The organism is Psychrobacter sp. UBA3068 (assembly GCF_002366815.1).
Lineage (GTDB): Bacteria > Pseudomonadota > Gammaproteobacteria > Pseudomonadales > Moraxellaceae > Psychrobacter > Psychrobacter namhaensis.
In genome coordinates this window covers 1-43883 of record NZ_DFBY01000007.1, presented here as the reverse complement: position 1 = coordinate 43883, position 43883 = coordinate 1, and the positions used below count along the sequence as shown (strand labels likewise).

Genomic DNA, 43883 nt, shown 5'->3' with positions numbered 1-43883 from the left:
GCCCAAGCGATTAACTTGAGTGCCACTAAAGATATTACCTGTACTGATACTGCCGTTGCTGCCTAGATCAAGATCGTTATTAAGCTCAACTTCTATTTTGCCATTTCTTACTCTTGTGTCGATGTTGTCATTAGAACCAACTACCTCAACTTGCTCTCCTAGCTGTTTCATTACAGTTTGACCATCAGCAGCTTTTAAACCAAAGCCTTGGTTAACCTTAGTATTGGTTTCAAATAACTGACTGCCATTGACTGCATCGGTGCTAGCTTCGCTTATATCGCCCGCAGCGACGTTAGTCAGTGTGACTGGGGAGGTTGAACCCATGCCACCTAGTGTTACACTAGTTTTGGCTAAGTTATCATACTGCACTGAATTATCTGCTTTAAACAGACTGTCTTTAGTGTCTTGACTTAAATCAACCGCGTAATCAGTTAAGTTAGTGGTATCAGTAGCGGCGCTTACTGTTACTGCTGAAGAGCCTGCTGAGGTTTTAGAACCCTTGGCATTAACGGTATATACATCTTGACCATTATCACCTGTCGACTTCACAACATCAGCAACGTTAGTACCTGCAACCACTTCTGTTCTAGCAGCGGCAGTTGAGCTGTTCAGCTGACTGACATTGACAGCGTCTTTAGCCTGTATGCCATCATCAACGTTAATAACTCTTTTATTACCCGCATTGATACCATTAGACTTAGTAATACTTGGGCCATTGAACATGCTTAGACCATCACTGGTCAACGTTGCATTAGATAATGGATTTGTACCTGTTACTGTCACTCCAAGTCCACTAACTGTAGTCACACCGCCCATTGCTAGACCACCTGTGACCATGCCCAAGCGATTAACTTGAGTGCCGCCAAAGATATTACCTGTACTGATACTGCCGTTGCTTCCTAGATCAAGATCGTTATTAAGCTTAACTTCTATTTTGCCATTTCTTACTCTTGTGTCGATGTTGTCATTAGAACCAACTACCTCAACTTGCTCTCCTAGCTGTTTCATTACAGTTTGACCATCAGCAGCTTTTAAACCAAAGCCTTTATTGATAGTAGTCGTGTTACTTTCGACGGCTTCATTCGTCGCATGCAACTGGCTGCCATTAACAGCATCGGTACTGGTTGCGTTGACAGCGCCTGCTGCTACATTAATGATCTGACGTTCACCACCAACTGAACCGACGCTCATTACCCCTACTGGCGCTGAGCCTGCATAAGTATAAGGTGTTCCACTAATAGTACCTCCCGTTTCAGTTGTGGCAGCACGATCAGTAGATAAATTGCCTAGCACAATACTGTTGTCTTGAGTGGTTTCAACCTCGTTACCTAGAACAAAAGTATTGTCGTTACCAACCGTATTGTCATTACCCATCACGTAACTGCCTGAGCCAGTGATGGTGTTAGGATCACCAAACGCACCTGAATTGTTGCCTGTTACGTCATTCTCAGTCCCTATGGCGATTGAGTTAGCACCGCTCACTGTATTGCCTTTACCTATCGCTATCGACTCTTTACCGTCCACTACACTTCGATCGCCTAGAGCAACAGAACTAACGCCATTTGCTTCTGAACTAAAGCCCATAGCCGTTGCCCATTGTTTAGTTGCCTTAGAGCCAACACCAACTGCGGTGCTTTGTACTGCACTAGCAAGCGTACGCGAACCAATAGCAGTGCCTGTCAGAGTAGTAGCTTGCGCACCTTCCCCTAAAGCCACTGAACGCTCGCCTAAGGCTTTAGCATTGACACCAATCGCTGTCGCATTTTTATTAGTAGCTTCAGCTTTAAAGCCAACCGCTGATGCGTTTGCACCTACAGCTTTAGAGAAGCCGCCTAAAGCTAAAGCACCATCACCATCCGCTCGAGAGCGACGACCTAGTGCTGCACTATCTTCGCCTCGCGCATTAGCAGTAGGACCAACAGCTGTCGCACCTAAACCATCTGCACTACTCTTGACACCTAGCGCAACTGATTCGCCACCTTTAGCCTTAGCCTCAAAACCTGACGCCAAACTGCTACGGGCTGTTGCTTCTGCACCAGCACCAAAGGCACTAGCCTGAATACCGTTTGCAAACGCATTCTCTCCAACAGCAGTAGAGCTATCACCGTTTGCATTGGCATTAGCACCAACCGCAAGAGCGTCATTGCCTGTGACTGACGTGGTGTATGGCTGTGCACTGCTAGAGCGAATAGGGAAATCAATGCCAGCAACGATCGTATCTAATGCTTTTAGCTGGGCCACGTTCACCGCATCACTATCTTGACTACCTGCTGCAACATTTACAATCTGACGATTGCCACCCTTCGCTCCTGTACCAACTGATACTGCACCGTAATCTGCGCCGCTTTGTGTCGCTGTGATGGCGGTGGTCGCTCCCATACTTGCGCCTATTGGAACATAGCCAAACGCGCCGCCTGCCACATTAGCCTTTGATCCTGAACCTAGCGCCACTGACCCTTTTGCACTCGCTGACGATCCCATGCCAAAGGCAGAAGACGCGACACCAGATGAAGAAGACTGTACGCCAATGGCGGTAGACAATGCCCCTTGAGACAGTGCTTTTGCCCCAATAGCTATGGAGGCGGCGCCACCCGATTCGGTATTCACCATATAAGGAGGTGTCTCAACCAGATCACGACCGGTATAAGCTTTAAAGGTGGTGTTGACTTCACCACCATTAATGGTAGTACTGGCAGCACCTGTGAGGTTGGCTTTGGAGGCCGCGTCTAAATCATCACCGCCAATGGCGATAGAGGATGCGCCTTTTGATACAGTGTTTGCCCCAATGGCAATAGACTGCTCACCACTTGCGGTGGTGTGTTGACCACTTGCACCACTACCAATGGCAATGCCTTGACTGCCAGTTGCACTTGCGTTTCGACCCATGGCCATGGCGTTTTGACCAGTTGCACCTAGATTGTCATCGTTGCTGCCACCTGTCGAGTTCACACTATAGTACTTGGTCTTGTTGGCAGCGACCGTACTGTTTAGATCACCGATGTTTGCTGCGTTCGTTGCGGTGGTACCGCCACTGGCCACGTTAGTGATCTGATTACTGCCATTGTTAAGACCGCTATTACTCAGCACAACGTTATTAATCGAACTACTTGCTGTAATGGTAATACCTGAACTATCAACCAAAGTATCGCCAGTTTTGAGGCTGCCATCAGTACCAAGATCGACATTTTGAGCCAGTTTGATGGTTAAAGTATCACCTATACCAAAGACACCAATGTTGCCATTCGTTAGCGGTCCTGTTGCACCGCCTAAGATATTGAGCGTCTCACCATCACTGCGTGTAATATTTGTAGCATTATCCCCTTCAAATTTTAGCGCTATTGAACCTCCTGAGCCACCAGAGTTAGAATTATTGTTGTGACTGTTGTTACCAGGGCTATGACTGTGGACACCATGACTGCCGTGGCTATGACTATAGTTACCCTCATGATGATTGTCAGTACCTGTCGCATTGGTTTGCATACCAAAACCAGCAGCCAGCAGTCCTAGTCCAATAGCACTTAGGCGTAATTTATTGACAGAAGCCAGGTTAGACGTTGTATTGATGGTAGCGTTAGAGTTAACACTAGATTTGGAGGATTTGCCGCGTCCCTTTGCATATTCACCGACTGCGGTAAAACAACTTAAGGCTTCATTCCAGATGACTTTATAGATGCGGTTCATGATATGTACTCCCTTACAGATTTGTCAGATTTGAAAAAATCAGAGATAAAATCTATCTTTCAGAGAGTCGATATCACAAAATAAAACGGGGTATAAGCTTATAATCCTATCGCCTTTTTTAGGCGGTCATTTGCATTAAAGTTAACAAGACGTTTTTTCTTGTAAGTGTTTATCACCCTCTCTATATATTAGTATTACCGAATATATAGAGAATAACAATGCAGTTTATCCGATGTTTAATACCATTTATCGGTTATATTCTTATAAATGAATATAATGTTTTTAGCCTTTATTGTCTGTACGAACTTACCTTCAGTGTCTCATAGGCAGTACTATCTGCACCGTCAATCCTTGTACGCCATCTTGGCGATTGTAAACATTGATATATCCCTTATGTGCCATCACCACGGCATGGACAATTGCTAACCCCAGCCCATAGCCCCCAGTTTCTCGGTGACGGGCAGAATCAAGGCGGACAAACGGTTGAAAAATACGCGCTAGATCTTTATCTGCAACGCCGCCGCCTGCGTCTGTTATATTGATTTGAATAGCAGGTATCTTATTAGCCCCCTCTATTTTTTTAACGTCAGCCATCACCACTGAATCAGAGGCCGTGTGCATAAAAGCATTGCGGATGACATTTTCAAGGGCACTGTGCAACTGTTCTTGATTGCCAAGCACCGTCCAAGAAGTTATTGGAGAATTTTTTGATGAAAATTTGGGTGATTGCCATTGCCAGCTCACGTTTTTATGTTGAAACTCAAAACAAACATCTTGTCCAATCTCACTGATAATCTCAGAGATATCGACCGCTTCACTCTCTAGACTATCGACAGTGTATTGCTGCATTTGTAAAGATTGGATATGAATGATCTGTCCAATCAACTCATTCATACGTGTAGATTCTTTATCAATGCGATCAAGGTAACGGCTGGCATTAGGAGCAAAGTCGCGAGTCAGCTCAGTGGCAACTTCCAGACGCGCCAATGGCGAGCGTAGCTCATGTGAGATATCACTTAACATCTGCTTGCGTGCCAGCTCACTCTCAGCCAAGCGCGTGGACAGTTTGGCCACATCTTTGGCCAATAACCCCAACTCATCATCCCCCATTTTGGATAGATTTGGTTGCGCCTGATAGTCGCCGTCAATCATACGGTGCACCGTGTGTTGGACACGGCGAATGCGCCGAGTCAGCGTACGACTGAGCCAGACACAGACTAAGACACTAAAAACAATAATCAATAACAAACGTATCGGAAAGTTGCCACGTTGCAGCTCTATCACATCTGAGAAACGCAAATGTGGGCGCAGCTGTATAATGACTGTCTGCTTGTCTGGCAACACAACTGTCACGTCAGCCAATTCAGGGCGATTATCAGGGTCAGCTAACGTAGCGCTACGCGGTACCATTGGGGATAGAATATGGTTTAAAACAGACGGCTTATCACGCGACACACCATCGTCGTCTTTCGACTTTTTAATAGTATCCAATTTGGACATGGCTGGTACTGACTGTGCGGTTTGTATGGATGACGAATCTATCGTTTGATTATCCTCTTGCATACGCTCTTGCCTGCGCTGCTCACCCCTATCCAGATAGCGCGGAAACATGATGGCCCCTTGCTCATCATAGACTCTAACCTGACTCATCAGCCAACGGTCTTGACGATACATCTGCCTGACTGTCGTCAAATCTCCAGCTTGTAACGCGTCAACCATCTCCTGACGCTTAATCAGTAAACGGTCAATTTGCACATCCATGCGAGCCGTCAGCTCTTTCTCAACCAGCCAACGCTCCACTATAATAGACAAAACAGAGGTCATTAAAATCGTCAATAACAGACTTAAAAATAGACGCCAAAAAATGGTGACTCGTACCTTAAATATAGGCGCTTTCATCATTGAATCCATCATTAAAGTACCAACTGATACCCTTTCCCACGAACCGCTTTGATCGGTTCATCGTGAAAAGGTTGTAGTTTTTTACGCAGACGCGAAACATGAACATCAAGACTTCGATCAAACGGCTGCAATTCACGCTGCAAAACATGCTCTGACAGCCACGTCTTACTGACGACCTCACCCTTTTGTTTAAGCAGCGCGACCAACAGATCAAACTCGGTACCAGTCACTTGTAACTCTGTGCCATCTATCTGGCAAACTCGCTGATTTTGATCAAGTTGTAAGCGACTTTCAGGTAAAGGCATGTGCTCCGATGCAGCCACATTAGTACGTTTAATCACTGCATTGATGCGCGCCAGTAGCTCTCTAGGATTGCAGGGCTTGGTAATATAATCATCAGCGCCAAGCTCTAAACCAATGATACGATCAATCTCCTCCCCTTTTGCCGTCAGCATGATCACGGGGATATCACTGATACTTGGTAATTGACGTAGCACACTCAGTCCATCGATTTTTGGCATCATAATATCAAGTACCAGCAAGTCATAAGTCACAACCTTACTATTCGCCGTCTTAAGTTTCTGAATCACTGCTTCTCCATCGTGGACGCAATCGCATGTCACACCATGATTGTGCAAATACTCTTGTAATAACTGAGTCAACTCTTCATCATCGTCGCCTAACAGTATATTTGGCACGTCTGTCTCCTTCAGCGTTACCTAGCTTTATCGCTCATATTATCAGGCATGTGCTGATCAATACGCCATAAACGTTACCTTTCTTAATATTTCATAAATGTTCGTAACCTTTAACTGTCGTAAGATAGCCACTATCAACAGTAAATATGGCACTTATCTATTGTCCTAAAAAATGCTGAAAAGCTGATACTGGCCAAGTAAGACCTTACTGTTCATTTAACCACTCCATATAAAATTAAGTTAAATAAGGGATATCATCATGAAAAAACTACTATTGGGCTCAGTAATCGCCATATCTAGTGTATTTACCGTTACTGCGTGTACTAGCGTCAATGCAACCACTGACACAGCGCCCAAGACCAGCAAAATGCAGCATAAAGATGGGATGAAAAAAGGCGGTATGAGAGGCCCCATGTCCCAGTTGGATCTGACTGCGACGCAGCAAGCACAAATCAAAGCCATCATAGAAGCAAAACACGGTGACTATAAAGCCGACCGCGCCCAACACAAAGCAGAGCGTGCGCAAATGCACCAGCAGGTGCAAGCGCTGACCAATGCAAGCACGCTAAACAACGCTGCCGTCAATCGTTTGGCCAATCAGCAAGCCGCTAAAGCAAAACAGCGTTTTATCGAACGCATACAAATGCAACACGCCATCTCTCAAGTCTTGACGCCTGAGCAGCGTGAAAAAATGGCCAAATTAAAAGCTGAAAAAATGGCTAAAGGTTATAAAGGCTCAGAACACCGTAAAATGCATGGTAAACAGCACCAAGGTATGTAAATCACCGTTAAAGACAGAATGACATTCATGCGTCATGTCTTATAGTCTAAGTGTCTTATAGTACTAAGTGTCATCAAATCAAAAAGTGCATCGTATAAACGGTGCACTTTTTTTCGCCTACTTTTCGCCTACCACCATACACCCACCTGCTCATTGTGTACTCAATCAATGACACCAAAATGATACCAAATGGCTTCTAGCAGCTGTAACCATACTCGCAGTCTGAACAAGATAAAAAGTAAATTGTCATAAACACCTTTCTCCCACTCCCTATTTTCGCTACTATTCAGGTACCTTTATCTCTTTGTCACTTGATGAGCTCAACTTCTTATAAGCTTATATTCCCACTCACGTAAAAAGGACTTTGCGATGTCACAATCACTTTCTTATCGTCAAACGGCTCAGCAAAATAAACCAAAAATTAACACACTCCTAACATCCAGTATCTTATTTATCAGTAGTACGCTATTTTTGTCTGTCTCCGCGCATGCGGCAGATCCAACCACTTCAGTCAATAACGCTACGGTCAACACCACCACCATCAATACCAGTGCGATCAACTTAGCCATCATGGCTGATCATCCAACCGTCCTGTCTGAAACCAAACGCATCACCCGAGCAAAAACCAGCACCCTTAAATCTACGGCTAAAACTGCCAACAATGCTAATAGTGACCAAGCTATTTACTCTGAAGATGCCATTCATCATCCGGTATGGGCAAAGAATGGCATGGTCGCCACCCAAGAAGCGCTGGCCTCTGATATCGGGCTTCAGATTTTAAAAGACGGCGGTAATGCTGTGGATGCTGGAGTTGCTGTTGGCTTTGCGCTTGCCGTTACCTTACCACGCGCAGGCAACATTGGCGGTGGTGGTTTTATGATGATTTATGATGCCAAGCAGGACAAAACCGTGGCACTCGATTATCGTGAAAAAGCCCCGAGTAGCGCCTCTCGCGATATGTATCTAGATAGCGATGGCAATGCCGTTAGTGATTTATCTCGTTATCATGGCCTCGCCGTTGGCGTACCGGGTACCGTCGCAGGACTTCTCAAAGCGCTAGAAGATCACGGCACAATGAGCCGCGAGCAAGTCATGGCACCAGCGATAGCATTGGCAGAGAATGGTATCGAAGTCACTGCTGGCTTGTCTGAATCACTCACGGCATTAAGTGCGCGCTTACAAAAGTGGCCAAGTACCAAGAAGGTGTTTTTTAAAGCTGACGGCAGCGCCTATCAGCCGGGCGAGCGCTTGACGCAACCGGAGCTTGCTCGTTCACTCAAGCTGATCGCTGCGCAAGGCGCAGATGGGTTCTATAAAGGTGAAACGGCCAGTAAATTGGTAAAAGCAGTCAATGACGCGGGCGGGCGGATGAGCTTACAGGATTTGTCCAATTATGAAGCCATCGCTCGCGAGCCTATAAAAGGCGACTACCGTGGCTATGAGATTGTCTCTATGCCGCCGCCCTCCTCTGGCGGTATTCATATCGTCCAAATCTTAAATATTTTAGAAGGCTATCCGCTAAAAGACTACGGACAAAACAGCGCCCAAACCATTCACTTAATGGCGGAGGCCATGCAGTTGGCATATGCGGATCGTGCTGAATACTTAGGAGATTCTGATTTTATCGATGTCCCTGCCAGCGGTTTAACGTCACAAGCTTACGCCGATAAGTTACGAGGTTTGATCAATCCAAACAAAGCCACGCCAGCGTCGACAATTAAAGCCAACAACCCACTCCCGTATGAAAGTGATCAGACCACACACTTTTCTATTGTCGATAAGGATGGCAATGCGATAGCGAATACTTATACGCTAAACTTCTCTTACGGCATGGGTCTGGTCGCTGAGGGGACAGGTATTTTATTGAATAATGAAATGGACGATTTCTCTGCCAAGCCGGGCGTGCCGAACGGTTACGGCCTACTAGGCGGGGAGGCAAATGCCGTTGAAGCCAATAAGCGTCCGCTATCCTCTATGAGCCCAACGCTGGTCTTCAAAGACAGCAAGCCCTATATCGTCACTGGTAGCCCAGGTGGTAGCCGCATCATTACTACGGTCACCCAAATCCTCTCAAATGTCATCGACCATGATATGAATATCGCCGAGGCGACTCACGCACCGCGCATTCATGACCAATGGTTGCCCGATGAGATTCGTATCGAAAAAGCGCTCAATGTAGATACCATCAAAAAACTAGAATCAATGGGGCATACGGTTAGCCCAAAAGCCGCGATGGGCTCCACGCAGTCGATTATGATTACCCCAAATGGCGTTTATGGATCTTCTGATCCACGTATTGTCGACGCGGCGGTGGTTGGATATTGATTTAACCCTGTCTTTAACTATCAGTTGTGAAGCCCTCTCTACTTTATAGTATAGAGGGTTTTTAATCTTCCTTTGTGTATTGTCCAAAGAGCGTAAACACTATCCTCACTTAGATTAAACCCCTTGAATGAGTGGCCGTCTACGGCAAATAATGGTATTATTACCGACCTAATTTAAAACGAATACATACAACTTTCACTGTATTATTTGTCTCATTTTTTCTTAATAAAACATTGATAATAATAGCTTTATTTTATTATTAGCCTCTTTTTTGCTCGTATCCGTAAGAGTCCTCTATGGCATTTGTACACCTTGGTATTCACAGCGAATATTCCATCACTGATTCTATCGTACGTATTAAGCCGCTGGTCAAAGCCGCCGCGGCTGACAATCAGCGCGCGCTTGCGTTGACTGATTTATCCAACCTTTATGCGACGGTGAAGTTTTATCGTGCCTGCCTAGGCGCTGGTATCAAACCGATTATCGGCAGTGAAGTCATCATGGATAATGAAGACACAAGGTTGACCCTGCTTGCAATGAACAACGAGGGATATCAAAATATTACCCGTATCGTCTCGCTTGGGTTTACCGAAGGACGCGCTGACCCTGTTAATCATGGCACGCCGGTCATTAAACGCAGCCATATTTTAGAGCATGCAGCAGGTGTGATCGTACTACTCGCTGAAAAATCAGACGTGGGTCAGGCCTTAGTCGGCTCTATGCCAGAAAAAGCCGATGAGTTGCTCGCTGAATGGCAAGCGCAGTTTGACGATCGCTTATATTTTGCCATCAAGCGGACCAATCGCTCAGGGGAAGACGCGTTTATTAAAGCCGCTATTCACTCAGGGGCCAAACACGCCATTCCTATCATTGCCCACAATGATGTGCGGTTTTTAGAACAAGATGATTTTGATGCGCATGAAGCCCGTGTCTGTATTGCAGGCTCCTACGTTCTTGCTGATCCAAATCGTCCGCAAACCTACTCAGATGAGCAGTACCTTAAAACACAAGATCAAATGGCACAGTTATTTGAGGATATTCCTCAGGTTATTGACAATACCTTACGGTTAGCCACACGCTGTAATGTGACCTTGACGCTTGGCATTAATGTATTGCCTGACTTTCCAGTACCTGAGGGTGAAACGATTGAGTCGTTTTTTCGCGCAGAATCCCAGCGCGGTCTTGAACAGCGCTTAGACAAGCTCTTCCCTATTGCCGAGCGTCGTGACAACTGGGGTGACTTTCGTCAAAGATATGACGAACGCCTAGAGTATGAATTGAACATCATCCTATCGATGGGCTTCCCTGGCTACTTTCTCATCGTTATGGACTTTATCCGCTGGGCAAAAGCCAATGGTGTACCCGTAGGTCCTGGTCGTGGCTCTGGTGCAGGCTCACTCGTTGCCTACGCTTTGAACATTACTGATCTTGACCCTATCCATTATGATCTGTTGTTTGAACGTTTCTTAAATCCTGAGCGTGTCTCCATGCCTGATTTTGATATCGACTTTTGTATTGAAGGTCGTGATCGAGTCATTGATTATGTGGCGCAAACTTATGGTCGTGACGCGGTTTCACAGATCATCACCTTTGGTACAATGGCAGCAAAAGCGGTGGTGCGCGATGTGGCGCGCGTACAAAGCAAGTCATACTTCCTCGCCAATAAAATATCTAAGCTGATCCCTAAGACACCCGGTATCACGCTGAGCCAAGCACTTGAGCAAGAACCACAGCTTAAAGACTTAATCTCCAATCCTGACAACATGGACTATGAAGACGCCCTTGAGATTTGGGAGATGGCGATTAAACTTGAAGGGGTGTGTCGTAATGTCGGTAAACACGCTGGTGGCGTCCTGATCGCACCGCATAAAATCACTGATTTTAGCGCCATTTACTGTGATGACGACGGTCATCGCGTCAGTCAGTTTGATAAAGACGATGTCGAGGCCGTTGGACTGGTGAAGTTTGACTTTTTAGGGTTGCGTAATCTAACCGTCATTAACGCGGCGGTTGAAAACATCAATCTACGCCGCGCTAAAGAAGGCGTTGATGCCTTGGTATTAGAAGATTTGCCATTAGATGACACCAAAGCTTATAAGCTGTTGCAAGACGCTAAAACCACGGCCGTCTTTCAGTTAGAAAGCATGGGTATGAAAAAATACTTAGCCAAATTACAACCGACCAATATCGAAGATGTGATCGCTATGTGTGCGCTCTATCGTCCAGGTCCGCTCGATGCGGGCATGGTAGAGATGTATATCGACCGTAAACACGGCCGCGAAGAAGTCATTTATGATCATCCCAATCTTGAGCCAATTTTAGAAAACACCAACGGCGTTATTGTGTATCAAGAACAGGTCATGCAGATCTCGCAAGTGATGGCGGGCTATAGCTTAGGCGGGGCAGATATGTTGCGCCGCGCCATGGGTAAGAAAAAACCCGAAGAGATGGCCAAACAGCGTGATATTTTTGTGACAGGTGCCACTTCCCAAGGCATTGATGAAGTCACCTCAGGCGGCGTTTTTGACTTGATGGAGAAGTTCGCCGGTTACGGTTTTAACCGCTCACACTCGGCAGCTTACGGCGTTTTGGCTTATCAGACTGCCTATCTAAAACAGTACTACCCTGCTGAGTTTATGGCAGCAGTCCTAACGTCTGATATGAACAACACCGACAATGTCGTCTTCTTTATCAACGACTGCCGTGAAAACTTTGGGTTGTCCGTGGTGAATCCATCGGTTAACCGTAGTGAGTGGCATTTCGTTGCTGACACCCCGACCAACATTATTTATGGACTTGGGGCTATTAAAGGCGTTGGTGAAGGGGCGGTAGAGTCCATTGTGGAAGCCCGTCGCACGAATGGCCCTTTTAAAGACTTATATGACTTTTGTCGCCGAGTAGACATCAAAAAAGTCAACAAACGCACGCTTGAAGCGTTAGTAAGCGCAGGCTGTTTTGATGACTTTGCAGCGACACTACGACCTGACTTGCCAGCAGACGCGGCTTACGAGATCCGCGGTGCATTGATGAGTCAGTTGCCAAGTGCTGTGCAAGCCGCTGAACAAGACCGCCAAAACCGCGAGATCGGTATGATGGATTTGTTTGGTGAGATGGATGGCGTGGTCGCCGCGCCACCATTGGTGATGACGTCAGAGCTGATTTGGGGTGATAAGCATCGTCTAAAGGCTGAAAAGAACACCTTGGGACTATACCTGACCGGACACCCCATCAATGAGTATTTGGATGAGCTAAAACGTTATACGTCAGGCACACGGCTAGATAAACTCACTGATACTGGTTATAACGGCAGCTGCTATTTTGCAGGCCTTATTATCGATATTGCCAATTTTGGTAATCGCAATGTGATTACCTTGGATGATGGTACTTCTCGTCTTGAAGTTAGCTGCTATGCGGAGCGCTTTAACCGCGTTAAAGAGCAGCTAAAAGTCGATGAAGTGGTTATTATTAAAGGCAGCATTCGTGAGCGTGATGGACGTTTATTTGCGCGTCTTGATAGTGCCATGAGTATGGTTGACGCGCGCTTGCGTTGGCTCAAAAAAATCAGTATAAAAGTTCATGGTAGCGACGTTAACTTGCTCACGCGCTTGCAACCTTTACTCAAGTCAGCACAAGCAGACATCATACCTGCACCGCGCTTAGCGTATAACAGTGAGCAGGACGAGCAAGGTGGCCATAGTAACAATAGCGTTTATGATCCTGCTATGGGTGGTAGCTTGTACGATGAAGACGGTAATGATTTATTGGCTTTAGAAAATGATATGAGTCAAGATGCGCTGCAAAATGGCAGCAGCTATGCCAATAACGCGTTGAGTAATACCGATACGTCCATTAATGATAACTGTCTGCCACTTGGGCTCAGCATTTATGAGGCGTTCGGTATCGCAAATGTTGGTCTATCTGAGCATTGGCGCATCTACCCTAACGACGACAACTTACAGCAGTTAAAGGGCATGGTGAGTGAAGATAACTTACACTTCCATTACAACTAAGGCTTTTTTACCGCAAAAAATCTGTCATGGCGACTTTATTACTTTAACTTTCAAAAACTGGATATAAAACTATGGTTGACATCCCACGTAACACGGTGACTAATCAGACTGAGGAAATTGTTAATCATGAGCAATTTGAAGATATGCGTGACTTGCTAGAAGAAGATTTTGCTGATTTGATACAAGTGTATATGACTGACAGTCAACAGCGAGTCGCGTCCCTACGAATCGCGCAGCAAGAAAACGACAATACCAACGGTTTTGAAATTGCCCATGCCCTAAAAGGCGCGAGCGCCAACTTGGGTACCACGCAACTGGTGAACCTTAGCAGTCAATTACAAAAACTATGTTGTGAACACCGCATCAGTGAGCAAGCTGCACTTATTGAAGACATCGCAGTAGCACTACAACGTGCTGAACAAGAAATAAATCAACGTTTGGGACAATAAATGAGTAACGATTATTCATCATCTACCGCCTCAGCACCCCAAGCTTATAGTGTGAGTGACTATCTTGCTTGTGTGCAAGTGGTCATGGTTAACACAACATTGCCCGCCAACATTGGTTCGGCCGCGCGTGCCATGCATACCATGGGTTTATCACGTTTGACGGTCGTTGACCCTAAGCGACCGATTGATGACACCAGTGTTTCTCATGCTGCCGGTGGTAGTGATTTGTTGTCATCCGCAATGATAGTACCTACCTTAGAGTCTGCGTTAGCGGACTGTCAGCTTGTGTTTGCGGCCAGTAGTCGTAGTCGTCATTTACCACGTCCTGTGGTGACACCAACGCAAGCGGCCAAGATTATGTTTGATTTTATCGATAAGCAGTCCACTCTCGATACAGCCAATGACAATGCAAGCGCTCCGTCCTCAAGCAAACCAAATATTGCCATCTTATTTGGTCGTGAAGATCGTGGCTTGACCAATGAAGAATTGGCTTACGCAGACTATCACATTCAAATCGATGCCAACCCAGCCTATCCAGTTCTCAATGTCGCCTCAGCCGTACAAGTCATTGCCAGCTTTATCTTTGCTTACGCGCAGACACATGCTCAAACGTCCAACAACAACCTAGATAACAACTTGAGCACAACAGCTCAACCAACAGTAGACGTCCATATACGTCAGCAATGGGATGAGCCAGCCATTACCCAGCAGCAGCTGCAACAGCTGACTCAGCGTATGACCGAGCTGATGGTTCAGCGCGGTTTAGCAGACAGCGAGCACTTAAAATCATTGCCGTCGAGACTCTCCAGACTGGGCTCGCGATTACAGCTTGACCAAAAAGAGTACCAGCTGTTAAGTGCTGTGATTGCTAAAATCTCAAAAGACTAGGCAGCCGATTTAATCTTAAAGCCAACCATAGTTAAAATACTTTAAAAGCAATATAGTGCAGCTAGCATGAGGTTTTGACAGCCTATTAGTAGTATTCTGACCACTAAAATTGATGCTAGGGCGTGTCCTCAATCAATCGATAGTCATCTAACTGGACTAAAAATGGCTAAATTTTGCCGCTGTTTGACTGCAATTTATCACCATTTTTAAAATGAGGACACGCCCTAATAAACTGATATTCGTTTATCGGCAATTTTTTTTGATGGCTCATCACTATATTTTGTAGTGCAAAGCTGCTATAACTGGAACAGCACAAGCAGAAATAAAATTTCACTAACATTAAAAGATAATAGTGATAAATTAAGAGAAAGCTGTAAGATTTTTTAGAAACGACACTTTACCGACGAATAGATAGGACGCTTTATGTCACTGCCATCCAAATTGTTCAAATCGCTTACCCGTATCAAAAAAGAGCTCAAAGAAGACATTGATGCGGTGTTCAACCGTGACCCTGCGGCACGTAATAGCCTGGAGGTCATACTGACCTACCCTGGCATTCATGCGCTTATCTTACATCGCGGGGCGCATTGTCTTTGGAATAACGAACAAAAGCTGGCAGCACGTGTTGTCTCATACGGCTCACGCATCATGACTGGTATCGAGATTCACCCTGCCGCAAAAATTGGCAAGCGCTTTTTTATTGACCACGGTGTCGGCGTCGTCATTGGTGAAACCGCTGAGATTGGTAATGACGTCACGTTGTATCATGGTGTGACGTTGGGCGGGGTCTCTTGGAATAATGGCAAACGCCATCCAACGCTAGAAGATGGTGTCACAGTTGGTGCGGGTGCAAAAGTTTTGGGTCCATTTACCGTCGGTAAAAACGCAAAAATAGGCTCAAATGCGGTGGTGGTCAAACCTGTCCCAGCAGGCGCCACCATGGTCGGTAGTGCAGCCCGTATGATCTCAGACCATCATGATGAAAAAGGCAATCCCCTCACCACCAAAGTACAAGATGCCAAGCAGCAAGAAAAAGTAGCACAGGCCGGTACCGCAAATACAAACCAGACTAAAAACTCAAATGCCAGCACAGCACGCACCACCGCTTTTCAGGCTTATGGTATTGATCCCTCTTCACAAGACCCTGTCGCAGAAGCGTTTGCTAAAATGCTCGAGCACATTCAACAATCAGAAAATCGTCTAGATCAGCTACAAGCCGCGATGTGCCAACTCGATCCTGATTTTTGCAAAAAAGAATACGATAAGCTCTGCTTAGAAGACTTAGATGTCATTGGTCGTGCTGAGGCAGATGAAGCCGACGCGACATTAAAGTAAAACTTCTACCAGTCTTCAGCTTCCTTCCCCCATTTTGGAGAGAAGGAAGTCAGTTAGGTTACATGTTCTGCTCAGACTTCAGTAAGAAAAATACGCAATATTGTTGATAACCGCTTTCTCGTTTGAATGGTCTTTTAACTGCCTAAAAAACCAGTCGTTATTAACTCCTTGATGCCAGTTTTTTCATGCGCTTTGAATGGGTAACGATCTGACATCACTACCCACTTAGATGTCTCATTTTTGCTTAGGCTATTTTTGGAAAGACCCACATTCACGAGCAGTATATCAATATCCATGGTGACTTTTTTTATAGGCAGCGACCGTTCTGTTGAGCGTTGCCTATGACAATCACATTCAAATTGTTTTAGCACTTGCTGCAGCTTTTGCAACGTTGTGGACGATTTTAGAGACAGATAGACACACTGATTGGTATAGTCAGGTTTTGGCAGCGCAAGAGTCGCTGTAAAGTCCGGATTTTGAAAAGCGCTAGATAGCTGCATTTCACCTAACGCTGCTAGATGCTCGCGCACGATCGGTAAATACGTCTCAGCGTGATAATTACTCCCCAAAGCCAATACGACAGCCGTCAACGTTTGCGCCTGCAACGCTTCGGGCGCACGCTTTTCTAACTTCTCAAAATTCAAGTCAGCCAACTTTTTATACATCGTTAGATTGATGGTTATCAGCGTGGTTCACCGCAGGCTCATCAGAGGAAGCGGCGGCATGACGAGTGATTTGCACACCAACCGCATCCGCTTGCTGAATGGCAGTCGGCTTGGCAATACTTAACGTGACTTTGTGACTGGCATATTTAGTCAGCAATTTGTCTGCGATTTGTCCAGCCAAATGCTCAAGTAGCTTCGCTTTAATGGCTTGGCACCACTCGCTCACATCATCACAGACCGCCTTATAGTTCAGCGCATCAGTGACATCATCCGATTTAGCGGCACGGCTGATATCGGTCTCAAGCGCGATGTCGATCAATAATGGCTGAGTGATCGCGCGTTCCCACTCATACACGCCAATCACCGCCTCTACTTTTAAACCTTTTATAAATACTACGTCAGATTGGGTATGAAACATGCTGTCATCCTTGTTTGCTAATTTTTAATTCACATTTTTAGTGGAAGGTTTTTATTTAACTTGCTGCAACGCCTCTTCACGTAGACGCTCAGCTTTTAATACTTTACTGGGACGATGGCGCCACAAATCAATGCTGAACAAGAGCAGACCCAACCAAATCAACCCAAACACCGCCAAACGATGTAAATCGAAATGCTCGTTATAATAAAACACCGCTAAGAAGAAAATAAAGGTCGGGGTCAGATAGTTCATAAAACTTAAAATACTATAGGCCACCAGTTTGGTCGATTTATTGAACAGTAACAACGGTATCAAGGTAATAGGACCTGCAATCATCAGTAGCCAAATGTTTGGACTGAACCAAAAGCGCAGCTGACTACTGACCACATCTGCCTGCCAAAACCACCACAGACAAATTGGCACCAACATCGTTGTTTCAACAAACATGGCGTCGACAGCCGTCAGAGGCGTTTGCCGTTGAATCGTACCATAAGTGCTAAAGCTAAAAGCCAAGATGAGCGATATCCAAGGCAGACTACCAATCATCACCACTTGGATAACCACAGAGAGTAGCGCAAAACCAATGGCGATCCATTGCAAAGGTCGCAAGCGCTCTTTGAATAAAATCATTGATAAGGCCACGCCCACCAACGGCCCAATAAAATACCCCAAGCTGGCTTCAAGTATACGGTCATGATTGACCGCCCATACATACGTGAGCCAATTCGTTGCGATAATCAAACCCGATATAAAAGAAAACGCGATCCATCTTGGGTTTTTCTTTAGGGTATCGACCCACCCCCAGCGTTTGGTGACCACCAACACGATAAGTAAGCACATGAATGTCCAGACAATACGGTGGCCGATGATCTCGGTTGCATCATAGGCAGCCAACTGTTTAAAATATAACGGAAAACCGCCCCAGATAAAAAAAGCAATCAGCGCGGTTACGATGCCACGTCTGGTCGTTTTAATAGGGACAGCCGGTTTTTTGACGACGTTTTGAGTAGTCATAAGTCAGTACAACTTCATTTAGAGCAAAGCGTATTCTCGCGCATGGTCGCCTAGTTATGATTATATTTTTAGGTGAACCGCAAAAACACAGGGTTACTACAAGTAGGACACAAGTTAAAAAGCAATGTGCGAATGTCCGTATCGACATCAACACATTGCTAACGATAACCACTATTTTGAAACACATTTATCTAAAAGTCAGTAAATAAGTACTGTTACCCTATGTATGAGTCTAAGGGTTCATGACTTACTTTCTTAAAAGCGAAACCATCAAGCATTAAGCGCTCGCATCATCAACTTGAATGGACATACCAATTTGATTGGCAAGCTCAGCAAATCCTGGGAAGCTGGTATTGACGGTTTCGACCCCTTCAATGACGATTTGCTTTGAAGCCCGTAAACTGGCAACCGCAAAACTCATGGCAATTCGATGATCATGATGTGAGGTAATTCGACCACCACCAAAGATAGGGTGAGTGTTATTGACGTTACCGCTTTGACTTACAGCACCGTTACCTGTAGTGCCTTTGCCTTCAATGATTAACCCATCATCCGTGACCGTACAATCAATGCCAAGCGTCTGCAAACCGTCGGCCATAACCGCAATGCGATCGGATTCTTTAACACGCAGCTCTTTTGCCCCCGTTAACACGGTACGGCCTTGCGCACAGCTAGCCGCAATAAATAATACGGGGAATTCGTCAATCGCTAGCGGCACTAAGTACTCCGGTATCTCAATACCTTGTAGGTTTGAGCTGCGAATCGTAATATCTGCGACTGGTTCACCGCCTACATGTGTCTCGTTACTCAAGCTGATATCGGCTTGCATTAATTTTAAGATATCAAGAATGCCAGTACGTGTCGGGTTGATACCCACTTGCGTGAGGGTCAACTCACTACCTTGACTGATGGCAGCAGCCACCATAAAAAAGGCCGCTGAAGAGATGTCAGCAGGTACGGCGATATCACCACCTGTCAGTGTGCCGCCGCCTGTTACACTGATGCGGTTGCCTTCTACTGTCACAGGGTAGCCAAAGGCTGATAGCATACGCTCGGTATGGTCACGACTGACTTCTGGCTGAGTCACCGTTGTGGTGCCCTCGCTCCATAGACCCGCTAATAGCAAGCAAGACTTAATCTGTGCAGAAGCGACTGGCATATCATACGCTATGCCTTGTAATGGTTTGCCGACCGTGTCTCGTCCAGTGATGCTGAGTGGCGCGGTCCCACTATGCCCCGTACTTTGTATGACAGCACCCATCATACGTAGCGGTGCAGCCACACGCTCCATCGGTCGTTTGTTTAGACTGGTATCCCCAGTCAGCACACTATCAAATGGCTGTGCCGCTAAGATACCAGACAGCAGGCGCATACTGGTCCCAGAGTTACCCATATAAAGCGGGGTTTTGCTCGGTTTTAAGCCATGCATACCAACCCCATGGATGGTTAACTTGCCGTTATCAGGCCCTTCAATACTCACGCCCATGTCACGGAACGCTTGCAACGTCGCAAGTGCGTCCTCTCCTTCCAAAAATCCAGTAACCTGTGTCACGCCTGTTGCAAGGCTACCCAGCATAATACTGCGATGAGAGATAGACTTGTCACCAGGAATGGTAATCGTGCCAGAAACGGTGTTGCTTGGCGTAATAATATAAGAAGCTGACATGGCAGTAGTATCCGTATAAGGGGTGCTGGCTAACATATGGCCAAAATGTCGCCGCGCGGCTTGCGCACGGCCCAAAAGTCCCATCAGGGCGGTTGAATCTTTATTAATGATAAGCTGGCGCATGGTTTGTAGGTAGACGCCATACTCGTCAAGGGCACTGACAATCGCGCTTTGATTGGCAAAAAATATATCGTGCCACATCTTAGGGTCACTGGCAGCAATGCGGGTAAAATCGCGAAAGCCACCAGCGGCGTAGCGAAACATATCCAAATTGTCATCATGGCTTGCCAGCTGCTCAACCAAATTAAACGCCAGTAAGTGCGGCAAATGACTGGTATGGGCCAATATCGCATCATGATGATCAGCGGCCATTGACATAGCCGTTGCCCCTACCGACTCCCACAGCAAGCGTAGCTTGGCAATAGAAGTCTCATTGGTCGTGGGTAGTTCACAGATAATAACGCTATGATTGACAAACAAGTTAGCGCGCCTGGCATGATACCCTGAATTCTCAGCGCCAGCAATCGGATGCGCCGGCACCAGACCCACTGGCAAAGAAGTAAACACCGCTTTGGCCGCCTCAATGATATTGAGCTTGGTGCTACAGACATCGCTAATCATGCAATCGGTAGCAAGCTGCCCGTCATCCATCGCCTGTTTAATATCACTGAACACCGCTTGTACCGCTTGTACGGGTACCGCAATGACTATCAAATCACTACCATCGACCACCTCACTCAGTCTTGAGCTGCCCGCATCCAGCAATCCTTGTTTGATGGCTTCTTCTATACTTGGGCCATGCCGATCGACGGCGACTAAGTGCTCACTCAAACCATTGTCTTTAATGGCTTGTGCAAGACTGGCACCGATTAACCCAAGTCCAATCACACAAACTTGCTTAAATAATGGCGGCTGAGTGGTTAAAAGGGGGTGATTATTATTCTGATGATTTTTTTGCTGACGACTCACGGCTTTTCTCGTTGTACAAACGAACGTTCATTTCGACAAAACAGTCTAACGTTCGTATCATAAAATTTAGTGGCTAATGGAGGGACTTATCTCTTGGAAAAATTTAGTTGCTTTATCAGTCTTCGGTCAAGATAGAGCGCAAGGTATCAATCAAACGCAGATTATCCTCTGCTAAGCCGACAGTAATACGCAGCCAATTAGGTAGACCATAAGCGCTCAGTGGCCGCACGATAACACCTTGTTCCAATAACGCTTGGTGAATCATAGCAGCCGTGGTGTCCTCCATCTCAAATTTTACCTCGACCATAATAAAGTTGGCATGTGACTTAACAAACCCCAATCCTAACGCGTCAAACTGTTTTTCCAACCAACGCATTTGCTCATCATTTGTCACTCGAGTTTTTTCGATAAAGTCCTGATCGGTAAGTGCCGCCGCGGCCGCAGCAAGTGCCACACGACTGACATTAAATGGCTGACGAATGCGATTGAGTAAATCTGCTACCGGTACTGAGCTAAGTGCATAACCGACACGCAGACCTGCTAATCCATACGCTTTAGAAAACGTACGGACAATCACCACATTGTTAAAATCCTCTAACAGCGCGCGATTGTTACTTTCAGGACTGTATTCAATATAAGCTTCATCTAACACTACCAGTACCGAACTTGGCACACTAGCCACAAACTCGCGTAGCGCTTTATGCTCAAGCTGAGTGCCCGTTGGGTTATTAGGATTGGCAATAAACACCATCTTAGTACCGGGACTGTCTTGCACCGCCTGACTCATCGCTTTTAAATCATGACCAAAGCGATGAGCGGGCACCTCTATAGCCGTTGCCCCCTGCATTTTAGCCAGCATCGGATAAATAATAAACGCATACTGACTATAAACGATGGTGTCATCAGCACCCGCAAAACTACGCGCCAAAATATCAAGCAAATCGTCAGAGCCATTACCTAAGGTAATCTGATCCGCATTGACATCGTTAAAATCAGCCAAAGCTTGTTTTAGATAGTATCCATTCCCATCAGGATAACGCGACAACTGACCCAATTGCTCAGTCACTGCCAACGTCACATGCGGTGAGCAGCCCCTCGGGTTTTCATTACTGGCCAGCTTTACCACATCTGAGATGCCATACTCACGCGTCAACTCTTCAACAGGCTTTCCTGTTTGATAAGGCGCCAACTCTAAAATACTGTCATAGGCCGGCACTAGCGGTGATAAATTTGACTGTGTCGATTGAGGTGACTGCATGATTTATCCTTAGATGTGGTAAGACATCTATCATTGATGAAGCTTGTTGGTTTGAGGGGGCTATGACCGCTATTGATGATAAAGGCGTGGCCTCTATCCTATTTATAGTACCGCTTTTGGATAGGAGCCTAGTATACGCACATCTTTTACCAACGGACGGATATCATTAATAGCAGCACTCACATTTGCCTCATCGATATGACCGTTCATGTCAATAAAGAAGACATAGGCCCACTTATTAGGACGCTCAGGGCGTGTCTCAATACTGGTCATAGAGACGCCATGATACGACAGAGGTTTTAAGATTTCGATCAGTGCCCCCGCTTTATCATGGGCGGAGACCACGATAGAGGTTTTGTCTTGACCTGACGGTGCAATCGCTTCGTGACCGATGATAAGAAAGCGCGTGGTGTTACTTGGGTTGTCTTCAATATTCGTATAAAGTTTATGTAAGTCATATTCCGCCGCAGCCACATCGCCTGCAATCGCTGCTGAATGCCATTCATTTTTTAAACGACGGGCCGCTTCACCATTGCTCGAGACCGCCACACGCTCAACATTTGGAAAGTTCACATCGAGCCAATGACGGCACTGAGCCAATGATTGCTGATGCGAATAAATACGGCTTAAACCATCAATTTTGGTGTGTTCAGCGACTAAGAAATTTTGATGAATCGGTAACTCAACTTCACCGATGATTTTAAGACTAGAAGATAAAAAGCCGTCTAGCGTGTGATTGACCACGCCTTCTGATGAGTTTTCTACGGGTACCACACCATACATGGCTGTACCTGCTTCTACTTCACGGAATACATCAGTGATGGTCGTCATTGGCACCGTATCGGCCGCTTTACCAAAATGTTTGAGGGCTGCAGCATGAGTAAAGGTGCCGACTGGACCCAAAAAAGCAATGCGTTGCGGGGCTTCTAGATCCAAACAGACCGACATGATCTCACGGAACAAACGCGCCATTTTTTCATCAGCGATCGGGCCAGTATTGCGCTCCATCACCGCTTTTAGCACTTGTGCTTCGCGCTCAGGACGATAAAATATAGGATTGCTGCTGTCAGTGGCCACGTTATTGGCAATGTGATTTTTTTTGACTGTTGCCACTTGCTGAGCCAGCTTAGCGCGGTTATTTATTAACGTCTGAATCTCGCAGTCCACTGCATCAATGTTTTGACGAATACTGTCCAAAAACTCTTTTTCATTTGTGGTATCGCTGATGCTTTGATTTAGATTATCCACATTTTGCTCTGATGACTGCTCACTCATTACCGCCCATCCTTTTTCTAATGTTATTACTGATTTTTATCACTGTTAGCTATTACGCTGTTTATTTTAGTACTCAACAGACAAGTCTAGCAAAAATATTGCACCCTGCTTGTCCTATCTTATAGGGTTACTACATACTGACAAACCATCAAACGGCAAATACCGCCGCCTGACAGCTGACCTGCTCTACTATAACAAAAACTATCGTCAGTGCCCACGTGTAAATGGGTGCAAACAGATGTAAATGCGCCTAAACCAGCTAATATGGGCAAAGTGACACCCTGTGACAGCGGTGCAAGAGCAAACTATCAAAGAACACTGGCTAAAAACTGTGTTACAGTTTAAAGCGACTACCAAATAGTAGTATATAAATAAGACCCTACCCCATAAATAAGAAAACACTCTCGTAATTGTTAAAAAAGGATATCTGATGAGCGCATTACAACAGCTTCGCACCATGACTACTATTGTTGCTGATACTGGTGATCTAACCGCCATTGCGCGCCTAAAACCTATCGATGCGACTACCAACCCAAGCCTCATTACCAAAGCACTTGTCCATCCTGATAACCAAGGCATGCTTTCAGAAACCATGAGCCGTCATAACGGCAATGTAGATGCTGTCATTGATGCGCTTACCGTACAGATTGGCTGTGATATTTTAGCGCTCATCGACGGTCGGGTCTCTACCGAAGTTGACGCCCGTTTGTCTTATGACACTCAAGCGACCATCGATAAAGCCTTAGAGTTTATGGAGGCTTACCAAAAAGCAGGTATCAACTCAGAGCGTGTGTTGATTAAAATGGCGGCTACTTGGCAGGGTATTGAGGCAGCACGCTATCTTGAAACCCAAGATATCCACTGTAACCTGACCCTGCTATTCGGGCAGCACCAAGCGATTGCTTGTGCGGATGCTGGCGTGACCCTGATCTCGCCTTTCGTTGGTCGTATTTTAGATTGGCAAAAACGTCAACAAAACCGTCAAAATGTACCTGCTTCTGATGATATGGGCGTACAATCGGTGAAGCGCATTTACCAATACTACAAACAACATGGCTATCATACTCAAGTGATGGGAGCAAGTTTTCGCTCAACTGAGCAGATATTGGCACTGGCAGGGTGTGACCTATTGACGATAGCCCCTAACCTGATCGATGAGCTAGCAGCAATGGATACTGAGGTTACATGTCAGCTATCGCCAAGTATGTCAATGGATATGGCTGATATGACTCGAGTGAGCTTAACGCGTGAAGAATTTAGTGCAGCCTATCAACAAGACACGATCACACAAGACTTACTACCAAAGGGAATTGATGGCTTTATTGGCGCGCGTGATGAGCTTGCGCAAACGTTGACGGCGATGCGTAACTAATACATACAGGCAGTCTTTGATAACAACGTTATTTTACGAGCGTGAATGGTAGGCCACAAAAGAGAATTGCCTACTCATAATAAGTTGGCTACTATGGCCTACTTTTAACAATAAGCAGCAAGGCTTGATTATGAAACGGTTATCAGTGTTATTAGCAGGGGGTGCTCTAGCCATCAGCGCACATGCAGTGAGCTGGTCAAAAGTGTCAGAAAACCCTACCGGTTCAATTTTTAGCTTAGATTTGGACTCTATCGAAAGCTCAGATATCAATATCATAGATGATAAAAATGTCAAAAATATCACAGTGTCTATTCGTAAAACGTACCCTACGCCAAAAAACGACCTAAAAGAAGCGAAAGAAAACAGCATTCATCATAGTGATCAGCAACTGTTAATCTCTTGCAAAGATGCCAGTTACTATAAAAGAGCTTACGTTAACTACAATGCTGATGATAAAGTCACAAAGTCTTGGCATTCAGAAAAACCCATACTGACGACAAAGGACTTTACACTCACTAACCCAAAAACGATTGGTCGCGCCCTAGTTGATGAGGCTTGTAAACGCTATGAGCAGATGACTTAAACAGTTTAAGAGTGGCTAAAATACAAAAGCGCGCTGACATCACTCAGCGCGCTTTTGTATTTGATGATAATAACTCAAAAACCGAGAATTAAGCCTTTAACACCGTATAAATTGGCACTGGAAACTCGCCATGCAAATCAACCAAATCCAGCAAGACCAACGCCCCTACCACGGTATGGTTGGCTGATTGGCAAAGCTCATAAGCCGTCGTCAACGTGCCGCCAGTGGCTAAAATATCATCGATCAACAGTACCCGTTCAGGTGGTAGGTTGTTTTGCATCTCAAGTGTGTCTTTACCATACTCCAACGCATAGGCTTTATTGGCAACAGGCGGTGGCAGCTTACCTGGCTTACGCAGCAAAATCATACCTTTACCCAAGCGGCCTGCCAGCAGACTTGCAAAGACAAACCCACGCGCTTCTACCGCCCCTAGGCAGTCTACCTCATCCATCAATCCGTCTGGCAATGCTGCAAGCAGCGCATCAATGACCTCATTAATATGACTGCGCAGTAACGGCGTAATATCATAAAAATCAATGCCAACTTTTGGGAAGTTTGGTACTGTACGAATAATTTGCCAAAATCGATGGTCAGTATTGAGCATGTTAGACGGATCGGCTACGTTGTTAACGGACATGGCGGCATTGCTGCTCATAATAACCCTTAGTTCATATGGCTTAGATAACAGTATTTAAATAACACTACAATATAGATCACAGTAGTGACGCGTGAACATCACTATGAATTTTGCGGCGAGTATTATAGCACAGGTGGGATAAATTTTTCGGCTTACGGCATACAAGTGGTATCACTCATCTCAAAACAGAGCAAATAATGGCCTTGATAAAAGCCAAATAATCTCAATATACAAGTGTAAACTTAACGACGAAAATCACGGTTATATGCTAAACTACGTGCGCTTTTGCAGTCTAATATAATGACTGTTACTCTAAATGAGCGTTAACAACTGACTGTAATACTGGTAATGATCGATAGGACTATTTATGAAACGTTATGAATGTATCGTCTGCGGCTGGATATATGATGAAGAGCTTGGCTGCCCTGAAGAAGGCATTGCGCCTGGTACCAAATGGGAAGACATTCCTGATGACTGGACATGCCCAGAGTGCGGTGTCGGCAAGCTTGATTTTGAGATGCTAGAAGTTTAGTAGACGACACTCTAATTAGGATGCTTCATGACCCAATCAAATGATATCAATGGCACAGAGCTGTCTGAAACCGTAGCTGAAAACTCTAGTCACTATCCAACTTCTGAGTGGCAGAAATTCGGGGCGCATCAGTGGCGTGACTCTGATCTTAGCGAACATCTTCACCAAGCAATGATCGATATCGGTGATGGTATTGAGCTTTGTGTTGAGGCAGGTGGTAATCCCGACAACCCGCCCTTATTGATGGTGATGGGTCTTGGCTCACAAATGGTATTTTGGCCAAATAATTTCATCAAACGTCTTATTGATGCCGGTTTTTTTGTGATTCGTTTTGACAATCGCGATATTGGTTTGTCGTCTAAAGTCCAAATTGAGGGTCTACCCCGTATCAGTCAACTCAAAATGATGATGCGTTTGCAAACTGGCTTGTCTAATAAAGGCGCGCCAGTTGCTTATAACCTAACCGACATGGCAGAGGATACAGCGCGTTTAATTAAAGCGCTTAACCTTGGTACCACCCATCTGCTAGGGGCCTCTATGGGCGGTATGATCGCACAAATTGTGGCAGCCCGTTATCCAAGCTTGGTACAGCGGATGGCGCTGATGTTTACCACAACCAACCGCGCATTTTTAAGACCCCCAAAACCCAAGCAGTTATACACCCTGATTAATCGTCCTGAGAGCCATTCTGAACGTGATATTGTGCGTCACAGCGTCTGGTTTATGAAGACGGTTGGTACGCCTGGGCATGTGAATGTGCGTATGGTCCGTGAAATTGCCAAAATACGGTATCAACGTAACTTTCATCCGCTCGGTACGGTACAACAGCTCAATGCTATTTTGGCTTCAGGGTCTATCAGCCGATTCAGTAAACAAGTCAAAGCACCAACGATCGTACTACACGGTAGCGCAGATGGGTTGCTGCCGGCTTCCCAAGGACGCGTGGTTGCCAAGACCATTCCTAATGCCAAGTTTCATTTAATCGAAGGAATGGCGCACGACATTCCCGAGTACTATCAGCCTTATATGGTCGATTTGATTAGTAATCATTTATTGGCTAAGTAGCTTTTGATAGTTTGTTTTTGAGCGAACTTAATATAAAAAGAGGGTAAAACCTGTCGTTGACACGTAGGTTTTACCCTCTTTTTTTATGTTAGATCTAGTCTAGTCAATCTAAAATAAAATTGGCACGCTGTGCCACGTGCTACTGGTATGGATGTCGCGCAGCCTCTGTCGGCGTAGGCACAGCACGCAAGGGAAACTCATACCAGTAGCACTGTACCTATTTTAAAGTGTGTTCATTATATGTTGGACTTGGGTTTTAAGCAGTAAATCTAGTCACAACTGACACCAGCCCCTTCTTTATCGATGCACATCTTATCGCCATTTTTTAAGTTGCCGATCCAAGCCTTGCCTGCTGTAAATACAAACGCCGGCTTACCTTTGTAGTGACCCGCAGCCGACACACCCGCATTCGCAAAGCGAAAAGGAATCACCAGCTCGCCGCCAAGATTAACAAACCCCCACTCCCTGCCAATACGTACACCAGCCAACCCTTCAGAGAATGACTGTACCTCATCAAAAGAATAGGTAATCATGGTCACGTTATTGTCGTCCACAAACCCCCATTTACCATCTTGCTGACGCGGTTGTAGCGTCGTAAAACGATTAGACTCTGTTTGTTTTGCTGTGGCCTGCTCATTATTCTTACTATTTGGATCACTCTTCACATTACCGTTTTTATCCAACCAGCTGGTCGTACTGTTTTTGCTTACTCGTGCGACACCATTTTGATAATTATCAATTTCACTAATGGCTGCCGAAAACGGAACGATGGTTTGATTGGCGGTGTTAATGACGCCATAGTTGCCATTTCTTTTCACCACGATACGGTCATCAGAGACGGGGCGCGCCCACCCTTGGCTTTCTGACAGCATATCATACATCGCCGGTACGACTTCACGACCCTGCATATTCAGATAGCCGACATGACTGTTGCGCAGTACAGGCAATAGACCGCCCGATAGCTTGTTGACATCGACTTTTTGATAGCGTGTCAAGTCGACCACCCTTTTGCCGTTACGGTCAATCAAAGCAACTGGCGCACCGAAATCTTTCGTTGCTAAAAAATAGCGACTGCTCGCTGTGCAAGAGACATTTTTATAGTAGCTTTTGGGAATGTTACAACTGGCTGCTTGTGCAGTCGGCATTGCCAATAGCACGATAGATGACATGCTAATAGCAAAACCATATTGCGACATTGAAGGCGGTGAACTACAGACAAAAGATCGTGGTCGTTTTGATCGTAAGCGTCGAAACATAAGCAAACCTAAGTGGATAGTACTGGGGTTTTTGGTAGAAGTTTATAACATATTCCCATTATAAATCACAAGATTAGCAAACGCTGTGATCTGTGCCAATGTCATTCCTGTAAGGATGTTACTCGACTATACAAACACGCCATACTAAGTCGCAGTCAATATCGTGGCAACCAATTTAATAATAAGAATAAATTATGGTTTAACCATTTCATTTTAGGTTCAAAACCTCGACAATATGGCTTGGGTTAACGCCCATGTTAATAGTCTAAAATAAATAACAATAATACGGATATAAGGACAACCTATGGCTATCGCTTCTACACGGTCTGCCCCTATTGGCTTAGTCATTGGCTGTATCATATTTGGTTTGGGTAGTTTGATCGTCGCTCACGTTGACATCGGTGGGTGGGCGATGTCGTTTTGGCGCCTAGCTATTTCAGGTATCGTATTCTCTGTCTTAGCCAAAATTACGGGGCAGCGCCTACCGCGTTCCAGACGTGCTATCTTTTACAGTCTATTGTCAGGCGTGTTTTTAGGGTTGGATTTGGCCCTATGGCACGAGAGTATTTATGCCGTTGGTCCTGGTATTTCAACTCTACTCAATAGCTTACAAATCTTTTTCTTGGCGGCGATCGGATTTTTGTATTTTAATGAACGCCAATCTATTGTTCAGCTTATCAGTTTGTTTTTAGCGATGCTTGGCGTGGCGATGATAGGCAGTCCTGAGTTTGCACGCAACACTGCCGCCACTTGGGGATTTGTCACCGGCATCATCTCAGGGGCGATGCTAGCAGCCTCTATGACCTTTATCCGTAAAACACATGACACTGAGCCGACACCGATATTTATGCTGATGCAGCTGATTAGTATCGGCGGCGTGTTAGCAATGATCGTGCCGATGGTGATATTTGATACGGGTAGTATCTTACCCAATACGTGGTCTGAGTTCGGCTGGGTTCTGGTATATGGCACCGTCATGCAGTGCTTGGCATGGGGCCTGATCGCCTACTCTATACCTAAGTTATCTCTGGCATTGACGGGATTGTTACTGTTAACGGAACCCATCGCAGCACTGGTTATTGATTATAGCTGGCTGGGCAAACCGATTAACACTTTACAATGGAGCGGCGCCCTACTGACTATGTTTGCCATTTATTTAGGCTCATTAAAGCCTAAACCACGCGCGCTACGCCGTTATCGGTTTTTTGCTCGATTTTATAAACGTAAATACAAGTAATCTGAAGACTGTTTTCCAATCAAAAACGCCCAACCTACGTGTAGGCTGGGCGCTTTTTTAGTTTTGCTCTATTACATATAACGTCTTAAGAAGGTTATATACAAAAGCCCATTGGTTATTTGGCCAATGACTGACGGGCAGCCTTCGCCTCAGATCCTTGATTAAACAAAGCATTCAAAAGGATAGCAGCCAAAGTAGCCGTGCCGATACCGCCCAAATCGAAGCCGCCTAAGTGCAAGCTAAAATTACCGGTCCCCATGATGACAGTAACAGCAGCGATAATCAGATTGCTGTTTTTGCTAAAGTCGATGTGATTGTCTATCCAAATTTTTACGCCCGCAACAGCGATCAAGCCAAACACCACAATAGAAGCCCCGCCCAATAATGCCGCTGGTATCGTTTGAATGATGGCACCAAACTTTGGCGATAAACCTAGCAAGATTGCCACTAACCCTGCCACAACGAATATCGTGGTGCTATAGACTTTGGTCACGGCCATCACCCCGATGTTTTCCGCGTAAGTGGTGACGCCTGTCCCACCAAATCCTGCTGAAAAAGTGGTCGCTAGGCCATCAGCAAAAAAAGCTCGCCCCATGTACGGCGTCACACGCGCCTTGGTCATACCTTCGACAGCCTTAAAATGCCCCAAATTTTCAGCAACCAAAATAAAGGCCACAGGCGCAATTAAAATAATGGCACTCATCTCAAAGCGTGGGGTATGAATGCTCGGCAAGCCAAACCACGAAGCAGCTGCCACACTACTAAAATCAATAGCCGTCCCAAAACCCATGATGTTAGTCATCACAAAATAAGCAATGTAAGACAATACCAAGCCCACCAATAATAGTAGACGACGTAGCATACCGCGTGTAAACACGGCCACCCCACTAATAAGTAACACAGTCAATGTGGCCATCCAAGCATCAAACTGATTCGCAGACACCCCTTGGATAGTCACTGGGGCTAAGTTGAGACCAATAATCATGACGATGGCACCCGTCACGACTGGCGGCATCAAGCGCTCAATCCAGCCTGTGCCAGTTTTCATTACCAGTAGACCAATTAACGCATAAATGATACCGCAAGCCATGATGCCACCTAACGCGACATTCAAGTTATCGTTAAACCCTGCACCTGCGTAAGCGGTAACTGCAATGACAGGACCAATAAACGCAAAGCTTGAGCCCAAGTAACTTGGCATGCGCCCGCCTGTGATCATAAAGAACATCACGGTACAAATACCCGACATCAAAATGGCTAAATTAGGATCAAAGCCCATCAATAAAGGTGCTAATACAGTCGCCCCAAACATCGCAAAAGTATGCTGGACACCCAATAATATACTTTTTGACGGTGGCAAATAGTCGTTGATACCGACTGGATCACGATCTAAATCGCCCTTATACGGACGCCATGTCGGAAACCAACGCCCATTTTCAAAGTCTGGATTGGGTGAATAATGGAGGGCTGCTGACTCGACACCTGCAGCTTCTAACGCGTTTTGAGCTGACTGACTGTGAGCGCTGTTTTCTGAAGGTGATGAGTGGTCTTTTTGAGATGGCATGCGCGCTTGTCCTATGTGAGCTGAGCTAAAATAATAGGCGACAATTAATGAAAAAATGACATTGAGAGGTTAATAGATAAGATACGTGGTTAGAAGTTACTGTAACTCTGACCCTCTTACATTTATAATATGCCGCCCTAATCTATTCATTTATATTGTAATATGGCAAACCAAAAGTAATATTTGGTATGATGACTATGTTTTGCTAGATGTCTGGGGCCGGATATGTTCTACTAAAAATGGTTTTAAACCGTTATGGCTCAACGTACTTTATAACGGCTCCCCCACTTACAGGATGTTACATAGCCGTTGACTCCGTGCATGATAGCGGAGTTTCAAAACAAATAAAAGTTATTATTCAGTCACCATTTGTACTCCTTTACTTTGATCTTTCACAGGCAATGCCTCATACACACCTCTTGTCGGTGCCTAAGAGTGATGGCGGCCTATCTTATTCTCAATAAAAGCGCCTAAAGCATCTACACAGCATGCTAAAGCCCTTAAAACTTTCGGTAATTTACTATGATTAGTGTTTTTGACTTATTTAAAATCGGCGTTGGTCCATCAAGCTCTCATACGGTAGGACCAATGGTAGCCGCAAATCTTTTTTTAGCCTCATTGACAAAGCAGATAGAACTGACTGCCATTCAAAAGATTGAAATTGAGCTTTATGGCTCTTTAGCCGCGACAGGAAAAGGACATGCAACCGATACCGCCATCCTACTCGGCTTGCTTGGACATACACCCAGCACCATTGATACACGCATGACTAGCAATTATCTGTCTCCTATTTTTTCTGAGAAAAAATTGAATCTCTCAGGTGCCCATACAGTGGCATTTGATACGGAGCAAGATATTTATTGGTACGACGATACCGTGCTTCCTTATCATCCCAATGCGTTGTCACTTCGAGCAATACTGACAGACGGCACGCGTTATCAGCAAACTTACTACTCCGTCGGCGGTGGCTTTGTGATCAATGAAGAAGATGCCAACAACCCAGACGAAGACCATGCCAGCCCAACTATCGATCGTGTGCCCTACCCTTTTAATAGCGCCGCAGAGCTGCTAGATCAGTGTGATCAACATCGGCTCAGTATCAGTGATTTAGTGCTGGCAAACGAGTGCCACTTCCATGATAAAGAAGAAGTCTATGCCTACTTAGATAGTATCTGGGAGGTGATGCAAGATTGTGTCAAACAAGGGTGTGAAAATGCTGGCATTTTACCTGGTGGTCTCGATGTCAAACGCCGCGCACAGGATTTACACTTGCAGCTGAGTGCTGAAAAAGACCAGCCCATATCAAAAAATGATAAATTGGCAGCGATGGACTGGGTTGATTTATACGCACTGGCTGTCAACGAAGAAAATGCCAATGGCGGTAAAGTCGTCACCGCCCCTACCAATGGTGCTGCTGGTATCATTCCAGCAGTATTACACTATTATCGTGACTTCTTATCCAACTACAGCCAAGAGGGCGTGCGCAAGTTTTTATTAAACGCCACCGCTATCGGAAGCTTGATTAAACAGAATGCCTCAATCTCTGGTGCTGAAGTAGGCTGTCAAGGGGAAGTCGGTTCCGCCTGTGCCATGGCAGGCTCTGCCCTAGCAGAAATTATGGGCGGCACACCAGCCAAGTGCTTAAATGCAGCAGAAATTGGCATTGAGCACAATTTAGGACTTACTTGTGACCCTATTGGCGGCTTGGTGCAAGTGCCCTGTATCGAACGTAATGCCATGGGCGCCGTGAAGGCAATTAATGCGGCACGTCTCGCCTGCCGAGGCAATGGGCAACATTTCGTCTCTTTGGACAAAGCCATTGAAACCATGAAACAGACGGGCGCTGATATGTCGGATAAATATAAAGAGACCGCTCGCGGGGGACTTGCCGTCTATGCTGATAATCGCATACCAACGGCCACCCGTGGCGTCAGTGTAAACTACAGCCAGTGTTAATTTAAAACACCATTATCATTTGTACAGTTATTATTTGAACAGCTAAATTGCTAAATCCGTCAAAATAGCGACAAAAAGGGCCTCTAAAGAATTAGAGGCCTTTATCATACGAGAGTAGCCGCTTATAAATCCAAGCGAGCACCCATGAGATTACTCAGCAGTTTTTGACACTACTTCATTTAGAATCCAAACTGGCTGCACCACGTTAGAGCCTTCAGCAGTTACAGCTTCTTGACGTACATCAAGCACGTAGCGGTAATTTGGCTCATAAGTAAAGCCTTGGATATTACCATTTAGTGTCGTGTAATTCTTGTGATACGTCTGACGATACTGCAAGCACTGTGCTTCAACTTTACTGCCATCAGTAGCAGTAAGGTCACAGACTGCTTTACGTGGCGCTATTTCTACTTCAAAGCTTGGAATGTTAACCACTTTAACGCTCATGGGCTGTCCTTCCACAACCATCGTACGCTCATTGTCCATACCCATGGTAGAACAACCTGAAAGGGCGAAAGTCGTCATCAATGCTGCAAGTGCTAATTTTTTCATTATTTAATCCTCAGTTAATTGGGTTAAGTCTCTATTACCTGTTTGAATTTATTGTTGTGAACGTCTTGTCGTGATTAATACATACTCAAAACATATCAGGCAATTGGGTCATTGTTATCACGCTACTGTCGATGCTAAACAAAAACATTTAACGAGACTTTTTTAACGAAAGTCTGTTTAATAAGCCTCTGACGGCATCAACAATACTGTCTTTCCTTTACTAAAACTAGTATAGGTCGCCAATCCTCTTGCCCTCTATGACTGCTTTGTAAAGTAACGTCAGCTTTTGCAACTGATGTTAAGAAAACGTATGCAATAATGGAGTGAATTGCTAATCAGGCAAAGTGAGAACTAAACAATAAAAAGCCAGAGTGAGGCGCACTCTGGCTTAACGATAAGAACAGCGAAAAATTACTAGGTATAAAAACCTTTAGCTACGATAATCGGCATTAATCTTGACGTAATCGTAGGATAAATCGCAAGTATAAACCGTATCACTGGCTTCGCCACGAGCAAGATCGATATGAATGGTAATCTCAGGGCGGCTCATGACCGTCTTGCCCGCCTCTTCTGTATAATGAGGGGCAACGCCACCATTTTGGCAAATCATCACTTCATCTAAATACACATCGACTTGCTCTGTGTCGAGATCTTCGATTCCAGCATAACCCACTGCCGCCAAGATACGACCCCAATTGGCATCACTAGCAAAGAATGCTGTTTTCACTAGAGGTGAATGCGCGACCGCATAGGCCACATCGCAGCACTCTTGTGTCGTCTGCCCACCAGTGACTTTTACTGTCATAAACTTGGTCGCACCTTCACCATCTCGTACAATTAACTGCGCTAGGCGTACAAAAACCTCAGTTAAAGCCGCAAACACTGGCTGATAGTGCGGATGCTCTGGGCTGTCAATGATCTCTGAGCTGGCCGTGCCTGTCGCTACTAGGACACAGCAGTCATTGGTTGAGGTATCGCCATCGACTGTGATGCGATTAAAAGACTGTTCATTGATTGCGCTTAGCATCTCTTGTAATAAGTCAGCCGCGATATTGGCATCGGTTGCCACGTAGCCTAGCATGGTCGCCATATTTGGGCGTATCATTCCTGACCCTTTTGACATACCAGTAATGTGATAACTGAGATTACCCACATCAACTTTTTGGCTGGCAAGCTTGGGAATAGTATCAGTGGTACGAATACCATTAGCCGCAGCTAGCCAATTGTTAGGAGCCAAATTAGCAATGGCCTCATCTAAGCCCGCAATAACAGCATCGCTATTTAACGGCTCACCAATCACACCTGTAGAGAATGGCAATACGGCGCTCACATCCACACCTGCTTTGCTCGCCAATGCCGCACAGATATCGATGGCTCGACGCTTACCATCAGCGCCAGTACCCGCATTGGCATTGCCAGTATTGGTCACTAAATAGCGTGGACTGGTCTTAGAAAAATGCTCACGCAGTACGCGTACAGGGGCGGCACAAAAGGTATTTTTTGTCGTGACAACTGCAGTGGTGGCGGTATCGATTATTTCCATCACGACCAAATCGTCACGATCTTTATAGCGTACCCCTGCCGCAGTGGCACTGAGCTTGATACCTTCGATAGGATAAATAGTATTGGGTACTGCAACATTTCCGACGGCCATCGTTACATCCTTATTTTTAACTTTCAGTATTGTTTATATAGTAAAGTGTTTTTTGGCAAACACCCTATCATTACTACGATTTACTCAGATCAAATGCCGACCAAATTGGCGCATGGTCAGAGGGTTTTTCCATGGCTCGTAGTTCATAACTGATACCTGCATCGACACAAGTATCAACGAGATCAGCGGTGCATAAGATATGGTCGATACGTAAGCCACGCTTAGGATCGTCATTGAAACCACGACTGCGGTAATCAAACCAACTGTATAACTCTGTGCTCTCTGGATAGTGCAAACGGTAAGTATCGGTCAGCTCTCGCGACATCAATGCGCTATACCACGCGCGTTCTTCTGGTAAAAAAGAGGTTTTTCTGTTTTTAAGCCAGCGCTTTGCATTGACCTCACCAATACCGATATCGATATCTTCTGGAGCAATATTCATGTCACCCATGATGACAAGCGAACGTCCTTCCGCTTTTAACGTATCAATGTAAGCCATTAAATCAGCATAATAAGCCCGCTTCATTGGGAATTTAGTGGGATGGTCTTGACTCTCTCCTTGCGGAAAATAACCATTAAGCACATCAATTTCGCGTCCCTCAAACTCATAGCGAGCGTGGATAAAACGCTTTTGTGCCTCACCATCTTCGTCAGGAAAGCCTTTTTGGACAAATATAGGGGCCACCTTGGACAATAAAGCCACGCCATAGTGGGCTTTTTGTCCAAAATATTCTACGTGATAGCCAAGACTTTCTATGTTATCGAGTGGAAACTGCTCATCGTGAACTTTGGTTTCTTGTAGACCTATCACATCAGGATCGATTACCTCGCGTACCGCCTCAAGCTGATGTTGACGGGCGCGAATACCATTGATGTTAAAACTGACAAAACGGGGCATAAACCATCCTATACTAATTGATTAAAATGTGGCGCTAAAACAACCATGATAACAGTCGTAGGCCAGCCTTTCTGTTGCGTGCCTTTATATCTTAAGCTAGAGTAGCTATTATTATCACACACATCGATTTTTATTAAATCACCTTTATTAAATGACCGCTATCAACACTTGATTGAGTATTACTATGACAACCCCTAAAAGCAACCCTACAAACACCGTATCAATTTCTAACAAGGCACAATCTGACCAGACAACCACACCGCTGTTTGCGACTGACTATAACGTTTACATCAACCATACTGATGCCGGTGGCATAGTCTATCATGCCAACCATCTGGTCTTTTTTGAAAACTGCCGACGTGACTGGTTTACTAAGCTTGGTTTAAACGGTTACTTTCTACAGTCTGATAGCGGCGACATACAGCATTTTGTTGTGAGCCAAGCAGATTTGCAATATAAAAGAGCCATCCTTTTAGATGAAATCATCAACGTGCGTATCGATAAAGTCGAACTAAAACCTGCCAGCATGGTATTTTATCAAAGCATTCACCGGCATACACCAAAAGGCAACTCGACCGACAACACCAAAAACAGTCGCCATTTATTAAGTAGCGCTAGAATTGTTATTGCTTGCGTCCAAAACCAAGTAACACCAGAGTCGATGTCTAACGATGAGACTCAAGCTACTCGTACTGCGCCTATGCGGCCTATTCGTGTGCCCCAAAGCTTACGGGACGCCATTCAAAAAGCGATCACACAAAATGCTGATGAGTAATGACTTATTCTATTAACACACTCATAAGAAGCGCCTTATGCTAGAATTTAAAAGTATCTGGGTACATAATAAGCGCTCTATGAGCGTGGAGCCAAGTCAACAAAACCGTTCTACTACCGCATCCACCCTATCCGGCACATACTACAAGTGGCTCACCAAAATAAAGAACAATACCAATAAAGAGGCCGTCTCAGCCCCTCATCAGCATCCATTAATAAGCGATGCCAGTGGCAAACTGTTAGCAGGACAGGTGACGGTTTTGACTGGTGCTTCTGGTAGCGGCAAGTCAGTATTATTACGCGTGCTTGCAGGATTATTACCCATGGATAGCGGTGAGGTCTGCTTGCAAAGCGTAGACCAACTACATAATCCAATTTATCACAGTATCCATGATACTGAGCCGACGCAGTGGCGCACACAAGTCTCCCTACTCGCTCAGCACCCCCAGCTGTTAGAAGGTAGTGTGTTAGATAACCTGCAAATGCCTTATAATTTACAAGCCCATCAGCATCGAAATTTTGATATGGATTGGCACATCACGCAGCTTTCCTCCCTCGGGCGTAGCGCTGATTTTTTGCAGCAAGAAGCCAATTATTTATCCGGCGGTGAGCGACAGCTGGTCAATACTTTACGTCTTTTACAACTGAGCCCGCAAGTACTATTATTGGATGAGCCTACCGCTGCTTTAGACAGCGAAGTATCAACTCAATTGGTACATTTACTCGTTAACTGGGCTCGGGCCAAGACGCAGCGTACGTTGTTATGGGTGACTCATGACACACAAGATGTCATGCCATTCGCTGATCAGCATTGGTCTATGCAAGCAGGCGTATTAAGTAAAGTGTTCTAGGCCCGTCTTTATTTTAAAAATGGTCATCAACATGAGATAAATTGAATTGAGAACGCGCCCTAACCCTAAGATCAACACACAAATTTTGCACACAGTCTCGTTGGACCTCACCCTGCTTTCATCTCCTTGATAATGAGTCACTATGATCGGTATGGACGACACGCAAATATTTTTAACTTATGGTGATATTGCTCTTACCAGCAGCCTTATTATCATCGTCCTTATCATCTCTTGGCAACTACGCTTGCAGCTCACTAAAACCCTCTTAACCGCTGCTATTCGTACTGTTGTTCAGCTAAGTTTTATTGGTCTGATATTGGCGTGGATTTTTGCCCGTGAACAGTGGTATGAAGTCCTACTGATTTTAACCATTATGACCCTCATTGCCGGGAGCGCGGCCAAAAACCGTGTCAAACGCCACTATAAAGGCCTGTTGGTCGATACCCTTCTCGCAGTCAGTGCTTCGGCTGTATTGGTCACTGCCATAGCCATCATTGTTATTTTAAACGTCCAGCCTTGGTATACGCCGCAGTTTATTATCCCTATCTTAGGTTTGATATTAGGCAACTCTTTGACCGCCATTTCATTGACCAGCAATCAGCTGATTGAAAGCTTTCACGAGCAGCAAGGCCGCATTGAGATGATGTTAAGCCTAGCAGCTCGTCCATTTGAAGCGGTACACGAACCAATACGGGCCGCAATTATTAATGGTATGACGCCCACGCTTAACTCTATGTTGGTTGTCGGCATTGTCAGCTTGCCCGGTATGATGACGGGTCAAATACTGGCTGGGGCTGATCCCACTCAAGCCGTTCGTTATCAGATAGTCACCATGTTCCTGATATGTGTAAGTAGCACGCTTGGCTGTACGATCAGCACTTTACTCATTTATCGGCGGTTTTTTAATAAAAACAAACAACTTATTCTGCCTTAACCCCTCTCAAGAAATGAACGGTATTGGGCTGAGCGTACTCTTACTCTGCTAACTTATACTAAATTTCGGCAAACATTCGTTTAATAGGTCGGTAAGAGCTGAGGTATTTTACGCGTATAATCACAATACTGGTCACTTTATCTCAATCTGAGAACTGGCGAGAGACCTGCTAATCCTACATTAGACACAATTTGAAATTTTCATCTTTATTTTTGTACTGCACAGTCTTGCATATTAGTGTGGTATTAGCGTGTATTCATGCTAATGTATTTCTTAAATGTATCATTTATTTATTATTTTAGTGATAAATAAAAGGTAGCGCTTCTACAAAAGCCACAGTGTACTATTGAGTTGTTGGTTTTACTTAGCTAGGTTTCTGAAGAATCGTTAAGTAAAGTCGTACAACAGCAATTAAAACCTAGCAGCCAGTCAATAGATAAGGATAGGATTACTCTCAGCGATACACGTTTTATGTCAGCGCTGATGGGTTTTATTGACACGGATAAGACTGCTTTACTACACAATCTCAACCTATTTTAGACTTCAAGGACGCTGACTATGACGCCGAATAAACCTTGGCTAGCCCATTATCCTAATGGTGTACCTAAGACGATCAATCCAGATAAATATAGCAGTATAATGGAGCTGTATGAAGAGTGCTTTGATCGCTTTCGTATGCATCCAATGACTATCTGTATGGGCGTCACCCACACTTATGGCGACGTTGATAAGGCGTCACTTGCTGTGGCAGCGTGGTTACAAGCTCAAGGAATCCCTAAAGGCAGTGTCGTTGCTCTCATGATGCCAAACGTGCCTCAGTACTTGCCAACGATGATTGGTATTTTACGGGCAGGGTATGTTTGCACCCCTGTTAATCCCCTGTATACAGGCCGTGAGCTACGCCATCAGTTAAATGACTCAGGGGCTCAGGTTATCTTTGTGGTCGATAACTTCGCGCAAGCGCTCGAGCAGGTAGTCGATGAGACTGCAATCAAACGTATTATCTTATCTAAACTGGGTGATATGATGGGACTAAAGGGAATGTTGGTCAACACCATTGTCCGTCAAGTCAAGCGTCTCATCCCTAAGTATAAGCTCGACGACCCCAAGCATGAAGTTACCAAGTTCCCTGATGTGCTAAAAAAAGGGAAAAACTTACCGTTCCATGCGCCAAAAATGAGCTTAGACCAATTGGCCATCCTACAGTATACGGGTGGCACGACAGGTCTGTCTAAAGGCACTATACTGACACAGCGCAATATAGTGTCTGCGGCATTGATGGCAGAAGCTTGGTATCGTCCCGTGACCTCAGAGATCAATGAGGTATATATCAATATGGTCATGGCGTTACCGCTCTATCATATCTTCGCTTTTTCACTTAGCTTATTGGGTATGCGCTCAGGCTACACCTTTATCTTGGTGCCAAACCCACGCGACATGCCAGGCTTTATCAAAACCCTCTCTAAACAGCCATTCCATGTTTTTCCAGCGGTCAACACGCTGTTTAAGGGCTTGCTTGATCAGCCAAACTTTAATAACTTAGACTTTAGCTCACTACGCATCACCCAAGCTGGTGGTATGGCCGCAACTGAGCAAACAGCCACTCGTTGGTTAGAAGTCACTGGCTGCCCGATGGTAGAAGGTTGGGGTATGACTGAAGGTGTCGCCGGCGGTACTGCAAACGTCATTACTGATCGTAAATTCAACGGAACTATCGGCATCCCCGTTCCTAGCGTCGACATTATTCTTATTGATGAAAATGGGGAACGAGTTGGTGTAAACCAAGCGGGTGAGATGTGTATCAAAGGGCCAAACGTGACCTCAGGTTATCTGAACAGAGACAGTAGTGATGACTTTACCAGCGATGGCTACTTCCGTACTGGCGATATTGCCAGCATGGATGATAAAGGATACTTTACCTTGCTTGACCGCAAAAAAGATATGATTTTGGTCTCAGGCTTTAACGTCTTCCCTAATGAGATTGAATCTGTCATGCTAGACTGTGATGGAATTATTGACTGTGCGGTGATTGGTATCCCTGACGAGCGTCAAGGTGAAGCGGTCAAAATTTACATCGTCCCCGCTGATAATAACGTGACTGAAGAAGTCATTAAGGACTTTGCCCTAGATAACTTGACGGGTTATAAGTGCCCACGCCACATAGAGTTCGTCAGCGAACTGCCAAAGAGTAACGTAGGCAAAGTACTACGCCAAAAACTTCGTGAAAAGCACCGTGCCGACCATCCTGCGTAATACGTAGTCAATCCCTGACCAAAAAGCATTCTACACTCAGTGTAGAGTGCTTTTTTCATATAAGGCCATAATTTTTATGCAAAACATTACCAGTTTGTAAATGTGATGTTAAGAAAAATTTATCAACTATCCTTCATCCATAAAGGGGAAATGTGACGTTTCTTGGATTTTCCTAAAGAAATTACCGTTTACCTTCTTTTACCTACCATTCATCATTTTAAAGTTACACCATATATTCTTCGATTTATCAAACTTAATTATAAACTATTAAGTTCTTTTATAAGTGTAACGAAATCAATGGTGGTTATGTTAATGTATTGCCAAAATACGTTACGCTACTCTTTATTAATGTAAGTAAATACTACGTTCATTAAAGTCAGTTTGTTCGCTTTATTTATAAGTGATACGTTCTAGTAGCATCAGTATTACCCGTTTACTCGACTGATAAGCTTGCTCTTAGTAGTTGAATAAACGACATAAAGGCCCGTATTTGAGCAGTCTGTGAATAAATAGGATAGCACGCGACAATCCATTGCGTTTAACGCGATGACTGGCATTGTTGACATGGATGTGACTACTTCTTTATAGAACCTTAACTTATCTCAACATTTAAGGACGCTAAGTATGACAGCAGATAAGCCTTGGCTTGCTCAATATCCAGAAAACGTACCCAAGACTATTAACCCTGATCAGTATGAGAGCCTCATAGAGCTATATGAAGAGTGCTTTAACCGCTTTCGTATGCATCCAATGACTATCTGTATGGGCGTCACCCACACTTATGGCGACGTTGATAAGGCGTCACTTGCTGTGGCAGCCTGGTTGCAGGCACAAGGGATTCCTAAAGGCAGTGTCGTTGCTCTCATGATGCCAAACGTGCCTCAGTACTTGCCAACGATGATCGGTATTTTACGGGCAGGGTATGTTTGCACGCCTGTGAACCCTCTATACACAGGCCGTGAGCTACGTCATCAGTTAAATGATTCAGGGGCTCAGGTTATCTTTGTGGTCGATAACTTTGCGCAAGCGCTCGAGCAAGTGATTGAAGAAACGAATATCAAACGTATCGTCCTATCAAAGATGGGTGATATGATGGGATTAAAAGGAATACTGGTCAATACAGTCATTCGTCAGGTCAAGCGCTTAGTACCTAAATACAATCTTAATGATCCTAAATACGATGTCACCAAGTTCCCTGATGTGCTAAAAAAAGGGAAAAACCTACCTATCCAAGCACCAAAAACCACCATGCAACAAAAAGCCATCCTGCAATACACGGGTGGCACGACAGGTCTGTCTAAGGGTGCTGTTTTGACTCAGCGTAACGTCGTAGCAGCCGCGATGCAGTCAGAAGCTTGGTACCGTCCTGTAACCTCAGAGATCAATGAGGTGTATATCAATATGGTCATGGCGTTACCGCTTTACCATATCTTCGCCTTTATGCTCAGTTTACTGGGTATGCGCTCAGGCTATACCTTTATCTTGGTGCCAAACCCACGCGATATGCCAGGCTTTATCAAAACCCTCTCCAAACAGCCGTTCCACATTTTCCCAGCGGTCAACACGCTGTTTAAAGGCTTGCTTGACCAGCCAAACTTTAAAGACTTAGACTTTAGCTCACTACGCATCACCCAAGCTGGTGGTATGGCCGCAACTGAGCAAACAGCTGCCCGCTGGTTAGATGTTACTGGCTGCCCGATGGTGGAAGGTTGGGGTATGACTGAAGGCGTCGCGGCCGGTACTGCAAACGTCATTACTGACCGTAAATTCAACGGAACTATTGGCATCCCCGTTCCTAGTGTCGATATTATCGTTGTCGATGATAATGGTGAACGTGTAGGATTAAATCAAGCGGGTGAGATGTGCATTAAAGGCCCAAACATCACCTCCGGCTATTTCAATAAAGACAACTCAAACGACTTTACCAGCGATGGCTACTTCCGTACTGGCGATATCATTAGTATGGATGAACAAGGCTATATCTCCCTACTTGACCGCAAAAAAGATATGATTTTGGTCTCAGGCTTTAACGTCTTCCCTAATGAGATTGAATCCGTCATGCTAGACTGTGATGGAATTATTGACTGTGCGGTGATTGGTATTCCTGATGAACATCAAGGTGAAGCGGTCAAAATTTACATCGTCCCCGCTGACAACAATGTCACCAAAAGTGATATTAAAGACTTTGCCCTAGATAACTTGACGGGTTATAAGTGCCCACGCCACATAGAATTCGTCAGTGAACTACCCAAGAGTAATGTTGGAAAAGTGCTGCGCCAAAAGCTGCGTGAACAGCACATGTTAGACAATCCTCAAACCCTCTAACCTCGGAAACAGCGTTTAAGGAAAATCCCTCTATACCACAATATAGAGGGATTTTTATCATCTATCGTTTATAAAATTAACCGTGTTGACCCCTGCCGTCAAATCCGTA

Annotated in this window: 32 protein-coding genes and 1 pseudogene; 17 read left to right on the top strand and 16 right to left on the bottom strand. The window is 45.2% G+C overall.

Going from position 1 to position 43883, the window contains the following annotated elements; all coding sequences use genetic code 11:
- The 4 genes and pseudogenes from B2P60_RS12310 to B2P60_RS01155 form a co-directional block, all read right to left on the bottom strand.
- Positions 1-324 (bottom strand): hypothetical protein (locus B2P60_RS12310; RefSeq protein ID WP_414706613.1); only part of this gene is annotated, 324 nt, incomplete at its 3' end.
- Positions 325-567: 243 nt separating this feature from the next.
- Positions 568-3681: pseudogene (locus B2P60_RS01165) on the bottom strand (ESPR-type extended signal peptide-containing protein); the annotation flags it as partial.
- A gap of 312 nt (positions 3682-3993) precedes the next feature.
- The gene (locus B2P60_RS01160) at positions 3994-5493 is read right to left on the bottom strand and encodes a sensor histidine kinase (protein WP_286738957.1); all 1500 of its coding nucleotides are present in this window, start codon (positions 5491-5493) and stop codon (positions 3994-3996) included.
- 101 nt (positions 5494-5594) lie between these two features.
- Positions 5595-6281 (bottom strand): response regulator transcription factor, encoded by a 687-nt coding sequence (locus B2P60_RS01155; RefSeq protein WP_198333527.1) that lies wholly within the window; start codon positions 6279-6281, stop codon positions 5595-5597.
- Positions 6282-6540: 259 nt separating this feature from the next.
- Here B2P60_RS01155 and B2P60_RS01150 point away from each other — a divergent pair, with 259 nt between their 5' ends.
- The 6 genes from B2P60_RS01150 to cysE all read left to right on the top strand — a co-directional run bounded on the left by B2P60_RS01150 (position 6541) and on the right by cysE (position 16069).
- Entirely contained in the window at positions 6541-7062 is a 522-nt protein-coding gene (locus tag B2P60_RS01150; RefSeq protein ID WP_286738956.1) for a Spy/CpxP family protein refolding chaperone, read from the top strand.
- A gap of 369 nt (positions 7063-7431) precedes the next feature.
- The gene (gene ggt / locus B2P60_RS01145) at positions 7432-9387 is read left to right on the top strand and encodes a gamma-glutamyltransferase (protein WP_286738955.1); all 1956 of its coding nucleotides are present in this window, start codon (positions 7432-7434) and stop codon (positions 9385-9387) included.
- Positions 9388-9683: 296 nt separating this feature from the next.
- A complete protein-coding gene (gene dnaE / locus B2P60_RS01140) occupies positions 9684-13397 on the top strand; it encodes a DNA polymerase III subunit alpha (protein WP_286738954.1) in 3714 nt (1237 codons plus the stop codon).
- A gap of 71 nt (positions 13398-13468) precedes the next feature.
- On the top strand, positions 13469-13846 hold the full coding sequence (locus B2P60_RS01135) for an Hpt domain-containing protein (RefSeq protein ID WP_286738953.1): 378 nt from the start codon (positions 13469-13471) through the stop codon (positions 13844-13846).
- Positions 13847-14734 (top strand): RNA methyltransferase, encoded by an 888-nt coding sequence (locus B2P60_RS01130; RefSeq protein WP_198333523.1) that lies wholly within the window; start codon positions 13847-13849, stop codon positions 14732-14734.
- A 423-nt stretch (positions 14735-15157) separates the two neighbouring features.
- Positions 15158-16069 carry a serine O-acetyltransferase gene (gene cysE, locus B2P60_RS01125; RefSeq protein ID WP_193006373.1) on the top strand — a complete coding sequence of 304 codons (912 nt, stop codon included), beginning with the start codon at positions 15158-15160 and terminating at the stop codon, positions 16067-16069.
- Between the two features lie 134 nt (positions 16070-16203).
- Here the strand turns inward: cysE and B2P60_RS01120 are convergent, their stop codons facing one another.
- From B2P60_RS01120 to pheA, 6 genes are all read right to left on the bottom strand, one after another.
- On the bottom strand, positions 16204-16722 hold the full coding sequence (locus B2P60_RS01120; protein WP_227670180.1) for a 2-amino-4-hydroxy-6-hydroxymethyldihydropteridine diphosphokinase: 519 nt from the start codon (positions 16720-16722) through the stop codon (positions 16204-16206).
- Positions 16723-16726: 4 nt separating this feature from the next.
- Positions 16727-17152 carry a dihydroneopterin aldolase gene (folB, locus tag B2P60_RS01115; protein ID WP_198333520.1) on the bottom strand — a complete coding sequence of 142 codons (426 nt, stop codon included), beginning with the start codon at positions 17150-17152 and terminating at the stop codon, positions 16727-16729.
- A 51-nt stretch (positions 17153-17203) separates the two neighbouring features.
- Complete coding sequence (gene rarD, locus B2P60_RS01110) at positions 17204-18166, bottom strand: EamA family transporter RarD (RefSeq protein WP_198333519.1); 963 nt, start codon at positions 18164-18166, stop codon at positions 17204-17206.
- A gap of 277 nt (positions 18167-18443) precedes the next feature.
- Complete coding sequence (locus tag B2P60_RS01105; RefSeq protein WP_286738952.1) at positions 18444-20801, bottom strand: bifunctional prephenate dehydrogenase/3-phosphoshikimate 1-carboxyvinyltransferase; 2358 nt, start codon at positions 20799-20801, stop codon at positions 18444-18446.
- Positions 20802-20916: 115 nt separating this feature from the next.
- Positions 20917-22059 (bottom strand): histidinol-phosphate transaminase, encoded by a 1143-nt coding sequence (gene hisC, locus B2P60_RS01100; RefSeq protein WP_286738951.1) that lies wholly within the window; start codon positions 22057-22059, stop codon positions 20917-20919.
- A 102-nt stretch (positions 22060-22161) separates the two neighbouring features.
- On the bottom strand, positions 22162-23334 hold the full coding sequence (gene pheA / locus B2P60_RS01095; RefSeq protein WP_193006367.1) for a prephenate dehydratase: 1173 nt from the start codon (positions 23332-23334) through the stop codon (positions 22162-22164).
- A 430-nt stretch (positions 23335-23764) separates the two neighbouring features.
- Here pheA and B2P60_RS01090 point away from each other — a divergent pair, with 430 nt between their 5' ends.
- Both B2P60_RS01090 and B2P60_RS01085 read left to right on the top strand, forming a co-directional pair.
- Complete coding sequence (locus tag B2P60_RS01090) at positions 23765-24706, top strand: transaldolase (protein WP_193006366.1); 942 nt, start codon at positions 23765-23767, stop codon at positions 24704-24706.
- A 130-nt stretch (positions 24707-24836) separates the two neighbouring features.
- Positions 24837-25289: a hypothetical protein gene (locus B2P60_RS01085; protein ID WP_286738950.1), complete on the top strand. Its 453-nt coding sequence runs from the start codon at positions 24837-24839 to the stop codon at positions 25287-25289.
- An 88-nt stretch (positions 25290-25377) separates the two neighbouring features.
- On the opposite strand, the gene B2P60_RS01080 is transcribed toward B2P60_RS01085, so the two are convergent.
- A complete protein-coding gene (locus tag B2P60_RS01080) occupies positions 25378-25893 on the bottom strand; it encodes an adenine phosphoribosyltransferase (protein WP_198333760.1) in 516 nt (171 codons plus the stop codon).
- A gap of 400 nt (positions 25894-26293) precedes the next feature.
- Between B2P60_RS01080 and B2P60_RS01075 the strand changes: the two genes are divergently transcribed.
- Positions 26294-26458, top strand: a complete 165-nt coding sequence (locus tag B2P60_RS01075) for a rubredoxin (protein ID WP_131668884.1) — start codon at positions 26294-26296, stop codon at positions 26456-26458.
- A 27-nt stretch (positions 26459-26485) separates the two neighbouring features.
- Entirely contained in the window at positions 26486-27523 is a 1038-nt protein-coding gene (locus tag B2P60_RS01070; RefSeq protein ID WP_230709357.1) for an alpha/beta fold hydrolase, read from the top strand.
- 269 nt (positions 27524-27792) lie between these two features.
- Here the strand turns inward: B2P60_RS01070 and B2P60_RS01065 are convergent, their stop codons facing one another.
- Positions 27793-28692: a WG repeat-containing protein gene (locus tag B2P60_RS01065; RefSeq protein WP_286738949.1), complete on the bottom strand. Its 900-nt coding sequence runs from the start codon at positions 28690-28692 to the stop codon at positions 27793-27795.
- 391 nt (positions 28693-29083) lie between these two features.
- Between B2P60_RS01065 and B2P60_RS01060 the strand changes: the two genes are divergently transcribed.
- Positions 29084-30016 carry a DMT family transporter gene (locus B2P60_RS01060; protein WP_230709355.1) on the top strand — a complete coding sequence of 311 codons (933 nt, stop codon included), beginning with the start codon at positions 29084-29086 and terminating at the stop codon, positions 30014-30016.
- Positions 30017-30131: 115 nt separating this feature from the next.
- Here B2P60_RS01060 and B2P60_RS01055 read toward each other — a convergent pair whose 3' ends face one another.
- Positions 30132-31580, bottom strand: a complete 1449-nt coding sequence (locus tag B2P60_RS01055; RefSeq protein WP_286738948.1) for a solute carrier family 23 protein — start codon at positions 31578-31580, stop codon at positions 30132-30134.
- A 522-nt stretch (positions 31581-32102) separates the two neighbouring features.
- Between B2P60_RS01055 and B2P60_RS01050 the strand changes: the two genes are divergently transcribed.
- Positions 32103-33536, top strand: a complete 1434-nt coding sequence (locus B2P60_RS01050) for an L-serine ammonia-lyase (RefSeq protein WP_198333514.1) — start codon at positions 32103-32105, stop codon at positions 33534-33536.
- 150 nt (positions 33537-33686) lie between these two features.
- Here B2P60_RS01050 and B2P60_RS01045 read toward each other — a convergent pair whose 3' ends face one another.
- From B2P60_RS01045 to xthA, 3 genes are all read right to left on the bottom strand, one after another.
- A complete protein-coding gene (locus tag B2P60_RS01045; protein WP_193006359.1) occupies positions 33687-34085 on the bottom strand; it encodes a DUF4377 domain-containing protein in 399 nt (132 codons plus the stop codon).
- Between the two features lie 430 nt (positions 34086-34515).
- Positions 34516-35739 carry a bifunctional glutamate N-acetyltransferase/amino-acid acetyltransferase ArgJ gene (gene argJ, locus B2P60_RS01040; RefSeq protein WP_193006358.1) on the bottom strand — a complete coding sequence of 408 codons (1224 nt, stop codon included), beginning with the start codon at positions 35737-35739 and terminating at the stop codon, positions 34516-34518.
- 73 nt (positions 35740-35812) lie between these two features.
- The gene (gene xthA / locus B2P60_RS01035) at positions 35813-36637 is read right to left on the bottom strand and encodes an exodeoxyribonuclease III (RefSeq protein WP_230709349.1); all 825 of its coding nucleotides are present in this window, start codon (positions 36635-36637) and stop codon (positions 35813-35815) included.
- 184 nt (positions 36638-36821) lie between these two features.
- On the opposite strand from xthA, the gene B2P60_RS01030 reads away from it, so the two are divergent.
- From B2P60_RS01030 to B2P60_RS01010, 5 genes are all read left to right on the top strand, one after another.
- The gene (locus tag B2P60_RS01030) at positions 36822-37412 is read left to right on the top strand and encodes a hotdog domain-containing protein (protein ID WP_414706611.1); all 591 of its coding nucleotides are present in this window, start codon (positions 36822-36824) and stop codon (positions 37410-37412) included.
- Between the two features lie 37 nt (positions 37413-37449).
- Positions 37450-38262 carry an ABC transporter ATP-binding protein gene (locus tag B2P60_RS01025; RefSeq protein ID WP_286738947.1) on the top strand — a complete coding sequence of 271 codons (813 nt, stop codon included), beginning with the start codon at positions 37450-37452 and terminating at the stop codon, positions 38260-38262.
- A gap of 142 nt (positions 38263-38404) precedes the next feature.
- On the top strand, positions 38405-39196 hold the full coding sequence (locus tag B2P60_RS01020) for an ABC transporter permease (RefSeq protein WP_286738946.1): 792 nt from the start codon (positions 38405-38407) through the stop codon (positions 39194-39196).
- Positions 39197-39754: 558 nt separating this feature from the next.
- Positions 39755-41449 carry an AMP-binding protein gene (locus B2P60_RS01015; protein WP_193006353.1) on the top strand — a complete coding sequence of 565 codons (1695 nt, stop codon included), beginning with the start codon at positions 39755-39757 and terminating at the stop codon, positions 41447-41449.
- A 624-nt stretch (positions 41450-42073) separates the two neighbouring features.
- Positions 42074-43774, top strand: coding sequence for an AMP-binding protein (locus B2P60_RS01010; protein ID WP_193006352.1), 1701 nt, complete (start codon positions 42074-42076; stop codon positions 43772-43774).
- Positions 43775-43883: the final 109 nt, after the last annotated feature.

What these genes read in the sequence shown, in the direction of transcription:
- B2P60_RS01150 (WP_286738956.1), top strand. Translation starts at nt 6,541, where the DNA reads ATGAAAAAACTACTATTGGGCTCAGTAATCGCCATATCTAGTGTATTT.
- ggt (WP_286738955.1), top strand. Translation starts at nt 7,432, where the DNA reads ATGTCACAATCACTTTCTTATCGTCAAACGGCTCAGCAAAATAAACCA.
- dnaE (WP_286738954.1), top strand. Translation starts at nt 9,684, where the DNA reads ATGGCATTTGTACACCTTGGTATTCACAGCGAATATTCCATCACTGAT.
- B2P60_RS01135 (WP_286738953.1), top strand. Translation starts at nt 13,469, where the DNA reads ATGGTTGACATCCCACGTAACACGGTGACTAATCAGACTGAGGAAATT.
- B2P60_RS01130 (WP_198333523.1), top strand. Translation starts at nt 13,847, where the DNA reads ATGAGTAACGATTATTCATCATCTACCGCCTCAGCACCCCAAGCTTAT.
- cysE (WP_193006373.1), top strand. Translation starts at nt 15,158, where the DNA reads ATGTCACTGCCATCCAAATTGTTCAAATCGCTTACCCGTATCAAAAAA.
- folB (WP_198333520.1), bottom strand. Translation starts at nt 17,152, where the DNA reads ATGTTTCATACCCAATCTGACGTAGTATTTATAAAAGGTTTAAAAGTA.
- rarD (WP_198333519.1), bottom strand. Translation starts at nt 18,166, where the DNA reads ATGACTACTCAAAACGTCGTCAAAAAACCGGCTGTCCCTATTAAAACG.
- hisC (WP_286738951.1), bottom strand. Translation starts at nt 22,059, where the DNA reads ATGCAGTCACCTCAATCGACACAGTCAAATTTATCACCGCTAGTGCCG.
- pheA (WP_193006367.1), bottom strand. Translation starts at nt 23,334, where the DNA reads ATGAGTGAGCAGTCATCAGAGCAAAATGTGGATAATCTAAATCAAAGC.
- B2P60_RS01090 (WP_193006366.1), top strand. Translation starts at nt 23,765, where the DNA reads ATGAGCGCATTACAACAGCTTCGCACCATGACTACTATTGTTGCTGAT.
- B2P60_RS01085 (WP_286738950.1), top strand. Translation starts at nt 24,837, where the DNA reads ATGAAACGGTTATCAGTGTTATTAGCAGGGGGTGCTCTAGCCATCAGC.
- B2P60_RS01080 (WP_198333760.1), bottom strand. Translation starts at nt 25,893, where the DNA reads ATGCTCAATACTGACCATCGATTTTGGCAAATTATTCGTACAGTACCA.
- B2P60_RS01075 (WP_131668884.1), top strand. Translation starts at nt 26,294, where the DNA reads ATGAAACGTTATGAATGTATCGTCTGCGGCTGGATATATGATGAAGAG.
- B2P60_RS01070 (WP_230709357.1), top strand. Translation starts at nt 26,486, where the DNA reads ATGACCCAATCAAATGATATCAATGGCACAGAGCTGTCTGAAACCGTA.
- B2P60_RS01065 (WP_286738949.1), bottom strand. Translation starts at nt 28,692, where the DNA reads ATGTCATCTATCGTGCTATTGGCAATGCCGACTGCACAAGCAGCCAGT.
- B2P60_RS01060 (WP_230709355.1), top strand. Translation starts at nt 29,084, where the DNA reads ATGGCTATCGCTTCTACACGGTCTGCCCCTATTGGCTTAGTCATTGGC.
- B2P60_RS01055 (WP_286738948.1), bottom strand. Translation starts at nt 31,580, where the DNA reads ATGCCATCTCAAAAAGACCACTCATCACCTTCAGAAAACAGCGCTCAC.
- B2P60_RS01050 (WP_198333514.1), top strand. Translation starts at nt 32,103, where the DNA reads ATGATTAGTGTTTTTGACTTATTTAAAATCGGCGTTGGTCCATCAAGC.
- B2P60_RS01045 (WP_193006359.1), bottom strand. Translation starts at nt 34,085, where the DNA reads ATGAAAAAATTAGCACTTGCAGCATTGATGACGACTTTCGCCCTTTCA.
- argJ (WP_193006358.1), bottom strand. Translation starts at nt 35,739, where the DNA reads ATGGCCGTCGGAAATGTTGCAGTACCCAATACTATTTATCCTATCGAA.
- xthA (WP_230709349.1), bottom strand. Translation starts at nt 36,637, where the DNA reads ATGCCCCGTTTTGTCAGTTTTAACATCAATGGTATTCGCGCCCGTCAA.
- B2P60_RS01030 (WP_414706611.1), top strand. Translation starts at nt 36,822, where the DNA reads ATGACAACCCCTAAAAGCAACCCTACAAACACCGTATCAATTTCTAAC.
- B2P60_RS01025 (WP_286738947.1), top strand. Translation starts at nt 37,450, where the DNA reads ATGCTAGAATTTAAAAGTATCTGGGTACATAATAAGCGCTCTATGAGC.
- B2P60_RS01020 (WP_286738946.1), top strand. Translation starts at nt 38,405, where the DNA reads ATGATCGGTATGGACGACACGCAAATATTTTTAACTTATGGTGATATT.
- B2P60_RS01015 (WP_193006353.1), top strand. Translation starts at nt 39,755, where the DNA reads ATGACGCCGAATAAACCTTGGCTAGCCCATTATCCTAATGGTGTACCT.
- B2P60_RS01010 (WP_193006352.1), top strand. Translation starts at nt 42,074, where the DNA reads ATGACAGCAGATAAGCCTTGGCTTGCTCAATATCCAGAAAACGTACCC.